Genomic DNA, 55,653 nt, shown 5'->3' with positions numbered 1-55,653 from the left:
GCGGCTGTGCCCCCGTCGTGATGCCGGGCAGCGTCCCGCTCGCCGCCTGATCCGGATCCGACTAGATCTTCAGGCCCGACTCGATCGCGAAGACGGCGGGACTCTCCCCCGCGGGCGCGCTCCTTGTTCACCGTACGAGCCGCGATCTCCTCGGCGGTGTCCTCGTTCTCACCGCGTTCGAGCAGACCTTCCTTGACGTGCTCGTACTGTCGTTCTCTCTTCTTGCTCCAGGCACGCTGCGGCATCTCAGCTCCTCCTCCTTCTCGGCTGATCGAAGCGCTCCTCGTCATCGGCGACGCGCTTGTTCCGGCGGGCGTCGTAGAGCCAGGCGGCGATGCCGGCCAGGATGACGATCACCCCGATCACGGTGAAGATGACGGCTTGGGTAGTCATATCTTCCGGTACCCCCCAGATGCATCGATTACGCGGCGACGGCGACCCGCATTCGGCGAATGATCCGGGCAAGGGCGCGGGAGACCTGCGCCTGGGTGGCACCGATCCGCTCGCCGATCTCGGCCTGAGAAAGACCGTCGACGAAGCGCAGCCGCAGGATCATCAGGTCCGTCTCACCGAGATCGCCGATCGCCTGAGCGACCAGGACGCGCGCCTCGGCGCGGTCGAAGCCGGGGTCGGACTCCCCCATCTGCTCGAGCAGCTCATCGTCTGCACCGTGCGGACGTACGCAGCGGGCCAGGTCGCGGAAGCAGTGGCGGATCTCGCCCTTGGCCATCGGTACGGCGTAGGTGAGGAACTCACCCTCGGCGGGGTCGTAGCGGCGAGCAGCCTTCACCAGCCCCATGTGCGCGGCCTGGCGTAGGTCGTCGGCCTCGACGCCGCGGCCCGAGTAACGGGCAGCGAGTGAACGGGCCACCGGGAGGTGGCTTACGACCAGATCCTCCTGCTGGAACGGAGGCAACGGCGATGCTTCCTGTGTCCTGTCCATGGCCCGAGTCTGTCGCGCAGACGAGCCAGATCTCCACGCTCAGGGGAGGAAATGGCCCTCAGGGGTGAGCTAAACCCCCACAGCACACTCACCCCTGAGGGTTAGGACCGCGGTCCCGGGTCCGTTGCCGAGACCGCGGCACCGACAGGGAAATCGTGGTGTCCACCCCCTGCCGTGGCCGGCGGCAGTCACCCAGACTGCTCTGTCGATAAGCTATCGGTAACCATCCGGGCCCCGACGGATGCACTCGATTCCAGGGAATTCTCGTCGGGGGGCGCGAAACCGTGGGTGATCGCCCAGCTCACCGCCTGGCTGCGGGTGGTGACGTCGATCTTTCGGTAGGCCTGACGGATGTGGCTCTTGAGCGTGTTCACGCTCACCACGAGCTTCTCGGCGATCTCCTTGTTGGACAGCCCCTGGGTGATCAGGGCGAGCACCTCGACCTCACGAGTGCTGAGTCCGGCGGGCGTGCCCATCCGGTCCGCGTGCTCGCCGACCGGCTCGCCGGCGGCGGTGAGCTCGATGCTGCGTACGAGCTCACCGGCGTGCACGCTCATCGACACCCAGGCACGGGCTCCCAGCGCGTAGGCCTGGGCCCGCAAGTCGGGGCGCATGTCGCGGCTGAAGATCAGCACCTTGGCGTCGGTCTCCTGCAGCAGATGCTGCAGATCGGCGCCGTCACTCAGGTACAGACCGAAGGTGTCGTAGAGGATCACGTCGACGCCCACCGCCCGGCTACGTACGGCCGGAAGGGCGGTCACGACCAACCGGTCCGGATAGTCCGCGAGCATGCTGACGAGCCCGCGCATGACAACTTCCTGCGGGCTGATCACCGCGACCCGCAACACCCCCGCCCTCATCACACTTGAACCTTCTCAGATCGGTGGTCGGTTGGACAGGTGTATGGGCAGAACACGCCGTGGGTACCTGGGCTTTTGTCACAGAACCTGAGACAGGAGCAGCTTATGTCCCACGTGACCGAAGACCTCAAGAAGGCCTCCGAGCTACCCGAGGGCGACGTGGTCAGGATCCTGCTGCAGCAGCACGCCGGCATCCGGCAGCTCTGCGCGACGGTCGGGAACTCCGAGGGCCCGGCCAAGCGCCAGGCGTTCGACGACCTCCGAGTGCTGCTCGCGGTGCACGAGACCGCCGAGCAGATCGTCGTCCACACGGTCACCTCGACCCATGGCGGCGAGACACTCGCCAATGCGCTCAACGCCGACGAGAAGGAGGCCATCGAGATGCTGGCCCGGCTCGAGGAGGTCGGCGTCGACAGCCCCGAGTTCGACGAGACCTTCCCGCTCTTCCAGATCGCGGTCGAGCAGCATGCCGAGGAGGAGGAGCGAGTCGAGTTTCCGCTGCTTCTCACCACGATCGACGAGACGTCTCGGCACATGATGGGCAAGCGGCTGAACGCGACCGAGCTCGTCGCGCCGACCCACCCCCACCCCGGCTCCGCCGGATCGGTGCCCAAGCAGCTGGCCACCATGCCGTTCCACTCCATCGTCGACCGCGTCAAGGACGCGCTGAGCAGATCGTGACGTGGCACAGTGGATGCTGAACGGCATCGACGACAGCATCGAAGTCTTCAGATGGGAGCAGAGAACATGGTCGAGAAGGAAACTCAGGACCCCGAGACCGGCGCTGACGAGAGCACCGAGTCCCCGATCCCCTTCCCCACCCCGGAGCGGGTCGAGGAAGAAGGCGACGAGCGCGACCGCCAGGACGAGACCGAGGAAGAGACCTTCCCCGCCAGCGACCCGCAGTCCAGCTGGGCAGGACCCGCTGACCCGCGGGACCGCTGACCTCAAGCGTTCCAGGCCGAGTGGCCAGGGTCGGCCGGGCCCTCGACGCGGTATCGCAGATGCGTCACCCGGTCGCCCTGGACCACTTCGGGATCACTGAGCAGCACCGAGGATGTGTACGTCCCGAAGAACGGCTTTCCCCTGCCGATGAGCAACGGTGCGACATCCAGCTGGATCTCGTCCACCAGCCCGGCAGCGAGTGCCTGACCCGCCACCTCGCCGGCGCACAGGCCGATCGGGGTGCCGCCGGCCAGCTCCTTCGCCTTGGCGATCCCCGCCTCGACCGAGGTCTCGAAGTGGTAGCTGGCCTCGGGATGCCACCCCTCGGGCTTGGGCCGGTGGCTGACGACCACCACGTGGTCGCCGGTCGGCGGCTTGCCGTCCCAGCCGTTGGTGATGTCGAAGAGATGGCGTCCGATCACCATCGTCGTCGACGTCTCCCAGAAGTCGCGTACGTAGTCCCACGATGCCTTCGAGATGCGTCCGGCACCGCCGAGCACCTCGACGTCGCCGTTGTTGTACCAGTCGAACAGGTGCCCCGGCATGTCGTCCTTGTAGCCGATGAACCCGTCGACCGACACCACCGCCTGCATGATCACGGTCATCGTCCCCACCACTCTCCGTTAGTCAACCGATTGGTTGATTACCAGGAAAGCCCGAAGCGGCGCCGCTTGTCAACCATCTAGTTGATGAACAGCGCCGCTCGACGGTGACCCGAGCGCCTCAGGCGAGGCCGCGACGCTCCAGCAGCGGAGTGATCGGGGCCGGCCGGCCGCGCCACTCCGCATAGGACTCCAGCGGGTCCCGGGTGCCGCCGATGCCGATCACATAACGGACGTACGCCTCGCCGTTCTCCCTAGTCAGGCCGCCGTTCTCCTTGAACCACGCGACCGTGTCGGCATCGAGGACCTCGGACCAGATGTAGGAGTAGTAGGCCGAGGCGTAGCCGCCGAAGATGTGCTTGAAGTACGCCGTGTAATAGCGGGGCCGCACCGCCGGGTTGTCCAGGCCGACCACCGAGAGCGCGGCCGCCTCGAACTCCTCGACCGCCTCCGGCGAGGTCGGCACCTCGGCCGGGCCGAACTCGTGCCAGGCGAGGTCGATGAGGGCGGCAGCCAGGTATTCGGAGGTCGCGAACCCCTCGTTGAACGTGGCGGACGCTTCGAGCTTGCCGAGCACGTCGGCCGGGATCGGCTCACCGGTCTCGTGATGCACGGCGTAGTTGGCGAGCACCTCGGGCCAGAGCATCCACATCTCGTTGACCTGAGACGGGTACTCGACGAAGTCGCGGTAGACCGACGTCGCCGCGAACCGCGGGTAGGTCGCCCGCGCCAGCAGCCCGTGGAGCGCGTGCCCGAACTCGTGAAAGAGAGTGTTGACCTGGTCGAACGTGAGCAGCGTCGGCTCCCCCGGCGCCGGCTTGGGCACGTTGAGGTTGTTGGTCACGACCGCCGACGGCTCACCCAGCAGCGTGTTGGCGGTGACGTAGGAGTTCATCCATGCGCCGCCCTTCTTCGAGTCCCGGGTGTAGAGGTCGAGCAGGAAGAGCCCGATCGGCTCGCCGTCGCGGGAGACCTCGAAGACGCGTACCTCGGGGTGGTAGCCCTGCAGGTCAGGTCGCTCCTCGAAGGTCAGCCCATAGAGCCGGCCGGCGGCGAAGAAGACGCCGTCGCGCAGCACCCGGTCGGCCTCGAACCACGGCCGCAGGACGGCCAGGTCGACGTCGTACTCCGAGACCCGGACCTTCTCCGCGTAGTAGGGCCAGTCCCAGGCTTCGATCGGTCCGCCTGCCGATGCCTCGAGCGCAGACTGCTCGGCCCGGGCGTTGCGAGCCGCCGGCGCGGCCAGCCGCTCCAGCATGTCGCGGACGGCCTTCGGGGTGCCGGCGGTGTTGTCGGCGGTCACCAGACCGGCGTAGCTGTCGAAGCCGAGCAGCTGCGCCTTCTCCGCCCGCAGCCGCAGCGCGTCGAGCGCGATGCCGCGGGTGTCGTTGGCGTTGCCGCGCGAGCCGCGGGCGAGCTGCGCCTCGAACAGCCGCCGCCGAAGCTCCCGGTTCTCCAGCACCGACAGGTAGGGGTGGGCGGTGAACAGGGTCAGCGTGATCAGGAACTTGCCCGCCAGTCCCCTGCCCTCGGCGGCCGCCGCAGCCGCGGAGATCTCCCCCGGGGTCAGCCCGACGAGCTCCTCGACGGTGTCGACGACCACGGCGAGGTCGTTGGAGTCGGCCTGCGCCGCCTGCCCGAAGGCCGCCTCCAGACCGGAGATCTCCTGGTTGAGCTCCCGCAGCCGTGCCTTCTCGGCGGGCCCCAGAGCAGCACCGGCGAGCACGAAGTCGCGGTGGTAGCGCTCGACCAGATAGCGGTCCTCGCCCTCCAGCTCGGCCCGCTTCTCATAGACCGCGTTCACCCGGGCGAAGAGCGCGTCGTCGAGGAGCAGCGCATCGTGGTGGGCCGCCAGCCTCGGAGCGTACGCAGCATGGAGCTCGTCCAGATCGTCGTCGGAGTCCGCGGAGAGCAGCGAGAAGAAGACCCGCAGGACCCGGTCCAGCCGCTCACCGGACCGCTCCAGGGCGACCAGGGTGTTCTCGAACGTCGGCTCCTCGGCGGAGGACGTGATCGCGGTCAGCGCGGCCAGCTGCTCGGCCATCCCCTGCTCGATCGCCGGGCCGTAGTCCTCGATCGAGATGTCCGCGAAACGGGGCAGGCGGTGGGGCAGGTCACTGGGCTCGAGTAGGGCGTCGATCACATCTCGCACGCTATCTGAAACAGCGCGCGGACGGCCCGTGGATATCGGCTACCTTGGCGTCATGGCCGATTTCGATGACCTGCTTGCCGCGAACCAGACCTACGCCGACTCGTTCGACACCGGCGGCTTCGACGGCGTCGCCCACGCCGGAGTGGCGATCGTGACCTGCATGGACTCCCGCATCGAGCCGCTGGCCATGCTGGGACTGAGCCTCGGGGACGCCAAGATCTTCCGCAACCCCGGTGGCCGGGTGACCCCGCAGGCGATGGAGGCGCTGGTGCTCGGCGTGCACCTCCTCAACGTCAAGCGCATCCTGATCGTGCCCCACACCCGCTGTGCGGTCGCCTCCAACACCGAGGCCGAGCTGCGCGCCAAGCTCGCCGAGTCCGCCGGCCAGGACGCGTCCTGGCTCGACCTGACCGTCGTCGTCGACGACCAGGCCCGCGCGCTCGCCGAGGACGTCGCCAAGGTCCGCTCGCACCCGTTCGTCCCCGAGGACATCAAGGTCGGCGGGTTCATCTACGACGTCGACACCGGGCTGCTCAACCAAAAGATCTGAGACCGGAAAAGACATGCGCCCCAACCACCTGTAGGCAAGAGTTGAGGCGTGAGCCTCACAGACCCGGCACAGCGTGAGATCGCCGCCCAGGCGATCGACCTGCACAAGACCTACGGCAAGGGCGCCGCGGAGGTCCGCGCGCTCGACGGCGTGAGCCTGGACCTCTACGCGGGACAGTTCACTGCCATCATGGGCCCCTCGGGGTCGGGCAAGTCGACGCTGATGCACTGCCTGGCCGCGCTCGACAAGCCAACGACGGGCGAGGTGGTCGTCGGCGGTCGCAAGCTCGGCAAGATGCGCGACCGCCGCCTCACCTCGCTGCGGCGCGACAAGATCGGGTTCGTCTTCCAGGCGTTCAACCTGGTGCCGACGCTGACGGCGCAGGAGAACATCCTGCTGCCGCTCTCCCTGGCCCGGAAGAAGCCGGACCCGGGCTGGTTCGACCAGGTCATCGACACGGTCGACCTGCGGCCGCGGCTCTCTCACAAGCCGAGCGAGCTCTCCGGGGGACAGCAGCAGCGGGTCGCGTGCGCCCGGGCGCTGGTCTCCAAGCCCGACATCGTCTTCGCCGACGAGCCGACCGGCAACCTCGACTCCACCTCGGCCGCCCAGGTGCTCGACTTCCTGCGCCACAGCGTCGACGACCTGGGCCAGACCATCGTCATGGTCTCCCACGACCCGGTCGCCGCCTCCTACTGCGACCGGGTGATCTTCCTGGCCGACGGCCGCGTCGTCGACGAGCTTGCCAAGCCGAGCCGCGAGGAGATCCTGGCTCACATGGCCGACCTGCAGGCGCGGGCGATGGGCCTGGCTCCGATCGGCGAAGGCGCCTGAGGATGAACGAGCGTCAGCGAGTGAACCAGACAATCGGCACGCCGCCACGTCCGTACTCTGGCGCCTGCGCAAGGGAGGTGGCGGCGTGCTCCGGCTGACCCTGCGCAACCTCGCTGCGCACAAGGTGCGCCTGCTCATGTCGACGCTCGCGATCGTCCTGGGCGTGGCGTTCCTGGCCGGCGTACTCACCTTCTCGCACGGCCTCGACCGCACCTTCTCCGGGATCATCAACGGCTCCACGCCCGACGGCCAGGTACGCCCGACCAACAGCGCCAGCTCGGCCGAGGCCAGCCGCCCCGGCAGTGGCGGCGCGGCCACGCTGGAGCCGGCGGCCATCGAGAAGCTGCGTACGCTGCCGGAGGTCGCCCGCGCCGACGGCGTCGTCCAGGGCGCCGGCCTCTATGTGCTCGACACCGACGACAAGCTGGTCAGCAGCTCGGGTGCGCCGACGCTGGCGTTCAACCACACCGGAACCCCCAACCTGCTCGGCGAGCCGTCGCTCGAGCTCATCCGAGGGAGCTGGCCGACCGGGGACAAGGAGCTCGTCCTCGACGAGGCGACCGCGGAGAAGGCCGGCTACCAGGTGGGCGACTCCGTCACCCTGATCGCACCCCAGGGCGAGACCCGCCGCAAGGTCACCCTCACCGGCACCGCCTCCTTCAACGGCGGTGGCACCGCGGGCGCCCAGCTGCTGATCTTCAGCACCGCAGGCGCCCAGAGCCTGTTCACCGACGGTAAGGACGTCTACTCCGGGATCTCGCTGACCGCCGCCCCCGGGGTCTCCCAGAAGGAGCTCGTCGAGGCCGCGGAGAGGGTGGTCCCGAAGGGGTTCGAGGCCGTCACCGGCGACAAGATGGTCGAGGAGTCCGAGGACGCGATCGGCGAGTTCCTCGACGTGATCTCGGTCTTCCTCATCGTTTTCGCGGTGATCGCGGTCATCGTAGGCGCCTTCATCATCGTCAACACCTTCTCGATCCTGATCGCGCAGCGCTCCCGCCAGCTGGCGCTGCTGCGAGCCCTGGGGACTTCCCGCCGCCAGGTCACCACCTCAGTGCTCTTCGAGGCGCTGGTGATGTCGCTGATCGCCGCCACCATCGGCGTCCTCGCCGGCTGGGGGCTCGCCCACGGCCTGGCCGCCGCCTTCCGTCAGGCGGGGCTGGAGATCGCCTCCGACGTCCTCGTCCTCACCCCGCGCACCATCTGGATCTCCTACGCCGTGGGCGTCTGCGTCACGCTCGCCGCGGCCCTGCTCCCCTCCCGCCGGGCCGGAAAGGTCCCGCCGGTGGCGGCGATGCGCGAGGACACCCAGCCTCCGGCCAGATCCACCATCCTGCGTACGTCGGTGGGGCTCGTCCTGCTGGCCGCGGGGCTCGCGATCGCCGCGGTGCCACGGATCGGGGTCCCGGAGATCACTCTTCCCGGCGGCTTCGACGTGCCGACCAGCCCGGCGCTGTGGGTGGGAGTCGGGGCCGGGATCTCGATCCTCTCGGTCGCCTGGATCAGCGCGTTCCTGGGCCGCCCGGTGCTGGCGGCGCTGCGTACGGTCTCGGGGGCGCTCTTCGGGATGACCGGCAAGCTGGCCGGCCAGAACGCGATGCGCGACCCACGGCGCACCGGCGCCACCGCGTCGGCGCTGATGATCGGCCTGGCGCTGGTCTCCCTGATCGGCGTGCTCGCCGCCTCGATGAACGCCTCGATCTCCGACGTGGTCGAGGAGCAGTTCAAGCCCGACCTGGTCGTGCAGAGCCCGACCTTCACGCCGTTCCCGACCTCGATCGGCGACGAGATGGAGACGGTGGAGGGCGTCGCGACCGTATCCCGTTCCCAGATCGCCCAGGCCGTCGTCGGCAAGGTGGACCTGCAGAACCCGAAGAAGAACGAGGTCGCGTTCCTCTTCGGCGTCGACGAGCACCTGCCACAGGTCTATGACCTCGACGTGCTCGAGGGCAGCGAGGACGTCAAGCCCGGCCAGGTGCTGGTCACCGACGAGGCCGCGAAGGAGCACAGCTGGCAGCTCGGCGACCGCATCGACCTCACCTTCGTCAGCGGCCGCCAGCAGCGCCCGCAGATCAGCGGGATCATCGCCCAGACCCAGGTCACCGGCGACATCACGGTGCGCATCGAGGACCTCGTCGCGGCCAAGGTGCCGCGCGAGGACGCCTCGCTGAGCATCATGCTCGCCCGCGGAGCCGACCCGGCCGTCGTCCACGACCGTCTCGACAAGCTCGTCGAGGACCAGCCGGTGGTCGCGGTGCAGGACAAGGACGAGTTCGCCGAGTCGATCAAGGGGCAGGTCAACCAGCTGCTCTACATGATCTACGGCCTGCTCGCGCTGGCGATCGTGATCGCCGTGATCGGCATCGTCAACACCCTCGGCCTCAGCGTCATCGAGCGCACCCGAGAGATCGGGCTGCTGCGCGCCATCGGTCTCTCCCGAAGCCAGCTGCGCCGGATGATCACCCTGGAGTCGGTGACGATCGCGGTCCTCGGCGCGGTCCTCGGGCTCGCCCTCGGGGTGCTCTTCGGGGTGCTGCTGCGCGACGCGCTGCGCGAGGACCTCACCAGCCTGTGGGTGCCGCTCGACCAGCTGGCCGTCTTCATGGCGATCGCGGTGGTCGTCGGCGTCCTGGCCGCGCTCCTCCCGGCCATCCGCGCAGGGAGGGAAGACGTCCTCAAGGCCATCGCCTCGGAGTAGTGTGCCTCGGGTGAGCACCGAGCACTCCGTAGACCTGCCCGAACCCACCCTCCGCGTCACCGAGCCGGAGACGGCCGCGGTCGGACTTCCCGGGGTGGCCCACTCGGTGGAGTACGCGCTGCGCGAGATGGGCCCCAAGCGCAGCCTGCAGACGCTGCTCAAGGTCAACCAGGTCGGCGGCTTCGACTGTCCCTCGTGCGCCTGGCCGGACCCCGACCACCGCAAGGCTGCTGAGTTCTGCGAGAACGGCGCCAAGGCGGTGGCGTGGGAGGCGACCCGCAAGCGGGTCGACCGCGACTTCTTCGCGGCCAACTCGATCGCCTCGCTCAACGAGCGCGACGACCACTGGCTGGAGTCGCAGGGCCGGCTGACCGAGCCCATGTACGTCGCCCCCGGCGAGACCCACTACTCCCCCATCACCTGGTCCGACGCGATCTCGCTGATCGCCAACCGCATGCGGGCGACCGGCCCCGACCGTTCGGTCTTCTACACCTCCGGCCGGGCGTCCAACGAGGCCGCGTTCGTCTACCAGCTGCTCGCCCGCCAGCTCGGCACCAACAACCTGCCCGACTGCTCCAACATGTGCCACGAGTCCAGCGGCACCGCGCTCGGCGAGGTCATCGGCATCGGCAAGGGCACGGTCACCTACGACGACCTCGCCGAACACTCCGACCTGATCTTCGTGGTCGGCCAGAACCCCGGCACCAACCACCCCCGGATGCTGACCGCGCTCGAGTCCGCCAAGGAGAACGGCGCCAAGGTCGTCTCGATCAACCCGCTGCGCGAGGCCGGGCTGGGGCGGTTCCGCAACCCCCAGACCGTACGCGGCGTCACCGGCGTCGGCACCCAGCTCGCCGACGTCCACGTACCCGTGCAGGTCAACGGCGACCTGGCGCTGTTCGCCGGGATCAACAAGCTGCTCGTCGAGCGCGACGCCATCGCGCACCCCTTCATCGAGGAGCACACCGACGGCTTCGAGGTCGCAGCACAGGCGTGGGCGGCGATGGAGTGGGACGAGATCACCCGGCTCAGCGGCATCTCCCGCGAGGAGATCGAGTCCCTGACCGACCTGGTCGAGTCCCGCGAGCGCGTCATCGTGTGCTGGGCGATGGGACTGACCCAGCACAAGAACTCGGTCGCCACGATCCGCGAGATCGCCTCGTTCCTGCTGCTGCGCGGCAACATCGGCAAGCCCGGCGCGGGCGCCTGCCCGGTCCGCGGCCACTCCAACGTGCAGGGCGACCGCACGATGGGCATCTGGGAGAAGCCGCCGGCGTGGTTCCTCGACGCGGTCGGTGCCGAGTTCGGCATCACGCCGCCGCGTGAGGACGGTTTCGACGTGGTCGCCGCGATCGAGTCGATGCGCGACGGCGACGTCGACGTCTTCCTCGCCCTGGGCGGCAACTTCGCCGCCGCGACCCCCGACACCGCCGTCACCACGGCCGCGCTGGCCAACGTCGGCCTCACCGTCCAGATCTCGACCAAGCTCAACCGCAGCCACCTCCACCACGGCCGCGAGGGCCTGATCCTCCCCTGCCTGGGCCGCACCGAGCGCGACGAGACCGGCGGCCGCGAGCAGTACGTCACCGTCGAGGACTCGATGGGCATGGTCCACGCCTCCTACGGCCGGCTGCTCCCGGGCTCGAAGGAGCTGCGCAGCGAGGTCGGCATCGTCTGCGCCATCGGCGAGGCGCTGTTCGGCTCGGACAAGGGCGTCGACTGGGCCACGATGGGCACGGACTACTCCCGGATCCGCTGGCACATCTCCGCGGTGATCCCCGGGTTCGAGGACTTCGAGACCCGGCTGAAGACGCCCGGTGGCTTCGCCCTGCCCAACGGCCCGCGCGACTCGCGCACCTTCAACACCGCGACCGGCCGGGCCCGGGTCACCGCCAACCCGCTCACCGCGGTCTCGGCTCCCCCGGGACACCTGCTGCTGCAGACGCTGCGCTCCCACGACCAGTTCAACACCACCGTCTACGGCTACAACGACCGCTACCGCGGCATCAAGGGCGGTCGCCACGTCGTCTTCGTCAACCCCGAGGACCTCCTCGAGCTCGGCATCACCGACGGCGACACCGTCGACATCGTCTCGGTCTGGACCGACGGCGAGCGCCGCGCCGAGAGCTTCCGCGTGGTCGCGTACGCCACCCCGCGCGGCTCCGCCGCGGCGTACTTCCCGGAGACGAACGTCCTCATCCCGCTCGACTCCTACGCCGACGGCAGCCGCACCCCGACCTCGAAGTCGGTCGTCGTTCGCCTAGAGACGCGCTAGCCGGGAATTACATTGCTGGTGTCCGCGTTGGCACCTAACGTGATCAACATGTTCCGCGTGGTTTCCGAGCACCACCTGTCAGGCAAGAGCCTGACGGGCGCTCCCACGTGGGCACCGTCAGTCGATTGCACCGGCGCGCGAAGCTGACCCTCCTCCTGCTCTGCAGGACCCGCGGAGGAGGGTGGCCCGCACCGGCCCCCTCATCGCGGTGACAGCGCTGTGAGGGCTTGCCGGAGGGTCCTGGCTCACCCCGAAATCTTCTGACACACAAAGGAACTCTCATGGCCAAGGGCCAGTTCGTGCGGACCAAGCCGCACCTCAACATCGGGACGATGGGTCACGTCGACCACGGCAAGACCACCCTGACCGCCGCGATCACCAAGGTGCTCGCGGAGCGCGACCCGAGCGTGAACCGCTTCATCGCCTTCGACGGCATCGACCGTGCCCCGGAGGAGCTGCAGCGCGGGATCACGATCAACATCTCGCACGTCGAGTACGAGACCGCGACCCGGCACTACGCGCACGTCGACATGCCCGGGCACGCCGACTACGTGAAGAACATGATCACCGGCGCCGCCCAGGTGGACGCCGCGATCCTGGTCGTCTCCGCGCAGGACGGCGCCATGCCGCAGACGCGTGAGCACGTGCTGCTCGCGCGCCGGGTGGGCGTGCCGTACCTGGTGGTGGCACTCAACAAGGCCGACACCGTCGACGACCCCGAGCTGCTCGACCTGGTCGAGCTGGAGGTCCGTGACCTCCTCTCGGAGTACGGGTTCCCCGGCGACGACGTACCTGTCGTCCGGGTCTCCGGACTGAAGGCACTGGAGGGCGACCCGGAGTGGACCGCCGCGATCGGTGACCTGCTGGACGCGATCGACGGCTACGTGCCGGTGCCCGAGCGCGAGCTCGGCGAGCCGTTCCTGATGCCGATCGAGAACGTCGTCACCATCACCGGCCGCGGCACGGTGGTCACCGGTGCCGTCGAGCGCGGGACGCTGAAGGTCGGCGACGCGGTCGAGGTCGTGGGCCTCGGCGCGACGATCACCAGCACGGCGATCGGCCTCGAGACGTTCGGCAAGTCGCTGGAGTCCGCGGACGCGGGCGACAACGCGGCGGTGCTGCTGCGTGGCATCAAGCGCGACGAGGTCCGTCGCGGCCAGGTGGTGGCGCTGCCGGGCAGCGTACGGCCGCACCGGAAGTTCCGGGCGAACCTGCACGCGCTGTCCACTGCCGAGGGTGGGCGGCACACCCCGTTCGCCGCGGACTACCGGCCGCAGTTCTACTTCCGGACCACGGACGTGCCCGGCGGGATCGACCTGGGTGAGATCGCCCTGGTCATGCCCGGCGACACGATCGAGCTCGGAGTGGAGCTGGAGAAGCCGATCGCGATGAACGTCGGACTCGGCTTCGCGGTCCGCGAAGGCGGTCACACCGTCGCCGCCGGCACGGTGACCGAGCTGCTCGACTAGCTCGACCGAGATACGGAACGGCCCTCACCTGGTGGGGGCCGTTCCCTCATTTCTCGATCACGGGTCTCAGTCGCGGGGGCGCCAGCGCTTCCACAGCGCCTCGCCCTCGGCGCGGACCTTCCCGTCCCACTCCAGCCGCACCACCGAGGTGATCTGGTCCTCGCTGGCGTCCTTGGTGGCGGCGACGAGCGTGACCGGCTCCCTGAGCGGAGCCGGCCGCCGGTAGCGTACGTCGATCCCGGCCGTGACGTAGGCCAACGACTCCCCCTCGGCAGGCATCCAGCCGTTGAGGAAGGCCTCCTGGTGCACCGCGGCGGCGCTGTGGCAGTCGAGCACCGTCGCGATGATCCCGCCGTTGAGGAACCCGCCGCCGTTGTCGTGCTGCGGCCACGGCTGGAAGGTCGCGGTGACGCTCCCGTCCAGCTGCGGATAGCTCTTCAGCTGGAGCCCCTGGGCGTTGGCAGGCCCGCACCCGAAGCAGGTCATCGTCGGCCACCACTCGTCCTGCAACGCGATCATCTTCACCGCGCCACCATAACCACGATCAGCCGATCCCGGTCCGGAAGCCCTCGCGCCAGGTGGCGTACAACGGCGTCCAGCCGAGCTCCCGCTTCGCCTTGGCGTTCGAGGAGCCGCGCACAGAGGTCATCAGCGCGACCCCGAACTCGCCGATCAGCGGCCGGGCGAGCCAGGCCGGAAGTCGCATCGGGTTCCTGCCGCCGACCTCCTCGGCGAGGAGCGGGATCCACTGGTTCACCGGAGCCGGCTCGTCGTCGACGATGTTGTAGATGCCCGGCGCACCCCGGTCGAGGGCCGCGACGGTCGCGGAGGCGACGTCGTCGATGTGGACGAACGACCACACCCCCGTGCCACCGCCGACCACCGGCATCTTGCCCTTGCGCAGCATCTCGCCGAGAGCGCCCTCACGGGAGGCGGCGTTGCCGGGGCCGTAGAAGTTGCCGTAGCGGAGCACGACGCCTTCGAGGTCGGTCGCCGCTGTGACTGCGGACTCCAGGTGCCGGATCGCCGCCAGGCTTCCTCGCGCCTCCTTGCCGGGGTCGTCGATGAGCGGGGCGGTCTCGTCCTTGACCCAGCCGCCGGTGCGCTCGAGGGTCCAGCCGCCGCCGAAGCTCTGCGCGATGAACCGCCGCACCCCGGCCGCCCGGGCCGCCGCCAGCAGGTGGTCGGTGCCCTCGGTGCGCAACCGGTTGGTCATCGCGAAGTCCTGGTCCCACTTCTTCAGGTTGCCGCTGAGGCTGCCCAGCGCGGTGAGCTGGTGCACGACGACCTCGGGCTCGGCCTTGGCGACGGCGTCGTGGACGCTCTGCGCGTCCAGCGGGTCCATCACGATCCCGGTCGCGCCCATGGTGGCCAGGGCCTCGCAGCCCGCCTCGTGCCGGGTCGAGCCGAAGACCTCGTGTCCGGCGGCCACCAGGAGCGGCACCATCCGGACTCCGACCGCACCGGTTCCGCCTGCGATGAAGATACGCATCGTTCTGTTCCTTTCGTCGTTGTTGACCCCACCGACGAAACAACCTGCGCTCCTGTGACAGCTGGCGTAAGGTCCTGCATTCGTGGACCTCGCAAGCGCTCATGACGGGCTCCGCCCGCTGATGTTCTCGATCGCCTACCGGATGCTCGGCAGCGTCGCCGAGGCGGAGGACATCGTCCAAGAGGCGTTCCTGCGGATGCACCGCAGCACTCAGCAGTCCGAGGGAGAGGTCGACAACCTCGATGCGTACGCCACCACCGTCACCACCCGGATCGCCATCGACACCCTGCGCTCGGCCCGCCACCGCCGTGAGCAGTACGTCGGCCCGTGGCTGCCCGAGCCGATCCTGGTCTCCGACGAGGACCCCAGCCACCGCCTGGAGCTCGACGAGACCGTCAGCACGGCGTTCCTGGTCCTGCTGGAGTCGCTCACCCCGGTCGAGCGCGCGGTGTTCGTGCTGCGTGAGGTGCTGGGCTACGACTACGAGGACATCGCCCCCGTCGTCGACAAGAGCGCGACCAACTGCCGCCAGATCTTCACCCGTGCCCGCAAGCGGATCGCCGACGGCACGCCGCGGTTCGAGCCGTCACGCGAGCGCCGCGACCAGCTCGCCTCGCAGTTCGTCGCCGCCCTGTCCGCGAGCGACATCGCCGGCTTGGAGCGGCTGCTCGCCGACGACGTCGTGTTCGTCGCCGATGGCGGCGGCCGGGCCCCCGCCATCCAGAAGCCGATGCTCGGCGCCGTCGCCGTGGCCCGCTTCCTGCTCGGGCTCATGCGTCAGGGCGAGCGCTTCGGCGTACGTCTGGAGCTCTCCCACGCCAACGGTCAGCCGGCGATGCTCACCCGCGGTGCCGACGGCGCCCTGCTGGGCGTCATCGCCCTCGACGTCGACGGCGGCCGGATCGTACGCATGCACAACGTCCTCAACCCCGACAAGCTCGGCCACCTGGGCGAGGTCGGCGACCTCTTCGCCCTGCTGGCCGAGCGCTAACCGTCCAGGAACGTACGCAGCGACTGGTCGACGAGCGGCCGCCCCAGCGTTCCCTCCGCCAGCGCATCGCGCAGCGCGGTGACCGAGTCGAGATCGGCGACGAGCGTCACCAGCTCGTCGACCTCCTCGCCGATCTCGGCGGGTGTGGTGGCGGCGACCGGCCGGTCGAGCAGCAGCGGGCAGTCGACCGGACCGCCCTCCGGCTCCGGGTGGCCGAGGGCGGCGACCCAGCAGCCGATCTCGTAGCGCAGCGGCGCGCTCGGGCCGGCACCCTGGGCGCGCAGGTCGACGTACCAGACGATGTCGTCGCTCTTGGGGTCACCGAGCCGGTGATGGCCCTTGCGAAGCGGCATGCCGCCCGCCTTGAACGCCTTGGTCGCCGCTGTCCGGGCTGCCTTCTGATCCATCGCTGAGGTCACGACCCTAGAAGTCGAGGTCGGTCTCGGAGAGCTGACCGCCTCCGGCGACGATGAACTCCTTGCGCGGAGCGACCTCGGATCCCATCAGCAGGTCGAAGACCGCCGCGGCCTCGTCGGCATCGTCCAGCGTCAGCCGGCGAAGTGTCCGGTGGCGCGGGTCCATGGTGGTCTCGGCCAGCTGGTCGGCGTCCATCTCACCCAGACCCTTGTAGCGCTGCACCGGGTCCTTCCAGGTGACGTTCTTCTTCTTCAGCTCGGCGAGCTTCCGCTGCAGCTCCGGGTCGGAGTAGGTGTAGATGTACTTGTCCATCCCCTTCTTGGGGTTGGAGATCTCGATCCGGTGCAGCGGCGGGACCGCGGTGTAGACCTTGCCGGCGGCGATCAGCTCGGGCATGTACTTGAAGAACAGCGTCGCCAGCAGCGTACGGATGTGGGCGCCGTCGGAGTCGGCGTCGGCCATGAAGATGATCTTGCCGTAGCGCGCCGCGTCCAGGTCGAAGCCGCGACCGGTGCCGGTCCCGACCACCTGGATGATCGAGGAGCACTCGGTGTTCTTCAGCATGTCGCCGACCGAGGCCTTCTGGACGTTGAGGATCTTGCCGCGGATCGGCAGCAGCGCCTGGAACTCCGAGTTGCGGGCCACCTTCGCGGTGCCGAGCGCGGAGTCACCCTCGACGATGAACAGCTCGGCCCGGTCGTCGGTGGTGCGGCAGTCGGCCAGCTTGGAGGGCAGCGCGGAGGACTCGAGCGCGTTCTTGCGCCGCTGGTTCTCCTTCTGCTGACGCAGCGAGAGCCGGGTCTTGGAGGCGGCGTACACCTTCTCCATCACCAGCTTGGCCTGCTGCTTCTGCGCCCCGCGCGACTCGGTGAGGAACGTCTTCATCTCCGCGGCGACGACCTTGCGCACCACGCTGCGGGCGGCCGGGGTGCCGAGGATCTCCTTGGTCTGGCCCTCGAACTGCGGCTCGGCCAGGCGCACCGTCACCACCGAGGTCAGCCCCTCGAGGATGTCCTCCTTGACGATGTCCTTGTCGTTGACCTTGAGCACCTTGGAGGCGCGCATGGCGTCGTTGAACGTCTTGGTCAGCGCGTTCTCGAAGCCGCTGACGTGGGTGCCGCCCTTCGGGGTGGCGATCACGTTGACGAAGGAGCGGATCTCGGTGTCGTAGCCGCTGCCCCACCGCACCGCGATGTCGACGCCGAGCTCACGCTCGACGTCCTGCGGCGTCATATGTCCGGCATCGTCGAGCATCGGCACGGTCTCGGTGAAGGTGTCCGAACCCTGCAGGCGAAGTACGCCGCTGACCGGCTCGTCCTTGGCCAGGAAGTCGACGAACTCGGCGATGCCGCCGTCATGGCGGAACTTCTCCTCGACCGGGTCTGCTCCGGACTGGTCCCGGATGACCAGCTCGAGCCCGGGAACGATGAAGCTCGTCTGCCGGGCCCGACCGAGCAGTCCCTCGAGCTCGAAGCGGGCGTCCTTGGTGAAGATCTGCCGGTCGGGCCAGAACCTGACCCTGGTGCCGGTCTTGCCCTTGGCGACCCGCTTGCCCTTGCGGGTCAGGCCGCTCTGCGGCGTGAAGGCCGCCGTCGGGCCGTCACCGTCGAACACACCGGGCACACCACGGCGGAACGACATCCCCTGCTGGGCCGGCGAGCGGTCCACGTCGATGTCCATACGGCTGGAGAGCGCGTTGACGACCGAGAGGCCGACGCCGTGCAGACCGCCGGTCGCGTTGTAGGAGCCGCCACCGAACTTGCCGCCCGCGTGCAGCTTGGTCGCGACCACCTCGACGCCCGGCAGCCCGGTGCGGGGCTCCTTGTCGGTCGGGATGCCGCGGCCGTCGTCGTAGACCTCCACCGAGCCGTCTGGGTGCATCGTCACCTCGACGTGGCCGGCGACTCCGGCCAGCGCCTCGTCGACGCCGTTGTCGATGATCTCCCACAGGCAGTGCATGAGGCCGCGGGTATCGGTCGAGCCGATGTACATACCGGGACGCTTGCGCACCGCCTCCAAGCCCTCGAGGACGAGGAGGTGCGCGGCGTTGTAGGTGTTGTCAGAGATGATCGGCTCCTGCGTAACTGCGTTGTTCCCGGGGTACTGCGTGGGGGTGTTTCTTGGATGAAATCTACCGTGCGACACGCCCGGGTCTCACGCAGGCACGCGGCAACCCGCCCACGCGCCATCGGGCGGCACACGTACGTCGTGATCGGTCCGTTACGTGGAACTTGTGGGTTTCGATGCACGAAATGGTCGGTCGACAGGTAAGAATGTCTGTCACGGACAGCGATGTCCCGCGGGGTAGGTCCGACCCGGATCCCCAACCCGGAGCGACAACTGCAAGGATTAGAGCTGCGACCGAGGTAAGAGTCCAGGCTAGGGAATCTTCCAAGACTCACGTACGTTATCCCGGCGCAATCATGATTCAGAAATGAGGCCGATGTGACCACTGCCGTTGCCACCAGCTCGCCGCTCACGTCCGAGGACCGTTGCGACCGGTGCGGAGCGCAGGCCTACGTACGCGCGGAGCTCCACTCCGGCGGCGAACTGCTGTTCTGCGCCCACCACGCCCGCGAGCACGGTGAGAAGCTCAAGGAGATCGCGAGCTCGATCACCGACGAGACCCACAAGCTCACCGAGAAGAACTGACCCCACCCACCGACTCCCCGAAGGCCCGGACCACGACGGTCCGGGCCTTCGGCGTCTGCGGGGTGCCACGGGGCTAGGGTTCGCTCCGTGAGTCTCGTCGAAGTTCTCGTCGCGCTGGTCATCGCCTTCGGCATCGCCGGCATCATCGTCCCTGTCCTCCCCGGCGGAGCGCTGCTCGTCGCCGCCGCGATCCTCGGCTGGGCCATCTGGCTGGGAGAGTCCACCGGGTGGGTGATCTTCGGCATCTCCGCCGCCTTCATCGCCATCGGACTGATCACCAAGTACGCCATCCCCGGCAAGCGCCTCAAGGACTCCGGGATGCCGCTGTCCACCCAGATCGCCGGCGCGACCCTGGCCATCGTCGGCTTCTTCGTGATCCCCGTCGTCGGTCTCTTCGTCGGCTTCCCCCTCGGCGTCTTCCTCGCCGAGCTCCGTCGCCACGGCGGTGACCCGGGTGAAGCCTGGGCCTCCACCTGGACCGCCCTCAAGGCGATGGGCCTGTTCATCCTGATCGACGCCACCGCCTCCACCCTCGCCACCATCACCTGGGTCGTGGGGCTCGTCATCACGCCGTAGCCGCGCGCAGCAATACCCGGTTAACCGGGTATTCCTGCACTTCTCAGGTGTTGCAATGCCCGAGAAGTGCAGGAAACACCTGAGAAGTCCGACCCCTGGGCCGCTCCGGCCTGCACCTCTCCAGGTCGCTATAGTTGAGTTACTTAGTTTTCTAAGTCGACTCTGATGATCACATCCCTGGAGGCCCTCCGTGTCCATGCTCGAGGTCAGCGACGTACGCCTCGGCTATCTCGTCGACGGCGAGCCACACCTCGCCGTGGGCGGGGTCTCGTTCTCCGTCCCGCGTGGGTCAACGACGATGCTGCTCGGTCCGTCGGGCTGCGGGAAGTCGACCATCCTGAAGGCCGCGGCCGGGTTCCTTCGCCCCTGGTCGGGCACGATCACCGTCTCCGGCCGCACCTCGGTCGCCATGCCCGGGCCCGACCGGGCGGTCGTCTTCCAGGAGTTCGACCAACTCTTCCCGTGGCGGACCGTACGGGGCAACCTGGAGTTCCCGCTGCGCGCCAACGGACGCACCCGCGAGCAGGCCCGGGAGCGGGCCGACCGCTGGCTGACCACCATGGGGCTCGACCAGGCCGGGGCGCGCTATCCGCACCAGCTCTCGGGCGGCATGAAGCAGCGGGTCGCGATCGCCCGCGCGCTGGCGCTCGAACCCGACGTACTCCTGATGGACGAGCCGTTCGGCGCCCTCGACGCCCAGACCCGTGATCGCCTCCAGCGCGAGCTCAAAGAGGTCGCCGGCGAGACCGGCATCACCGTCCTCTTCGTCACCCACAGCATCGCCGAGGCGGTCTACGTCGGCGACCAGGTCGTCGTCCTCTCGACACCCCCGTCACACGTCGTGGACACCCTCGACGTACGCGGCCTCGACGACCCCACCGATCCGGCCTTCGTCGCCGCCCAGACCCGCCTGCGTTCCCTGCTCGCCGGCAACGGAACCGACGGGTCGCGCGAGAGCGAGGCGGCGGCATGACCCAGACCGCTCCCCCACCCACAGCTTCACAAACGGCTGCCGACCTCCCCGGTGACCTGCCCAGGAGACTGCCCCGCTGGGGCGACATCCCCACCGCCGTACGCCGCGGGCTCCTGCTCCTCGCTCTGCTGCTCGCCTGGGACCTCGGTGTCCGGTTCGGCGGAGTCAGCCCGCTCGTGCTCGTCGGGCCGCTCGACGTCGCACAGGCGATGGTCGAGGGCGTACGCAGCGGAGCACTGGTCGACTCGACCTTGCTGACCCTGCGCATCCTCGGCCAGGCGCTTGTCATCGGAATCGTGGCCGCCGCCGTGCTGACCACGCTCGCCACCTGGACGAAGATCGGCGAGGACCTGCTGGTCCTGCTCACCTCGATGCTCAACCCGCTCCCAGCGGTCGCGATCCTGCCGCTGGCGATGCTGTGGTTCGGCATCAACACCACGGCCCTGATTGTGGTGATCGCCAACGCGGTGATCTGGCCGATCGCGATCAACGTCAGCCAGGGCTTCCGCACCGCCAACCCCACGGTGGTCGCGGTCGGGCGCAACATCGGGCTGCGCGGCGTACGCCTGGTCTGGTACGTCCTCGTCCCCGCCGCCCTCCCCCACACCGTCTCCGGCCTGAAGAGCGCCTGGGCCTTCGGCTGGCGCACCATCATCGCCGCCGAGCTGGTCTTCGGCGTCGCCGGTGAGGGCGGCGGCCTGGGCTACTTCATCAACAACGCCAAGACCTACCTGCACATCGCCGACGCCTTCGCCGGTCTGGTCACCATCGCGCTGATCGGGATCCTCTTCGACCTCGTCTTCAGCTGGCTCGAGCGCCGCACCGTCGTGCGCTGGGGCATGAAGACCGCCTGACACTCTCCGCCAACCCCACGTCAAGGAGCTCCACCATGTCCTATCGAGGTTCCCGTCGAGGTTCTCGTCGAGGCGTACGCAGCCTGGCCGCAGTCTTCGCCGCCACCCTGCTCACCGGCGTACTCACCGCCTGCGGGGCCGGCGCGGACGACGGACCGGCCGACACGATCACGATCGGCTACCAGCCCGGCCTCGGCTACGCGACCCTGCTCGTCATCAAGGAGCAGAAGACCCTCGAGAAGGCGCTGCCCGACACCGAGATCAAGTGGCAGGAGCTCGACTCCGGTGGGGCGCTGCGCGACGCGGTCATCGCCGGCGACGTCCAGGTCGCCTCGATGGGCGCCTCGCCGTTCCTGGTCGGCGTCGATGCCGGCGTCGGCTGGAAGACGGTCGCCGCGATGAACCAGATGAACCTCCAGCTCATGGTGACCGACCCCACGATCAAGTCGCTGAAGGACCTGCCGAAGGACGCCAAGATCGCCATGCCGGCGCCCGACTCGATCCAGTCGCTGCCGCTGCGCAAGGCCGCCGGCGAGCAGCTCGGCGACCCGCACGCTCTCGACAAGAACATCGTCGGCATGGGCCACCCCGACGGCCTCCAGGCACTCGTCTCCGGCCAGATCGCCGGTCACCTCACCGCCCCGCCGTTCGTCGCCCAGGAGGCTGAGGCGGGCGCCCACCCGATCCTGAAGAGCTACGACCTCTTCGGTCGCACCACCTTCAACGCGATCTACGCCAAGCCCGACTTCCTCGACGCAAACCCCGACTTCACCAAGGCCTTCTACGCGGCCCTGAAGGAGTCCAACGCCCTGCTGAGCGACGACCCGGCCCAGGCCGCCGAGCTCCTCTCCGCCGAGTCCGAGGGCGAACTCACCGCTGCCGAGGTCAAGACCCAGATCACCGATCCCGACGTCACCTGGTCCCTGACCCCCACCGGCTTCGGGGAGTTCGCCGAGTTCATGGAGTCGGTCGAGATGATCAAGAAGGCGCCGGCCTCAGAGGACATCTACGTCGACAACGAGTTCAACACTGACGCCAGCTGACCCCTCCCCGCCGAATCGGCCGCATCTTCTGCGGTCTCGGCTGGGGTCGGTCAGCCGTTGGTGACCGTCACGTCGTCGGCCATGACGTACGCGATCCGGTGGTTGAACCAGATCTGGTAGTAGGTCGTGCCGCCGGTGATCACGATGCAGTCGGGCACGCCGTCGACGGTGGCGCAGTTGAAGTTGACCGCCTTGTAGTAGTCGGGCGGCACCGTCTCGTCGGCCAGGACGTACTTCTGACCTGCGGGGATGGTGTACTGCAGCGGCGCGATCGTACGCGGCGTGACGCCGTCGGGGTAGTCGCTGGCCTTCGTCGGATAGGCGGTGCCGTAGATCTTCGCGGTGGTGCCGGCCTTCGGGGTGACGACCTTGCCGTCGGAGGGCAGGAGTACGTCGCGGGGGTTCTGGATCCAGCCCTGCTCGCCGCCGAACCAAATTCCCCACCACGTCGAGCGAGTCCGGTCGTTGACGACGACCTTCTGTCCGGCCGCCAGGCGCGGGCCCCAGTTGGAGACCTTGGCGGAGCCGCCGACGACGGTGTCCGGCAGCAGCGGCGCGTCGGTGGAGGGCTCGGCGTAGACGTTGACGAAGTTGGTGCCCTGGTCGCTCGGGCACGGGACGCCCGCCTCGGTGCAGCCGGTCATCACGTTGCCGGTGTTCGTCTCGAAGTCGGGGTTGACCGTCCAGATCTCGCTGCGCGACTTCCGGTCGGCCTTGATCGGCGACCGCAGCAGGTCGAAGTAGTGGCTCCAGTCCCAGTAGGGGCCCGGGTCCCAGTGCATCCCGGCGACGTTGGCCGGCGCGACGCCCTGGACCTGGTCGTGGCCGATGATGTGGGCCCGGTCCAGCGGGATCCCGTAGCTCTGGGCCAGGTAGCCGACCAGGGTGGCCGAGGTCTGATACATCGCTTCCGTGTACCAGGCTCCGTTGGCGGCGTAACCCTCGTGCTCCAGCCCGATCGAGTGGCTGTTGACGTACCAGTTGCCGGCGTGCCAGCCGACGTCCTTGCCGGGGATGTGGTGAGCGACGTGGCCGTCGACCGAACGCAGCGTGTAGTGCCAGCCGAGGTAGGTCGGGTCCTGGACCAGCCTCACAGTGCCGTCGTACGAGGTCTCGGTGTCGTGGATGACGATGTAGTCGACCGAACCCTCTTCGGGCCGGCTGCCGAGGTCGTGGTTGCCGTAGTCGCCGATCGTGTCGCCGGTCTGCTCGTAGGGTGCCGGCAGCGACTCGCAGCCGAGCACTGCTGGACACTCCACCGCGTCCCCGGTCGCGGGCTCGGCGAGGTCGAGCCGACCGATCGCCTCCTCGCTGGCGGTGACCGGCTTCGCGGCCAAAGTGACCTGGTGGCCGTCGTTGGTCGTACGCGACTCCCCTGCGCTCAGCGTCGCGAACACCTGCCGGGCGAACTTGAGTGCGGTCGCCTCGTCGGCGGCCCCGCTGTAGCGGCCGACTGCCGCGCTCCAGTCCGACAGGCTCTCGGCCCCGCCCGCAGCCTCCTGGTAGTCGGCGAGCACGGCGGCGCCACCGCAGATGTTGGCGACCGCGTCCTCGCGCAGGTCGGCGACCGGGATCCCCGTGATGTCGTTGGCCGTACGCAGCGTCTCGACCTCACCCAGCCTGACCGCCTCCTCGCGCTGGCGCGTGGTGCGGGCCTGGTTGGAGCCGTCGCCCTTGCCGAGCGGGTCGGGATGGGCCTCGGTGTCCTTCGCCAGGGCCGGCAGGTCGGTCAGGTGCATCGGTCCGTAGCCGCCCGATGTGCTCGGTGCCTCCCCGTGGGCATCCCAGCGCGACTCCATGTAGGAGACCGCGAGCAGCACCTCGTCCGGCACCCCGCTGGTCTCGGCCGCTCGCTCGAAGACGGCCTGACGGTCGGTGGTGCCCTCCAGGCAGGCGTTCCAGTCGGGCTCGGCGGCCGAGGCCACCGCGGTGATCGGCACCGCGACGAGCAGGCCGCCGAGCAGGGCTCCGGCCGCGGCCAGAGCCGGCCGGTGTGGACGTGAGAGACGCATAGGCACGAGAAGACCTCCCGGGACGCGGACAAACCGACCCGTGCAACCTAGCCGAATCCGCAGTTGTGGCGGGCGAGTCTGCGGAAATGGCGAACGCCCTCCCAGAAGTCCGGGAAGGCGTTCGAGGTGATCTTAGCCAGATTCAGTCGAGATAGTCGCGCAGAACCTGCGATCGGGACGGGTGTCGCAGCTTCGACATCGTCTTGGACTCGATCTGGCGGATGCGCTCGCGGGTGACCCCGTAGACCTTGCCGATCTCGTCTAAAGTCTTCGGCTGACCGTCGGTCAGGCCGAAGCGCATGCTCACGACGCCGGCCTCGCGCTCGGAGAGCGTGTCGAGCACCGCGTGCAGCTGCTCCTGGAGGAGCGTGAAGGAGACCGCGTCGGCCGGGACGATCGCCTCGGAGTCCTCGATCAGGTCGCCGAACTCGGAGTCGCCGTCCTCACCCAGCGGGGTGTGGAGCGAGATCGGCTCGCGGCCGTACTTCTGGACCTCGATGACCTTCTCCGGGGTCATGTCGAGCTCCTTGGCCAGCTCCTCCGGGGTGGGCTCGCGGCCCAGGTCCTGGAGCATCTGGCGCTGGACGCGCGCGAGCTTGTTGATGACCTCGACCATGTGCACCGGGATACGGATGGTGCGGGCCTGGTCGGCCATGGCGCGGGTGATCGCCTGACGGATCCACCAGGTGGCGTACGTCGAGAACTTGTAGCCCTTGGTGTAGTCGAACTTCTCGACCGCACGGATCAGACCCAGGTTGCCCTCCTGGATCAGGTCCAGGAAGAGCATGCCGCGGCCGGTGTAGCGCTTCGCCAGCGACACGACGAGACGGAGGTTGGCCTCGAGGAGGTGGTTCTTGGCGCGCTTGCCGTCCTCGGCGATCCACTCGAGCTCGTCGAGGATCTTCGGGGTGATCTTGCCGCCCTTGCCGAGCTTCTCCTCCGCGAAGAGGCCGGCCTCGATCCGCTTGGCGAGCTCGACCTCCATCTCGGCGTTGAGCAGCGGGACCTTGCCGATCTGCTTGAGGTAGTCCTTGACCGGGTCGGCGGTCGCACCGGCGACCATGACGGTCTGCTCGGGCTCGTCGGTGTCGTCGGAGGTCGAGACCACGAAGCTCTGCTTCGAGGCCTCCTTCTCGTCCTCCTTGATCGTGGGATCGGCGGCGACATCCTTCTCGAACTGCTCGTCGGGAATGTCGGGCAGGACCTTCTTGCCGTCGGGACCGAGCGGGACGACCGGGGTCTCCTCGTCGGTGTCGTTGTCCGAGTCGTCGACCTCGATGTCGTCGACGTCGACCTCGACGTCCTCGAGGACGATCTCCTCGCCGTCCTCGTCGATCTCGGTCGTCTTCTTCGGCTCGGGCTCATCGGCCTTCTTCGCCGCGACCTCGGTGGCCGGCTTCGCGGGCGCAGCCGCCGCCTTCTTGGCGGCCGCCTTCTTCGCCGGCGCCTTGGCCGTGGTCGTCTTGCGGGTCGAGGTAGTCGCCGCCGCGGCACGGCCGGTGACGGCGGTGCCGAGGTCCACCGAGATGCCGAGCGTGCTCAGGTGACCGAGCAGTGCCTTGAGGTGCCTGGGCTCGACCGCGGCATCCTCGCTGGCCTGGCGGACCTGGTCGGGACTGACCCGTCCGGTTGGCTTGGCCTGGTCGATCAGCGCCTTCACGGCAGGGTGGGCGAGTACCTCAGCGGGTATCTTGCGCGCGTTCGAGGACACGAACACCTCTCCGTCGAACTTGGTCGAGACTTATCAAAAACTGAGTTTGGGCGCGGCAGGGCCCGGGGTCGTCAAGAGCCGCAGATTCATTCTGCCACGATGGTGGTGAACATTCCCCATCCGGGGCATCATGTCCCCCAGCAACTCATCCGGCTGCTTTGGCTGCGGCTTTCTTCTGCTGTTTGTAGTCACGTACCTTCTGCAACGACGCAACGTCGACGACGTCAGCCACAGAACGGTAACCATCGAGTGCGTAGTCACCGACGGCCTCCTGCCAGCCATCGGGCCGCACTCCCAGCTGCTTGGCCAGCAGCGAGACGAAGATCTGCGCCTTCTGCTTCCCGAAGCCCGGGAGTGCCTGGATCCGCTTGAGCAGGTCCTTACCGCTGGTGGCCTCGGTCCACAGTCGGGTGACGTCGCCGCCGTACTCGTTGGTGACGATGGTCGCGATCCCCTGCACCTTCGCCGACATCGAGCCGGGGAACCGGTGGATCGCCGGCGGCGTCGAGGCGATCGTCTTGAACTCCTCGGGGTCCATCTCGGCGATCTTGGCGGGATCCAGATGGCCGAGGCGGGTCACCAGCTTGTGACCGCCCTTGAACGCATCCTCCATCCGATACTGCTGATCCAGGGCCATACCCAGCAGCAGCGCGAACGGATCCTCGGAGAGCAGCTTGTCGGCGGCCTCGTCGCCGGTGATGTGGAGAGAAGGCATAAGAGACATCCTGCCTCATCCTGGAAAGCAACACGCGGTCGAAGCCGAAGGCCGCCGCCAGGAAGGCGTACGGTTTCGTGCAGTCGGCGCAACGGGCGCGAGTCCGCCCGGGTCCAGGAGGGACGTTTCGATGGCGACCGTGCTGTTCTGTCCGGTGACCTTCAACCTCGCCGAGACCACGCGGATGATCCAGGTCGCTCGAGCGTTGAGTCCGGGCCACCGTGCCGTGTTCCTGGGCTATGAAGACGACTACGTCGACCTCATCCGCGATTCCGGCTTCGAATACATCTCACAGACTCCTGCGTTCACGCGTCAGGAACGCGAGCAGCTGATCGCGTTCGATCAGGGCAAGACGTTGAAGAACCCCTTCACCGAGCGGGTTGTCGCCGACCGCGTCTCGATCGAGCGGCAGGTCATCCGTGAGCAGAGCGCTTCGGCCGTCGCGACCGGATCGAACCTGACGTCCTACATCTCCGCTCGTGCCGAAGGCGTGCCGCTCTACTATCCGGTCCCGTTCGCACTGACCGAGCCGCAGGTGCGTCAGGCACGACACCTGTTCCTCGTGGGAGGAAGGGGACGCGTCGGGCGATTCGCGGATCGATTGGCCACGGCCGCGTTTCGCTGGATCTACACCAGGGCCCCGCTCGCCCCGCGCTCGTTCACGACCGTAGCGGTCGCGAACGGCGTGCCTCCGATGCGGACCATCTCCTCGCTCCTCACCGCTGATCGCAACTTGATCACCGAGATGCCGTGGGAACTCGACGGCTTCACGCTGCCGGAAGGCTTCGATCGAGTCGGGCCGATCTTCGCCCACATCGAGGCGCCGATGCCGTCGATCGTCGAGGAACTGGCGGCCGCATCCCGGCCACTGGTCTACCTCGGCCTGGGATCCTCGGCGAACCGTCGGCTCGCCGTCGCTGCCGCCCACGCACTCGGCACGCTTCCCGTGAACGTGATCGCCCCGATCTCCCACTACCTGGACGCTGGCGAGACCCTGCCCCCGAATGTCCACGTGACCGGACTGCTGCCCGCGCACCGGCTCGGCGGCTTGGTCGACGCGGCTGTGCTGCATGGCGGACAAGGCACGATCCAGACGGCTTGCGCCACCGGTATCCCTTTCGTCGGAATGGGGTTGCAGCCGGAGCAGACCTGGCACGTGCGTATGTGCGAGCAGCGCGGAAACGCGATCGCGGTATCGCCGAAGCGTGTCGGGTCACCCGAGTTCGTCGCAGCCGTACGTCGCATTCTCGCCGATCCCGGCATCCGCGCCGCCGCCTCGGAGGTGCAGCGGGCGTACGCCGGAGCGGATGGTGCCGCAGCGTCCGCCCGCATCATCGAAGCGGGGCTATGAGCCGGCTGGCGAACCCAATGACGTCACGCCGCGCCTGCGGTCTGGGCCCTGTGGAAAGACGGTCGCGGGAATCCGGCTTCCGTTGCACGCTAGGCCCATGGCCACCATGCCCACTCTGTCCGAGACGTCCGTCGAAGGGCTGCACGAGCCGCTCTCGCCAGTGCTCGAGAAGCGGTTGCGACGTGCTGTGCTCGACCACACCGCCACCGAGCACCGGCGCTCGTTCCTGGCGCTCGTCCACCTCGGCATCCCGGGCGGCAAGGAGGTCGCCCACGCGCATCGCGAGGACGAGCCCACCGACCATTGGCTGCGCACCGACATCATCCACAGCATGCGCAGCCGGGTCGGCGTGCCGGACCCGATCGTGTGGCTGACTCGCGCCGGAAACCTCGGGATCGAGGACGTCGACCTCCGCTGGCTCGCCGCCGCCCGGGCTGCGTTCCGGGAGATCGGGACACCCCTGACGTACGTCGTGGTGACCCGCAATGCGTGGGTCGACCCGCGCTCGGGGCTCAGTCGCCGGTGGAAGCGGCTGCGCTACCGCAACGACTAGGCCGGACGGTCCGACCGGAGCGCCTCCTCCCAGGCCGTCGGAGGGACGGCACCCTCGAGCATCTGCGCGACCAGCAACCCGAGACCGTGGTGACGCTCGCTCGCGAAGCACCTGTCGAGGGCGCACCAGGCGAGCGCGCCGTCGCCGCCCAGCCAGGCGGCGAAGGCCAGCACGGCGGCCGGGTGGGCGACGTGGTCGTCGGGGCTGCGGCGTACGACATCGGTCCACAGACGCACGTGGGCCCTGGCCTCCTCCCGGGTCATCCCGCCCCAGGCGGCGTCGCGCCGCTGCGGATCGCGCAGCGCGAGCAGCAGGGAGGCGATCTGGGCGGCCGTCAGCATCGTCCCGGCGACCGCATCGTCGACCAGCCGGCCGACCTCGTAGATCTTCATCGACGACGCCTGCTCCAGCGCCACCTCGGTCTCGGCGACGGCCTCGGGCACCGCGGCGATCGAGGCGGCCAGCTCGATGCGCGAGCGGCGCACCAGATGGCCGTCGTAGACCGCCTGGACGCGGAACGGATGCGCCCCGACATCGAAGGGCACGCCGTCCTCGGAAACGCCGTGGAACCCGAGCGGGTCGAACCATCGGCCGTCCTGCACCCGCAGGCACCCGATCAGGTCGATCTCGCACTCGGCGAGCCTCTCGGCGAGACGGCGGGCGAGCTTGACGCCGAAGCGCGAGCCACTGTCGTAGAGGACGAGCAGGACGCCGCGCACCTGATGTCGGACGGCGGGCAGCAGCAGGCTGTCCAGGCAGTCCTCGACCTCGTCCGGCGGAGGTAGGTCGATCCTGCCGTGGACCTGATGCTCACCGCCGAAGGTCAGCATGACGATCGACTTCTCGGGCTGGAAGCCGAGCAGGACGGGGACTGCCGCCAAGACGTCCTCGGGACGGGCGATGGAGAGTTTCGTGGTCATGCGGCCCACACTCGCCGCGACCCACCGACAGTTTCGCCGCCAATAATCGTGCCTGTGGACAACCGCCTCCCCAACTGCACCTGTGGACGGTGAACGGCCCGCCTCAGACTGTCCCGCTGCCAGATAGGTTGCCACCATGAGAGCGCACGCGTCGGTGATGCACCTCGACCTGGATGCGTTCTTCGCCTCGGTCGAGCAGCGCGACAAGCCCTCCCTCCGCGGCAAGCCGGTGGTCGTGGGGGGAATCGGCGGACGCGGCGTGGTCAGCACCGCCTCCTACGAGGCCAGGACCTTCGGGGTCCGCTCGGCGATGTCGACCCGCGAGGCCCGCGCGCTGTGCGGGCACGCCGCCTTCCTCTACCCGCGCTTCCATGCCTATAAGAAGGTCAGCGAGCAGGTCTTCGGGATCCTGCGCGAACTCTCCCCGCTGGTCGAGCCGCTCTCTCTCGACGAGGCCTTCGTCGACCTCGCCGCTGCCGACCTCCCCGACCTCGAGGTCGACACCGTCACGGCGACCGCCTCGAGGATCCGCGAGGAGGTCGCCGAGGTCACCGGCGGGCTGAGCGCCAGCGTCGGCCTGGCCAGCTCGAAGTTCATCGCGAAGATCGCCAGCGACCTCGACAAGCCCGACGGCCTGGTCGTGGTGCCGCCCGGCACCGAGCTCGACCTGCTCCGTCCGATGAACGTCAAGGTGATCCCCGGCGTCGGTCCTGCCACCTCCGAGCGCCTGCGCCGCGCGGGCATCCACACGGTGGCCGATCTGGAGCAGGTCAGCGTCGAGGAGCTCGTACGCCTCGTGGGCAAGTCCCACGGCACCAACCTCTACAAGCTGGCCAGGGCCCAGGACGACCGCCGCGTCGAGCCCGAGCGCGAGACGAAGTCCGTCAGCGTGGAGGGCACCTACGACACCGACCTGACCGACCGGCCGCTCATGGAGCAGATCCTCACCCGGCAGGCCGGGGAGGTCGCCGCCAGGCTGAAGAAGAACGGTCTCTCCGGCCGCACGATCACGATCAAGGTCAGGCTCTACGACTTCACCACGATCAATCGCTCGACGACCCTGCCCGCCCCGACCGACCAGGCCGGCGCGATCGCCCGCCTGGCCAGGACCCTGCTCGGCGAGCTCTTCACCGCGGGCGAGACGGCTGGCGGCGTACGCCTTCTCGGGGTCGGCGTCTCCGGGCTCGCCGACTGGATCCAGGAGGATCTCTTCGGCGACGAAACCGACGAGGACGCCGAGCCCGACCTCCCCCTGCCCGAGCCGGTGCGGCGGCCGACCTGGGCGGCCGGGATGGACGTCGTCCACGCCGAGATGGGCCGCGGCTGGGTCTGGGGCTCGGGCCGCGGCGTCGTGACCGTGCGCTTCGAGACCGCCGAGACTCCCGCCGGTCCGGTGAGGTCGTACGCCGTCGACGACCCCGACCTGCAACCGTTCAGCGAGTCCTGACGCCCGCTCCCCCGGCTCGATCTCGCCGTCGCGGCGAGCGGGTGCAGTATCGCGCCAGACGACCAAGGTGTGCGATAGCGCGATGCGATGGACCGGGCGCGCCGGTCCCGTGGTCGAGGCAGCGAGGGTGGCGGAGATAGGGTCTCGTTCATGTCTGCCGCCCTCTCCTCGACGCCCTGGCCGATCGCTCCCAAGAAGCCCTCGTCCAAGCAGTTCCACGGCCTGACCCGGACCGATGACTACGAGTGGCTTCGGGAGAAGGAGAACCCTGAGGTCATCGCCTACATCGAGGCCGAGAACGCCTACACCAAGGAGCAGACCGACCACCTCGCCGACCTGCGCACGCAGATCTTCGAGGAGATCAAGGCGCGCACCCTCGAGACCGATCTGAGCGTCCCGACGCGTTCGCGCGGCTACTGGTACTACGGCCGCAGCTTCGAGGGGAAGCAGTACGGGGCGAGCTGCCGGGTGAAGGCCACCGACCCCGACGACTGGACCCCGCCGACCCCGGCCGACGTCACCCACGACCAGCCCGCGCTCCCCGGCGAGGAGGTGCTGCTCGACCTCGACGCGCTCGCCGAGGGCCACGACTTCTTCAGCCTCGGCGGCTCCAGCGTGAGCCCGTCGACCACCCTGCTCGCCTACGCGACCGACGTCGCCGGCGACGAGCGCTACACCGTACGCGTCAAGGACCTCACCACCGGCGAGCTGCTCGACGACGAGCTCACCAACGTCCACGGCGGCGCCACCTGGGACCGCGACTCCTCGGCTCTCTACTACACGACCGCCGACGAGTCCTGGCGTGCCGACAAGATCTGGTGCCACCGCCTCGGCACCAGCCAGGACGAGGACGTGCTGGTCTTCCACGAGACCGACGACCGGTTCTGGGTCGGTGTGGGACGCACCAAGTCCGACCGGTTCATGTTCATCGGCACCGCCGCGAAGGTCACCGCCGAATACCGCTTCCTCGACCTCGACGACCCCGACGCCGGCTGGCAGGTCTTCGCCGCCCGCGAGGAGGGCGTCGAATACTCCATCGAGCACGCCGCCATCGCCGGCGAGGACGTCTTCCTGGTCACCCACAACGCCTCGGGCCCCGACTTCGAGATCGCCACCGCGCCGATCGCCCCGACCCCGCGGACCGAGTGGCAGCCGCTCGTCCCCCACACCCAGGGCGTACGCCTGGAGGACGTCGACGCCTTCGCCGGCCACCTGGTCGTGCACCAGCGCAGCGAGGGCCTGACCCAGCTCCGCATCCTGGAGCTCGGTGAGAACGGTGTCGCCGACGACTACCTGGTGAAGTTCGACGACGAGCTCTACACGATCGGCTCCGGCTCCAACCCCACCTTCGAGAGCCCGATCGTGCGGCTCGGCTACACCACGATGCGCACCCCCGCCTCGGTCTACGACTACGACGTACGCAGCCGCGAGCTGACCCTGCTCAAGCAGGCCCCGGTGCTCGGCGGCTACGACCGCGACGACTACGAGGAGCACCGGCTCTGGGCGACGGCCGAGGACGGCGTACGGGTGCCGATCTCGATCGTGGCGAAGAAGGGGCTCCACGAGACCGGGCCGATCCCGGTGCTGCTCTACGCCTACGGCTCCTACGAAGCCAGCATGGACCCCTACTTCTCCATCGCCCGACTGAGCCTGCTGGACCGCGGGATCGGCTTCGCGATCGCCCACATCCGCGGCGGCGGCGAGATGGGCCGGGCCTGGTACGACGACGGGAAGATGCTCAAGAAGCAGAACACCTTCTCCGACTACATCGCCTGCGCACGCCACCTCGCCGAGTCCGGCTGGTCGACGCCCAGCCAGATCATCGCCGAGGGCGGCAGCGCCGGCGGCCTGCTGATGGGTGCGGTCGCCAACCAGGCGCCCGACGCCGTGGGCGCGATCGTGGCCGCGGTGCCGTTCGTGGACGCGCTGACGACGATGCTCGACGCGACGCTGCCGCTGACCGTCACCGAGTACGACGAGTGGGGCAACCCGGAGGCCGACAGGGAGACGTACGACTACATGTCCTCCTACGACCCCTACACGAACGTCACCCGGCAGCACTACCCGCCGATCCTGGCCGAGACCAGCATCAACGACACCCGCGTGCTCTACGTCGAGCCCGCGAAATGGGCCGCGAAGCTGCGCGCGACGGCAGAGAATCCTGGTGACGTACTGCTGAAGACGGAGATGGCGGCCGGACACGGCGGAGTCTCGGGGCGCTACAAGGCGTGGGAGGACCGGGCGTTCAGCCTTGCCTGGATGATCGACCAGGTGACCTCTTCGTAGGGCATATCTGCGGGGATCTCGGGGTACTCCATGAGAAACCCCTGAGATTCACCTCACGATGCAACTTATCGCCCGCGGCGTACGTCGAACCGGACAAGAGATCGAAAACGGATTCGATGACAAGGCGCTCTACCAGGGAACACCTGGGAGGGGCGAAGCGTTGAAACCACCGTGAGGCCACAAACCTCACCGTGAGGAGGTTCCCATGGCGACACGCACCGCCACTGCCACCCGAGAGATCGAGGGCCGTGACAGCGTCGGGCTGTATCTCGACGAGATCGCCCGCAACGAGCTCCTGGATGCTGCCAAAGAGGTTGAGCTGTCCAAGGCGATCGAGGCTGGCCTGATGGCCGAGCATCTGCTGGCCGAGGGCCGCGTCGGCCGCAAGAAAGCACCCGGTGGAGCCACCCGAGCCGAGTTGGAGTGGCTGGCCGAGGAAGGCCACCGCGCCACCCGTCAGTTCATCAACGCCAACCTGCGACTGGTGGTGTCGATCGCGCGGAAGTACGGCCGCGCGCAGATGCCGATGCTCGACCTGATCCAGGAAGGAAATACCGGCCTGATCCGGGCCGTTGAGAAGTTCGACTACACCAAGGGCTACAAGTTCTCGACGTACGCGACGTGGTGGGTGCGCCAGGCGATCACCCGCGGCATCGCCCAGCAGGCGCGGGTGGTCCGGCTCCCGGTCCACGTCGTGGAGGAGCTCAACCAGGTCGGCGGCGCCCGCCGCACCCTGGAGCGTCAGCTCGGCCGTGACCCGGAGCCGGAGGAGATCGCCACCGAGCTCGGAATGGACATCGACCGCGTCCTCGACCTGCTCTCCTGGGGTCGTGACCACGTCTCGCTCGACACGCCGATCGACGAGGACGGCGACACCTCGCTGGGTGACCTGATGGCTCAGGAGTCCTCGCCGTCGCCCGACATGGACGTCATCGACGTCGAGTCGCGCGAGCGGCTCAACTCGCTGGTCGGCCAGCTCGACGAGCGTTCCGCCGACATCGTCCGCTCCCGCTACGGGCTCACGGACGGCCGTCAGCACAAGCTCGCCGACATCGGCGTCAAGCACGGCATCTCCGCCGAGCGCGTACGCCAGCTCGAGCGCGAGGCCCTGCAGAAGCTGCGCCGCTTCGCAGACCCCGACCTGGCGGCGTAGCCACCCAGCCGAGGCGTCACTTCCGCAGGCCGAGGCGTCACTTAAACAGATCGAGTTGGCACTACGGTGCCAACTCGATCTGCGTATGTGACGCTTCGCCCGACGCGGGTGACGTCTCGGCGGTCAGTAGCCGCCGGGCGGCGGGGCCATCTCCAGACGTACGCCGATGAGGCGGACCGGGCGGTCCTTCTCGACCCGCTCCAGGAGCGCCTCGGCCTCGTCGGCGAGGCGGTCGGGGTCGAGGGTGGGCTCGGGGAGCTTGTGGCCGCGAGTGACGGTGAAGAACGGCTTGAGCCGCACCTTGATCTCGACCCTGATCACCGGGCGGCCCTCCTTCAACACATCCACGAGGCACTCACCGCACAGGCGGCGGGTCGCGGCGACGATGTCGGGCCACTCGACGAGGTCCTGCTGGAGGGTCTCCTCGTGGCCGTGGCCGCGCGCGACCCACGGCGAGGGGTCCACGGGGCTGGTGTCGGCGCCACGGCCCAGACGGCGCAGCCAGGGGCCGGTCGTGGGGCCGATCTCGGCGGCCAGACGCTCCGCCGAGGCCGCTCCCAGGTCGGCGACCGTCTCGATCCCGAGCCCGGCGAGCCGCTTCGCGGTCTTCGCCCCGATCCCCCACAGCGCGTCGGTCGGACGGTGGCCCATCTCGGCGTCCCAGGTCTCGTGGGTGATCCGGTAGACGCCGGTCCCCCGCAACTGCCCGCCCGGCCCGGGCTCGTGGCCGCCCGCGCCGGCCTCGCGCGCGAGGGCACCATCGACCCGCTGCTTGGCGAACCCCGTGGCGAGCTTCGCCTGCAGTTTGTTGTCGCCGACACCGACGCCGCTGCGCAGCCGGGTGCGTTCGAGCACGAGATCGCGTACGTCCTGGGCGAAGGCCGCCGGATCGCCGAGGTCTCCGTGGCCGGGGCCGGGCCCGAGGAACGCCTCGTCCCAGCCGAGGACCTCGACCAGGACGGGTACGCCGCCCCACTCCAGCGATCGCAGCGTGTCCATGACGCCCGCGGAGGCCTCGTCGTACGCCACGTGGTCGACCGGGAGCAGCACCGCATCGGGACACTTCCGCACCGCCAGCCGAAGCGGCATCCCCGAACCCACCCCGTGCGCCCGAGCCTCATAGGAGGCAGTCGAGACCACCGCCCGCTCGGTCGGGTCCCCGCGACCACCCACGATCACCGGCTGACCGGCCAGCTCGGGCCGGCGCAACACCTCCACCGCCGCGATGAACTGGTCCAGGTCGACGTGCAGCACCACCGTCATGCGTCGATGGTGCCACGAACAGCCGCAGCGAAGGGTCAGCCTTGCGAGGCAGCCTCGGAGAGAGCCGCCGAGGCCCGCTCCGCCTGCTGGCGTACGTCACCGGGAACCGGCACCGCGCCGGCGGTGCGCTGCTGCCACAGCTGCATGGCGACGACCTTCGCGGCAGCGTCCTCGACAAGAGAGCGCTCGAGGCGGCCGGAGCGCAGCGCCTTGACGACGCTGCGGTGGGCGGCCTTGGAGTTGGCCGGCATCAGCAGGAGGTCGGCGCCGGCCTCGAGGGCGGCCACCGAGGGCTTCTTGGTGGTGGTCGTGACCGCGCCCATGCCCAACGAGTCGGTGACGGCGATGCCCTCGAAGCCGAGGTCGTCGCGGAGCAGGTCGTAGATGGGAGCCGCCATGCTCGCCGGCTTCCCGGGGGCCACGGCCTTGACGTCGACGTGGCTGATCATGACGGCCGGCGCACCGGCGTCCACCGCGGCGTCGAACGGCACCAGATCGCGGCGCTTGAGCTTCTTCTTCCCGAAAGCGAGCTCCTGGAGCCCGAGGTGGGTGTCACCGGTGACCGCGCCGTGGCCCGGGAAGTGCTTGGTGGTGGAGACCAGACCGGCGGCGTTGTAGCCCTGCACGGCGGCGGAGACCGCCGTCGCGGCGATCTTCGGGTCCTCGCTCGGGGATCGCGAGCCGATCGTCGGATCGGCCGCGCCGACGGTCACGTCGGCGACTGGCGCGAACGCCCAGGTGAAGCCCAGATCGCGCAGCTCGAGCGCCGTCGTCCGCGCCGCCTCGGTCGTCACCGCGACTCCCTTGCCCGGCTTCGCCTCGATGGCATCCCCGGTGCGCTCGAACTCGGGGAACTCGGTGGCCACGCCGCGCAGGTGGGAGACGACGCCACCCTCCTGGTCGACGCCGATCACCGCGGGGAACGAGCGGCCATCAGCGGCCACCGCACGGGAGACCGCGGCGGTCGTCTCGCGCACCTGGGCCTCGTCGACGACGTTCTCGCCGGTCACGCTCACACCGGCGAGGTGGAGCTTGCGCACCATCTTGGCGGCCTTGGCCGGGTCGGTGCCGTGGTAGCGGCCGACGATCACCTGTCCGGCGAGCTGCTTCTCGTCCCAGCCCGACACCAGCTCCCGGGCGGTCGCCAGCTCTCCGCGCGTGGGGCCCCAGGCGAGCGGCGTGGTGTCCTTCTTGGGGTCGGTCTTCGTGGTGGCATTGGCCGGCCTGTTCGGCTCGTCCTCGACCCTCGTCGGCATTCCGACGGTCACCGCCGCCGCGCCCGCGCCGGCCGCCAGGGCCAGCACGGCACCCGCGATCACCGGTCGCAGCCAACGCCTCGGCCGACGCTGCTGATCCTCTGAATCGGTGTGCTTGCCCCCAGTCACGCGGCCGAGTATGTCAGCAACCCCCACTCATTAACACGTTCCGGCGAGGGCGTCGTAGATCTCCCGGACCCGCTTTCGCAGGTCGTCGAGGGTGCCGGTGTTGTCGATGACGTACGTCGCCGCGGCGAGTCGATCCTCGCGACTGGCCTGCGCAGCGATGCGAGCGCGGGCGTCGATCTCGGTCATCCCACGCGCGATCGCCCGCTCGACCTGGGTCTCGACCGGTACGTCGACGACGATCACCTCGTCGAAGAACGGCGCATAGCCCACCTCGACCAGCAGCGGGATGTCGTTGACGACCAGCTTCCCGGCCGTCCGCCCGGCCTCCTCGAGCTCCGCGGAACGTGCGCCGACCAACGGGTGCACGATCGCGTTGAGCCGCTCACGGGCGCCCTGGTCGGCGAAGACGATCTCCCCCACCTTGGCCCGGTCGAGCGCACCGGACTCGGTCAGTACCGACGGTCCGAACTCCGCCACGACCCGGGCGAGCCCGGCTGTGCCCGGCTCGACGACCTCCCGAGCGATCTTGTCCGAGTCCACGATCACCGCCCCGAACCCGGCCAGCAGCTCCGACACCGTGCTCTTCCCCGAGGCGATCCCGCCGGTGAGTCCTACGCGCATGGCCCCAACCTAATGGGGCCGCTGCCGGCGCCTCACTCCGCCTAGGCCGGCATGGCCGAGTCGAGGGTGTCGCTGCAGGCGAACCGGCGCCGGTAGGCCTGCGGGGAGAGCCCTCGCACGCGCGTGAAGTGGTGACGCAGCGCCGCGGCGTTGCCGAAGCCGACCTCGCCCGCGATCCACTCCACCGAACGGTCGGTGCGCTCCAGCAGCTCCTCCGCCCGGCGCACCCGCTGGGCGGTGATCCAGGCATAGGGCGTCGCCCCGGTCTCGGCGCGGAACCTGCGGGCGAACGTACGCGGCGACATCAGCACTCGATGGGCGAGCGAGTCCACGTCGAGGTCTTCGTGGAGGTTCTCCACGATCCAGGCCAGCAGCGGACCGAGCGTCTCGGCGTCGACCTCGGGCACGGGGTGGGAGATGAACTGCGCCTGCCCACCGTCGCGCTGGGGCGGCACCACCATGCGCCGGGCCACGGCTGAGGCGACCGCTGCGCCGTACTCCTGGCGCCAGATGTGCAGGCACGCGTCCAGTCCGGCGGCAGTGCCGGCGCTGGTGATGATCTGCCCGGTGTCGACGTAGAGCACCTCGGGCACCACCTTCGCCTCGGGGAACCGCTCCGCGAGCTCGTCGGTGTACTTCCAGTGGGTGGTGCACTCACGCCCGTCGAGCAGACCCGCCGCACCCAGTGCGAACGCCCCGCCGCAGACGGTCAGGATTCGGGCGCCACGGTGATAGGCGCGCAGCAGCGTCTCGGCCACCTGCGGCGGCACCGGGTCGCCCCTGCGCATCGCTGGCACACACACCAGGTCGGCCTCGTCAGCCCGCTCCAGGCCGTAGGTGGCCTCGATCCCGAAGCCCAGGTTCGTACGCACCAGGCCGGGCTCGAGCGAGCAGACGCCGAAATCCAGCAACGGCACCCCGTCGTCGCGCCGGTCGAGCCCGAACGCCTCGCACACGACTCCGAACTCGAAGGGGGCGACACCGTCCCAGATCACCGCAGCTACGTTCCTAAGCACCTTAGAAGGGTGCCAGTTGGCAGGAAATCGCGCAACTTAGGCATTTCTGCCAATGTGGCAGGAATACCTGGTAGCGAAGAATTACTGCCATGAACACAGCAATCCTCGTCCTCATCGTCCTGCTCGCCGTCGCCGCCTACGCAACCATCTCGGCCGTACGCCACGACCGCCCCAAGGCCGCCCCGCGGTCCCACGCCTCCGACCCCGACTTCCTCCCCGCAGTCCGCTGGCACTGAGAGACGGGCACCCGAATGAGTGCACCTGAAGATGCCGAAGACCCGGCCCCACGACGGGGACCGGGTCTTCGGCGTTTCAGCTCAGCGTTTCACTGACCGCCGGTCAGCTTCTCGCGGAGAGCCTGCAGCGCCTCGTCGGAGGCGAGCGAACCGCCCTCGTCCTCGGAGACGGTCTCGTCGACCGAGCCACCCGAAGAGTAGGAGGTGGCCTCGCCGGCCTCGGCAGCCTTCTCGGCGGCCTCCTGCTGCTGCTTGATGTGGGCCTCCCAGCGAGCGTGGGCCTGAGCGTACTGCTGCTCCCACTTCTCACGCTGCTCGTCGTAGCCCTCGAGCCACTCGCCCGTCTCCGGGTCGAAGCCCTCGGGGTAGAGGTAGTTGCCCTGCTCGTCGTAGCTGGCCGGCATGCCGTAGAGCGTCGGGTCGAACTCCTCGACGTCGGTCGAGGTGACCGTCTCGTTGGCCTGCTTGAGCGAGAGCGAGATGCGACGACGCTCGAGGTCGATGTCGATGATCTTGACCATGACGTCGTCGTTGACCTGGACGACCTGCTCGGGGATCTCCACGTGGCGCTCGGCCAGCTCGGAGATGTGCACCAGGCCCTCGATGCCCTCCTCGACACGGACGAACGAACCGAACGGCACCAGCTTGGTGACCTTACCCGGGACGATCTGGCCGATCTGGTGGGTGCGGGCGAAGTGCTGCCACGGGTCCTCCTGCGTCGCCTTCAGCGACAGGGAGACACGCTCGCGGTCCATGTCCACGTCGAGAACCTCGACGGTGACCTCGTCACCGACGGTGACGACCTCGGACGGGTGGTCGATGTGCTTCCAGGACAGCTCCGAGACGTGGACGAGACCGTCGACGCCGCCGAGGTCCACGAACGCACCGAAGTTGACGATCGAGGAGACGACACCCTTGCGGATCTGACCCTTCTGGAGCTGGGTCAGGAAGCCGTGGCGAACCTCGGACTGGGTCTGCTCGAGCCAGGCACGGCGCGACAGGACCACGTTGTTGCGGTTCTTGTCGAGCTCGATGATCTTGGCCTCGAGGGTCTGACCCACGTACGGCTGCAGGTCGCGGACGCGACGCATCTCGACGAGGGAGGCGGGGAGGAAGCCACGCAGGCCGATGTCCAGGATGAGACCACCCTTGACGACCTCGATGACCGCGCCCTCGACGACGCCGTCCTCCTCCTTGACCTGCTCGATCGTGCCCCAGGCGCGCTCGTACTGCGCGCGCTTCTTGGACAGGATCAGGCGGCCTTCCTTGTCCTCCTTCTGGAGCACCAGGGCCTCGACCTTGTCGCCGACCTCGACAACCTCGGACGGGTCGACGTCGTGCTTGATCGAGAGCTCGCGCGACGGGATGACACCTTCGGTCTTGTAACCGATGTCGAGCAGGACCTCGTCCCGGTCGACCTTGACGATGACACCGTCCACGATGTCGCCGTCGTTGAAGTACTTGATGGTCTCGTCGATCGCGGCGAGGAAGTCCTCTTCCGACCCGATGTCGTTGATCGCGACCTGAGGCGCGTCGTAGTCGGGAAGAGGAATGTTGAGCGTGCTCGTCATAAGGGAGGTGGTTTCCTTGGGTGGACAGATATCGTCGGGTCACACACGGCTCAAGTCTCGGGTCGGCCACCCCTCGCCGGCACCAGCACAAACAGGCTTCGTCGCCCGGCGTGAACCGGCGGTCGAGGTAGCAAGCCAAGGTCCACTAGGTCTGGGACCCGGGCAGACTTCAGACGCAGTTTCTTAGCCTACGCTCCCGTCACAGGCCCCGTCCAACTGTCGACGTCACCGCGCTGGGCCTACGCTGTGGGGGTGGACCAAGCCATCAGCCCGGTCGTCCGACCGGAGGCGCCCATCGATCCCCCTTCGACAGGCTCAGGACATCGCTTCGGCGCGATCGAGACCATCGGAACGACCGGCCCTGTGGTCAGAGCCGAGCGGCGTACGGTCGGTGAAGCCGAGTCACGCCGCGCGAACGGCCCCGACTGGGATCGTTATGCCGACGAGTACCAGGCCACGCACGGACCGTTCCTCGGTGAGGCCGGGTTCGTCTGGGGTCCGGAGGGCCTGACCGAGGCCGATCTCGGCATCCTGGGCGACATCAGCGGCAAGGACGTGCTCGAGCTCGGCTCCGGCGCCTGTCAGTGCTCCCGCTGGGTGAACACCCAGGGCGGGCGCGCGATCGGCCTCGACCTGTCGGGCCGCCAGCTCCAGCACTCCCGGCGCCTCGACGAGCAGACCGGCGTCGTCGTGCCCGCCGTGCAGGCCACCGCAACCGATCTGCCCTTCGCCGCCGGCTCCTTCGACGTGGTCTTCTGCTCCTTCGGCGCGCTGCAGTTCGTCAGCGACATCGCCCACGCGCTCGCGGAGACCTCCCGCGTCCTGCGGCCCGGCGGCCGCTTCGCGTTCTCGATCACCCACCCGACGCGGTGGATGTTCCCCGACGACCCCGGCCCCGAGGGCCTGATCGCGGCCCAGTCCTACTGGGACCGCACCCCCTACGTCGAGGTCGACGACGAGACCGGCAAGGTGTCGTACGTCGAGCACCACCGCACCCTCGGGGACTGGGTCTCGCTCCTGGCCGGCGCCGGGTTCCGGATCACCGACCTGGTCGAGCCCGAGTGGCCCGAGGACCACGAGCGCATCTGGGGCGGCTGGTCGCGCACCCGCGGGCTGCTGACCCCCGGGACCGCGATCTTCGGTGCGGACCTGGCGAGCAGCTAGACAGGGTCCAGCTCAACCAGACATGGAAAACGTCTGCGGGCCCGGAGACTGTCCTCCGGGCCCGCAGACGTTGACGCTGGTGTGTGTTGAGCCTCAGGCATCAACCAGGGTGCGGTCGTCCGCGGAGGCGTGGGCGCCACCGTTGGGCTTGCGACCGCGCAGCGCCAGCCACAGGCCGATCAGCAGGAAGATCAGGCCGGCGACGACGCCGCCGACGGGGATCCAGGTGCCGATCAGGTTGAGCTGGGCGATGTTGTCCTTGGCGTCCTGGGCGTTGTTGGAGACGGTCTCGTCGGAGTAGCTCATGTCGGCGTCGATCAGCACCATGCCGGTGCTGGTGACCATCTTCTGGGTCGCGGCCTGGTCGATGTAGGAACCGGTGGTCGGCTCGACGTAGATCGTCTGGGTCGCCTCGTAGGTGCCCCGGATGTCGTCCTCGGTGTCCTTCACCCCGTCGTCTCCCGCCGAGAGCGACGCGTCGTCCTCGGAGGCAGCGACCTCGAACTGGTAGGTCTTCACGCCCTCGACGTCGACGTCGTCGACGTAGGTGGCGATGACGGTCGTGCCGAGCGTGTCGTCCCAGTACTCGTAGTCGTGGCGCTCGGTGTCGAACGGGAACTTGCCGGCCAGGCCGGTCATGCCGTCGACGGCCCGGTCCTCACCGACGTACTTGGCCTGGTCCTCGACGACCTCGGAGCTCTTGCGGTCCATGGCGTAGGCGCGCTCGGTCGTGGTCACCACGCGGTCGTCGTCCTCGGCGCGGGCGCACGGAGGCGTGTCGCCCTCCTGGATCATGATGCAGCCGGCCTCGACGAAGACGACGACGTCGTCGGTCGACTCCTTCGGCGCCGCCTCGGTGGTCCGGGTGTACTTCACCGGAACTGGGGTATCCGACTTGGCCAGCGCGCCGCTGGCAGTGCCGTCCAGGACGGTCGTGGTGTTGACGTTGAGCGGCACGGTCGCCGCGGCGTCCCGGCCCCAGAAGCCCGCTACCGCGGCAGCGGCCAGCGCAAACGCGCCGACCAGCAAGAAGATGTAGCCAATCACTCTTCGCATGTTTTTGCCCCTCCCAAGGCCTCAGTTCCCCCCTCGATCCGCGAACCGTAGCAGCAATACCTGGGCAGGTGTGCAACGGGTCACAAACTGCTGTGCGACACTTCCTCTTCGTGTCCTCCCCCCACCCCACCACCACTGCTGCCGGGCACACCGGCGGGCCTGCCGACGCGCCCGCTGCCGACGGCCTGCTCGCGACTCCCCGAAGTGTCGTGGCGACCGCGCTCGCCCTGATCGTGGCCCAGCTCGCCTTCCGCGCCTGGGCGCTGAGCGGATCGTGGTACCGCTTCGACGACGCCAACTTCATGTCGAAGCTGATGTCCGACGGACTCTCGGCCGACCTGCTCTTCCACGGGTTCGCCGGACACCTGATGCCGGGAGCGTTCGCGCTGACGGCCTACAACTTCGGCCTCGACCCGTACGCGTGGGCCTACCCTGCCGCCGAGCTCCTCGTGCTGCAGGCGATCGCGAACCTGGGCGCGCTGGTCTTCCTCTGCTCCGCTTTCGGGAAGCGGCGCGGGATCCTGCCGCCGCTGGCGCTGTTCCTGTTCAGCTCGATCAGCCTGCCGGCGTTCCTGTCCTGGGGTCCCGGGATCACCCAGCTGCCGTTCCTCGCCGCGATCTTCTGGGGGTCGTGGGCACACCTCAACTATCTGCGTACGCGGCGGTTCCGCTGGGCCCTGCTGGCGATGCTCATCACGCTGGCCGCCATCGCCTTCGGCGAGAAGGCGATGCTGCTGTTCTGGCCATACGCCGTGCTGGCGCTGGGCTGGTTCGCCACCGGCGACATCCTGACCCGGCTGCGGACGATCCTGGGCCGTTACCTGCCCGGTGTGCTCCTCTACGGGGTGGTCTCGATCGGCTCTGTGGTCGCCTACCTCACCCTGGGCGCGGGCTCGTCGAAGGCGTCGGGCAGCTCTGACGCCAACGGGTTCGCGCTGGTCGCCCAGCGGTTCCTGCTGGAGTCGTGGGCGCCCGGCGTGGTCGGCGGGCCGCTGCGTTGGAAGTGGATCGAGGGCAACTCCGCCGGCTGGGCCGAGCCCGGCGCGGTGGTCTCGGTGCTCGCCGTCGGCGTGCTGGCACTGTTGACCTTCGAGCTCGCCCGCACGCGCTCGATCGCGCTGCGGGCCTGGTCGCTGGTCGGCGGCATCCTGGTCATCGACATCGCCCTGATCACCGCCATCCGGGCCGGCGGGGTCGGCGCCGACATCGCGCTCGCCTACCGCTACCTCACCGACACGATCGCGGTCACCGCGATGGCGCTCGCGCTGGCCACGCTGCCGTTGCGCGGGGCGGTGGAGACGCTCACCCCGACGCGTACCTCGCCCTTCCTCGACGTCCCCCGGCGGGTCGCCGTGGCGACCGCGGTCGTCGCGGCGCTGGGGCTCTTCTCGTCCTACTCCTACGTCCAGGGCTGGCACGACGACGACAACACCCGGCGCTACATCGACACCGTCCGCGCCGACCTGGCCGAGGTCGAGGAGCCGCTGCCGATGGCGGACGGGCCGGTGCCCGAATGGATGGTCTGGGGCGCGTCGTACCCCTACAACCAGGTGAGCCGGGTGCTCCGGCCGCTGTCGGACAAGATGGCGTTCCCCCGGGCCAGCACCGACAATCTCTACCTGGTCGACAAGGACGGACACATCCGGCCCGCGCTGGTCGAGCCCGAGCGACGCTCGGTCGGCGCCGTCGACCCGACGCCGAGCCTGGACAAGTGCAAGCTGCGCGTGCGGCAGACGCCGCTCCAGGTGGGCTTGGACGGCGGCGTCGACGGCGCCGGGTGGTGGATCCGGGTCGCCTACGTGGCTGCCGCCAAGGACGCGGGCCGGATGAGGGTGACCGCCGGCGACCACTCCTACGACGTCGAGGTCGAGCCCGGGTTCCGCAGCCTCTACCTGCGTACGGGCGAGGGACGTTTCGACACCATCAGCCTCCAGAGCCTGACTCCGGGGTCGAAGCCCTGCCTGGGTGGCATCGAGGTCGGCAGCCTGGTGCCGTTCGGCGACCCGATCTCAGGGCCTGAGGACGAAGGCTGATGATGGTCGGCCGAAGCGAAGCCCCAGGCAATATGGATCGCCGATTCCTCACGCTCGACGCGCTGCGCGCCGTCGGGGCGCTGATGGTCGTGCTGACCCACGTCGCGTTCCACACCGGGCGCTATCCGCAGGGCTGGACCGGGGCGATGCTCGCCCACTTCGACCTCGGCGTGGCGCTCTTCTTCGTTGTCTCCGGGTTCCTGCTGGCCAGGCCCTGGTTCGCGGCCAGCGCCGCTGGAGCTCCGCCGCCGAGCACCGGACGCTACCTGTGGAAGCGGGCGCTGCGGATCCTGCCGCTCTACTGGGTCGTCGTTGCCGTCTGCCTGATCGCCGCACCCGCGAACTCCGACGTCGGCGTCGGCGGCTGGATCGCCAACCTCACCCTGACCCAGATCTACACCCAGGACACGCACGCCTACGGCCTGGCGCACATGTGGAGCCTGTGCACCGAGGTCGCCTTCTACCTCGCCCTGCCGCTGGTGGTGCGGCTGCTGACGCCGCGAGACCGCCTGGACGTGCGCCGCGTGCTCGTCGTCTGCCTGCTGCTCTCGATCGGCGGCGTGACCTTCGCGGCCGGCGCCCGGACCTGGTTCGACCAGCCGTTCGCTGCCGAGTGGCTGCCGGCCTACCTGCCGTGGTTCCTGGCCGGAACCGCGCTCGCGGCCTGCTCGGTCGACCCGGGCATGAGGGCGCGGCTGGACGCTGCCGCGCGCGACCTGGCCGGCTGGTGGCTGCTGGCGCTGGGGCTCTTCGTCGCGGCCTGCACGCCGATCACCGGCCCGACCGGGCTGGTGGATGCGCCGACACCGGCCGAGTCGGCGCTCAAGTGCGTGCTCTACGGCGCGGTCGCGGTGTGCGTCATCTTCCCGCTGGTCTTCGGGCCCGAGCTCGACGGCCCCGTACGCCGCTGGTTGGCCGGTCCGGTGCCCAGCGCGCTGGGCGAGATCTCCTACGGCGTCTTCTCGATCCACATGTTCGTGCTGCTGATGGGCATGGAGCTGCTCGGGTTCGGCACCTTCAACGACCGCTTCTGGACGGTCCTGGGAATGACGCTCGCGGTCACCATTCCGATCGCGGCGCTGTCCTACATCTTCTTCGAGCGCCGGATGATGCGGCTGCGCGGCTGGCGTCCCTCCGGGCGACGGCCGAAGCGGCGGCCCGAGCCGGAGCCTGACGCCGAGGCGACGTCTGAGTCTGCGTCGGAGCCTGGTGAGACCGCGGCGGCCGCGGCGACCAGCACGATCGCGACCAGCGAGAACGCCTGAGCCGTCCAGGCGGGCGGTTCCCAGGGCAGGTCCCAGGCGGTCGGGAGGATCTCGACGGCCAGGGCGCCGGCGAGCAGCGCTGCCCCGGACCCGGCGGCCAGGAGGCGTACGAGAGCCGGCCGGCGGCCGGTCAGGCGCGGCAGCAGCCAGGCGACCACGGCGGCCAGGGCGCCCCACCAGCCGGCGAGCAGACCGGCGACGAGGACCAGCAGCCCGGCGTCGTACCACCGCCACGGCGCGGCCACGGGGAACAGCTCCAGGCTGTGCGGGGTGCCGCGACGGCGCCATGAGGTCACCAGCGCGAGCACCAGGACCAGCGCTGCGCCGCCCGCACCGGCGATCAGCCCGGCACGGTAGGTGTCCTCGGGCGCGAAGCCGAAACGTACCTCTCCCCCGGCGCCGGCGGGCACGATCCAGCCCTGCTGCCAGCCGTCGACCCGCTGGGCGCGCAGGACCTTGCCGTCCAGGGTCGCGGTGGCGCCGGTGTTGATGTTCTGCGGGAGCACGAGGACCCGGTCGTAGGTTTCGGCGGAGACCGTCGCCGAAACGGCGGCGTCACGCTCATCGCGCTCCACCTCGACCGCCTCCGGCGACTCCGCGTCCGCGATCACCTCCGCGCTCAGCTCGAGGCTGTCGACACGGAGCGCGCTCACCGGATCGGCGAGCAGCGTGTTCTCACCGGCGGACAGGTTGATCGGGGCCGTACCGCAGACCCTCAGCGGCAGCTCGCCACCACGCAGCAGGGCGGAGAGCGACCCGTTGACCGCCGTACGCAGCACCCGCTCGCCCACGCGGATGCGAGGACCGTCGGCGCAGCCTGCCCGGAGCGTCCCGTCGCCGAGCGGACGGCCGTTGACCTCCAGCTCGGAGATGCCGGCGGGCAGCTCGCTCGCGTCGGCCATGCTGGACGGCTGGTCGTAGGCGGCGTCGGTCTCGGTGATCCGGATCCGGAGCCGGTCGGTGCGCCAGCCGCTGGGCACCGCGACGTCGCCGTCGGAGTCGACCCCGCGGGTGACCGTGCGCTTGGGGCGGCGCAGGTCGGTGATCTCGACCTCGGTGGGGATGCTGACCGGGGCGGCCTTGTTGACCACGAGCCGAAGCGACCTGATCCGCTGCCGCTCGGGCAGCTGGAGGCTCACCGTGGCCGGGCCGGTCGACGGCGCCCGCCAGGACGTGCCGTCGTCACCGTCGGCCATCGCGAGCGCCGACTGGGCGATGTCCCCGCTGCTAGGCGCGGTGATGTCCACGCCGGCGAGGGCTGCGGCCGCCGCGGCGTAGGCGTGGTCGCGGCGCAGCGACACGGTCCCGGTGACGTCGAACGACTGCCCGCGGGTGAGGGTGATGAGCCGGTCCAGGTTGTCGCCGTCGTCGCCGTTGGCGGCCAGGAACGGCTCGCAGTAGAGCACCCCGCCCTGGTCGATGCAGCCGCTGCGGTCGGTGTCGCGACCGAGCCGGATCTTGCGGATCGTGGTGTCCTCCGGCGGCTCGGGGAGCGCGACCAGGCGCTGGGCGTCGACGCCCTCGATGTCGAGCTCGCTGATCCCCCAGGGGCCGTAGGCGGTGGCTCCGCGGGCGGTGATGGTGAGGTTGCGCGCACTGAACCCGGTGAGGTCGTACGTCGCCTCCTCCCCCGGCAGCGGCGCGTAGACCTTGCGCATCTGGGCACCGGCGACGAGCTCGAGCCGTTCGACGCCGACGACGTTCGCGGGGATCGTGATGGTGACCTTGCCGAGGTCGGTCTCGTCCTCGAAGCGCACCCGGAACCAGGCGCCCTCGGGGGTGCGGTCCCATCCGGTCTCGGTGCGCCACGCGGTGTCGGGGTCGCCGTCCAGGGCCGCCGAGGGCGCCCGGCCACGGTCGACCGGGACCTCCTCCGGGGTTGCTGCCGAGCTGGAGGCCTCCACGGCCTCGACCCCGCGCCAGACCACGGTGCTCTGCCACCGCTCCTGGTCCTCCAGGTAGCGGTGGAAGCTCTCGGGCTGGTCGGAGTCGACGCCCTCCTCGGCGGTGCGGGTCGCGGAGGAGTTGGCGCGGACCCCGGAGAAGAGGGTCGTACGCCGCCGCTGGCCGTCGGTCAGGATGACGTCGGCCCTCTCCTCGGAGCCGTCGGCGGCCGACCGGGTGTCGTCGGCTGTCAGCACCGCGGGTGCCCCGCTGGCGGGCTCGCCGGGGTCACCCATCACGGTCGTCTTCGCCGGGATCAGGGTGCCGTCGGAGGTGGCGCCGTCGACCTCGTAGATCTCGATCGGGGGGTACTCCCCGGCCAGTCCCCCGTCGACGAGGACGCGGGTGCCCTTCTCGCGGTGGTAGGTGGTGTTGCCGAACTCGGTGCCGAAGCTCGCCTCCCGGGTCAGCCCGGGCGACTGGGCGAGGGTGGCGTGCACCAGGGACGGCGGCGGGGCACCGGTGGTGCCCCAGTGCAGGTCGTTGCGTACCAGCAGCCGGGTCACGCCGGCCTTGGCCAGCATCGGGGCGAGGTCCGCGCTGGGGGTGCCGCGCTCGATCTCCTCGGTGACCCGGTCGAGCCAGACGACGTTGCCGGGCTCGGCCAGCGGCACCACGCCGCGTACGGCCCAGCGGGAGTCGGCGTAGGGCTGCATGACCTCGTCATGGGTGCTGCCCCACAGGTAGTCGCCGAACCGGGCGGCCGGGACGACGAGCGTCACCCCGCCGTCGTCGTTCTCGGAGAGATAGTCGGCGGCGTCGGTCCAGAAGGTCGGGACGTTCTCGATCGACCCCGGTGGCGGCACCTGGCCGCGCACCCAGGGCACCGCCAGGCCGGCCAGTGCGGCCACCACGGCGATGACGAACACCGTCCTGAGCCACTGCGCGGCCTTCGTGGCCGTCCCGGAGGCTCGCGCCAGCTCGGCGCGGAAGAGGATGGTCTCGACGGTGAGCACGACCCCGGCGGCGAGCCCGAGACGGAGCACCGCGTCGTACTTGTGGCTGTTGCGCACCGCGGCCAGGGCGCCGTCGACGAGGTCCTGACGGGCCTCGGCTCCCCAGCCGGCCAGTGCGCCGGTGTAGCCGATCCCGACCAGGACGGCGCCGGCCAGCACACAGCCGATCAGGAACCGGGTCTCGGGGTGGCGACGCGCGCGGCCGATCCCGGCCAGCCCGGCGAGCCCGATGGCGACGACGGCGGCCGCGTCGAGAACCAGGAAGGGCGTGGCGTGCAGGCTCTGCCCGGCCGGGTAGTAGAGCGGGTCGGCGTACGCCACCCAGTCGGAGGTGCCGAGCAGCGTCGGCAGCAGGCCGGTGGTCGAGGAGGTCACCGCGGCGGTCTCGATGTAGTCGAGGAAGGGCGGGATGTAGCGACCCTGGAGAACCAGCGGGATCGTCCACCACAGGGTGGCGAGGATGGTGAACACGCCCCACAGCGCCAGTGCGGCGAACCGCCGGGCGCCGGTCCTGGTCAGCAGGAAGACCACGCCCGGGACGATCACCGCCGAGACCGCGGTCGCGTTGACCCCGCCCGCGCAGGCGACCGCGAGGGCGGCCACGGCGCACCAGCGCACCAGGTCCTTGGTCGTGGTGGTGCCGCTGGCCCGGATGACCGCGAGCAGCACCCACGGCGCGATCGCTGTCGGCCACAGCTCGGCCGAGTTGGCGCCGAGGATGGTCATCACGCGTGGCGTCAGGACGTACGCGGCGGCACCCGCGACCTGCGCCCACGGCCGCCCCAGCTGCAGCTCGCGGGCCACCGCCAGCACGCCGAGGAAGGCCAGGTTGAGCAGCAGCGCCCACCACAGCCGCTGGATCACCCAGTCCGGCAGCTGCGCCAGCTGGCCCAGACCGTAGAAGGGGCCCATCGGCCACAGGTAGCCGATCGCCTGGTTCTGCACCTGGCCGAAGGCGCCCTGGGCGTCCCACATGTTCAGCGCCCGGGCCAGGAAGGTCCACGGGTCGGCGCTGAGGTCGAACTTGGTGTCCGCGACGATCCGGCCCGGGGCCTGGGTGAACGTGATCGCGGTCAGGATCGCGACGTACGCGACGAGCCTGAGCTTTGAAGTGGGGCTGGGTCGGTCCGGGGTCACGTCTTGCGCAGCACGAGCAGGAGGTTCCATGAGAGCACCTCCCTCACCACCGGGACCCGCATCAGCCACGCCGCCCACGCCGGGTGGTAGCGCGGAACCGCAGCCAGGATCTCGGCGTTGCCCGCCTTGCGCTGGGCGCGCGCCCAGCGCAGCCCGGCGGAGGCGGTCGCTGCGTACATCGACTCGCCGAACTTGTTCTTGGGCTCGTGGCCGTGCTTGCGCAGGTAGCGGCGGCGCGCGTACCGGCCGCCGAGCAGGTGCCACGGGCTGGTCTCGTGGCCGCCCCAGGGACCCCACCACAGCGTGTAGGAGCAGAAGACGACGCCGCCGGGCCTGGTGACGCGGAGCATCTCGTCGAGCATGGCTGTCGGGGTCGGGACGTGCTCGAGCACGTTGGAGGAGTAGCAGGCGTCGACCGAGCCGGTGCGGACCGGCAGCCGCATCCCGTCGCCCAGCATGCTGCCCTCGGCGACGATCCCGGCGCCCTGCATCTCACCGGCGTCGGCGTCGAGCGCGAGGTAGGTCGCGCCGGCCTTCATGAAGGCGTCGCGGAAGTAGCCCGGGCCACCGCCCACGTCGAGCAGGACGGTGCCCTGAAGAGTCTCACCGTCGGTGTAGTGCGCGAGCTGGCCGACCGAGTCTGCCGCCAGCGCGGTGTAGAAGCGCGCGGGATCGGTCTGCTCCACGCGGAAGTCGCTGAAGAGGCGTACGGAGCGCCGCAGCGTCGCCCGCCAGCCGCTGCCGACCGGGGCGTCGATCTGGTCCCCGCTCCGGGGGTCGAGGAGGTTCGGCACGGCGGGAACCCTAACCGAATTACCCCAACGGGTGTGCATTTGGTCACGAAGTGTCCTACTCTCCGGTAACTGCGTGACCCCTGGGGAGGGAGCGCTCAGTGCGGGGAAACTGCGAGTCAGGGGAGAACTGAGTTTTGCGCGCCAACGAGGGAGCGCAGCTGGAGGGACGCCATGTGGCGGTCTTCAGCTGGCGCGATACGGACAACCCTGAAGCCGGTGGAGCCGAGCACTATCTCCACCAGATCACGGCCGGCCTGGTCGGCGCGGGAGCACGGGTCACCGTGTTCACCGCCACCTATCCAGGGGCGCGTGCCCGGGAGGAGCGCGACGGTATCCGCTACGTCCGCCGCGGCGGCAAGCTCAGCATCTACCTGTGGGGCGTGCTGCTGCTGGCGCTGGGCCGGCTGGGCCCGATCGGCCGCGTCGACGCGGTCATCGACGTGCAGAACGGGCTCCCGTTCTTCTGCCCGCTCGGCACCAGGGCGCCGGTCACGGTGCTCGTCCACCACGTCCACCGCGAGCAGTGGCCGGTGGTCTATCCCGGGCTGTCCGGACGGATCGGCTGGTGGGTCGAGTCGTGGCTCGCGCCGCGGCTCTACCGCCACAAGCAGTACGTCGCGGTCTCCCGCGCCACCCGGGCCGAGCTGGCCACGCTCGGCGTCGACCCCGCCCGGGTCGCGGTCGTGCACAACGGCGCCGCGCCGGCACTGAGCGACCGGCCGGCGAAGACCGAGCACCCCTCCATCTGTGTCGTCGGACGGCTCGTGCCGCACAAGCGGGTCGAGCTCGCCGTCGACGCGGCGGTGGCGCTGCGGGCGACCTACCCGGACCTGAGGCTGAGCATCGTGGGCGGCGGCTGGTGGGCCGACGAGCTGGCCGCGTACGTCTCCCGGGTGGGGGCCGACGACTTCGTCGAGATGCTGGGGCATGTCGACGAGGAGACCAAGGAGTCGGTCTACGAGCGTTCCTGGCTGATGGCACTGCCGTCGCTGAAGGAGGGCTGGGGCCTGGTCGTGACCGAGGCCGCCCAGCACGGCACCCCGACCGTCGCCTTCCGCGACGCGGGCGGGACGACCGAGTCGATCGACGACGGCGAGTCCGGGGTGCTGGTCGACGACCAGGCCGGCTTCGTGGCCGCGCTCGACCACCTGCTCGGCGACGAGATCCGCCGCAAGGAGCTGGCCGAGGGTGCCCGGTGGCACGCACGCAAGCACACCTGGGAGCAGAGCCAGCTCAACTTCAACGCCGTGCTCGCCTCCGCCCTCCAGGGGCACGTGGTCAGCGCGGACTGACTGCTCCGGACTGTCGTAGAGACTGTCGTCGATATAGAGAAGAGGCCCGGCGGATCACCGCCGGGCCTCTTTCGCTTTGTCGAGCTCAGTCGTTGGTGCCGTACTGAACCGTCGACTCAGAGACGCTCGGAGGATTCTCGACGGTGTTGTCCGTGCTGCTGGTGACGACTCCGACGATGGTCGCTGCGGCGACTCCGCCGCCGACAAGAATGCTGGCGACGATGGCAATGATGTTGCCCATGGATATGTGACCTCCCTCTCCTAGCGGCGAACTTTAGCAGCCGGCCGGCGAACAATACTGATCAGTAGCAGAACTGTTGATGTTGTGGCTCCGAGCCAGACCGGGCCGTACGCCACCCACGCGACGATCACCGCCGTCAGCGTCACCGGGCCGATGGCGTACGCTGCCGGCGGGGTCGCCTCCCCCGGCAGCCGCTGCAGGACCAGGTCGCCGCTGTCGTGGACCGTCTCGCCCGCTATCTGCGGCGCCTCTCCAGCGGTGCGGTCGGTGATGACGTACCCGATCCCGAGGCGGCTCAGCTCGGCCGCCCGCGCCTCGGGGTCCGGTGCGGCGAGAGCCTCGGCGGCGGCCGTTGCGCGCGGGTCCTCCCCCTCGATCTCGGTCTGGCCGATGACGAGGTCGCCGTTGGTCACGCTCGCCCTGGGCAGCATCCTCGGCAGCGGATCGAGGACGGGACGATACTCGTTCCATGCCGGCGCTCGATAGGCGGACCAGGGCAGGACGAGTACGTCACCCGGTGCCGTCTCCTCGGCGAGCGTCGCGCCGGCCTGCTGCCAGGACGTCGGGTAGTCGGCCGTGCCGATGCCGCCGCCGAGCCCCCAGGCGGCGTCGGGAAGCACGGCGATCGGGGCGAGGACCAGGGCGACGGCGGCGGCCCATCGGGGTGCGGTCCCGCGAAGCCGGTCGCGTAGCGCGTCGACCCCAGCCGCGACGGTCAGGACGAGCAGCGGCAGGCACAGCGGAAGCAGGCGGCTGCTGTCCCGCATCAGTGCGAGACCGGGAATGTCCTGAGCGAGGTCGTCGAGGGCTTCGGGTGCCGCCCAGCCGGCGACGGCGATCGCCATCCCCGCCACCCACAGCCCCAGGATCGCGATCCGTTGGCTGTCGGCGACCCACCACCTCCGGAGTCCGGCACCGATCAGCGCCACCAGGAGCGCCAGGGCCACCCAGGCCGGCCAGCTCTCGCGGATCGAGGGGACCACCGAGGTGTTCCAGATCCCGCCGAGGGTCAGGGCTGCCAGCGGGGCGGGCAGGGCGTCGCCGCGCAGCGCGAAGACCTCGAACCCGGTCGCCGACGCCGCCTCCCCCGCGTGGGTGAGGCCCGCGATCAGCCAGGGCGCGTTGACCGCGGCCACCATCGCGAGCAGCAGCACCGGTCGCCGGCCCCGGCGCAGACCGGTCGCGAGCAGTACTGCGGCCGACACGAGCCCCGCGCTGGCGCTCAGGCTCCCGACGAACAGGACGGGGAGCAGCCACACCGGGCCGCGCCCGGCCGGGCTGGGCTCAGTCGCGACCCAACGGCGGCCGGCCAGCACCAGCCAGGGCACCGCGGCATAGGCCAGCAGCATCGGCCAGTGACCCATCCACAGCCGCTCGGCGACGTACGCGCTCCACACGGTCAGACTCACCACCGCCAGCCGCGCGGCGAGCGAGCGCTCCCGCACCAGCTCCGCGGCCCCCGCCCCGGCCAGCACGAGCGCGCCCACCAGCACGAGCTTCTGCAGCGCGAGACCCGGCACGACCTCGTCCAGCACCGCGATCACGGCGTCCGAGGGCACCGCCCGCGGCAGCCCCGACCCCAGGCCGAGCACATCCCGGGTCAGCGCGAGATCCGGCACCCACACCATGTCGTAGCTGAGCACGAACCCCGCCCCCAGCGCCGGCCCCAGCATCAGCACCGCCAGCACACCCGCCCACAGGGTCGGGGCCGCCCGTTCAATCACGCGGCAACCCTAAGCCCTCCCCAGGCCCGCCCCGCCGAGAAGTCACCCCGGCAGGACGAGACGTCAGTTACGTCGGACGAGACGTCAGTTGTGGCGATCGAGTTCCGGTCCTGGGCGGATGCCGGTGCCGGCATGTGACCCGCCGCACCCTAGGCTTTCCAAGTGCCCACGATGACCGACAGCCCGACCAGCGCCCGTCGGCGCAGGCTGTCCGCGCTCATCCGCAGCAGCGGCTTCCTCGCCGTCTGCATCATGGTCACCAACGTCGCGACCTACGGTTTCCAGATCATCGCCGCCCGGATCCTCGGCCCCAGCCAGTACGGCGGAGTGGCATCGATGATGTCGCTGCTCATGGTGGTCGGCGTGGTCCAGCTCGGCATGCAGGCGACGGCATCACGCCGGGTGACCGAGACACCCGGTCAGGAACGCGCCATCGAGCGGACGGTACTGCGGGCGACCTACCGGGCGGCCATCGTCCTCGGGGTGGTCATGCTCGCCGCCTCGCCACTGGTCTGGCGGGTGCTGCGGCTCGACTCCATCTATCCGGCTCTGCTCGTCGCCGTCTGTGCCGTGCCGCTGACGATCATGGGTGGGCAGGCCGGGGTGCTGCAGGGCGAGCGCCGTTGGCTCGGCCTCGCTATGGTCTACCTGGCCCTCGGCATCCCCCGTGTCGTCGTCACGACCGCTGCGATGTGGATCCGTCCCACCGAGGGTGCCGCCATGGCCGGGGTGGCGCTGGCCCAGTTCGCGCCGGCGGTCGTCGGGTGGTGGGTGCTGCGGCGGCGTACGCCTCCTGCCGGGGCGATCGGCCCCGTGAAGCCTGTCGTCATCGAGATGCTGCACGGCTCGTTCGCGCTACTGGGCTTCTTCGCACTCTCCAATGTCGACATCCTGATCGCCCGCAACGTGCTCTCCGACCACGACTCCGGCCTGTACGCAGGTGGCCTGATCCTCACCAAGGCGGTGCTGTTCCTGCCGCAGTTCGTGGTGATCATCGCCTTCCCGTCGATGTCGGCCGAGGCCAGCCGCCGCTCCGCTCTGATCAAGTCGCTCGCGCTCGTCGGCGGGCTCGGCGCGTGTGCGATCGCCGGATCCTGGCTGCTCTCGTGGCTCGCGTTGATCTTCATCGGCGGCCCCGACTACGCCGAGATCGAAGGCCTGCTCTGGGTCTTCGCGATCCTCGGCATGGTCCTGTCCGTGCTCCAGCTGCTCGTCTACTCGGTCCTGGCCCGGCGCAGCCGGCTCTCGGCATACCTCCTCTGGATGGCCGTCGCCGCCGCCCTCGCCCTCGGCGCGATGCAAACCACCGTCGAAGGTCTCGTCTGGGCCGTCCTCAGCGTCGACGCCGTCCTCGCCGCCGTCCTCCTCGCGGTCACCTTCTGGCGACTGAACCAGACCCCTCACCGCCCCTGACCCGCCGAAGCGTCAGTTACGTCGGCCGAGATGGCAGTTGTGGGGGGGGGCGCGGCTAGAGCACCACGCCC

At 69.5% G+C, this 55,653-nt stretch carries 47 protein-coding genes and 1 pseudogene; 24 read left to right on the top strand and 24 right to left on the bottom strand.

Annotation, left to right across the window (positions count from 1 at the left end; genetic code table 11):
- From ABZY89_RS24060 to ABZY89_RS24045, 4 genes are all read right to left on the bottom strand, one after another.
- Nucleotides 1-245: plasmid stabilization protein (locus tag ABZY89_RS24060; protein WP_355231270.1), on the bottom strand; the 245-nt coding region annotated here is incomplete at its 3' end.
- A gap of 1 nt (nt 246) precedes the next feature.
- Entirely contained in the window at nt 247-393 is a 147-nt protein-coding gene (locus ABZY89_RS24055; RefSeq protein WP_355231268.1) for a hypothetical protein, read from the bottom strand.
- A 28-nt stretch (nt 394-421) separates the two neighbouring features.
- Nucleotides 422-943 (bottom strand): sigma-70 family RNA polymerase sigma factor, encoded by a 522-nt coding sequence (locus tag ABZY89_RS24050; RefSeq protein ID WP_355231266.1) that lies wholly within the window; start codon nt 941-943, stop codon nt 422-424.
- A 188-nt stretch (nt 944-1,131) separates the two neighbouring features.
- Entirely contained in the window at nt 1,132-1,752 is a 621-nt protein-coding gene (locus ABZY89_RS24045; protein ID WP_355231265.1) for a response regulator transcription factor, read from the bottom strand.
- A 156-nt stretch (nt 1,753-1,908) separates the two neighbouring features.
- Here ABZY89_RS24045 and ABZY89_RS24040 point away from each other — a divergent pair, with 156 nt between their 5' ends.
- Nucleotides 1,909-2,484, top strand: a complete 576-nt coding sequence (locus ABZY89_RS24040; protein WP_355231263.1) for a hemerythrin domain-containing protein — start codon at nt 1,909-1,911, stop codon at nt 2,482-2,484.
- A 66-nt stretch (nt 2,485-2,550) separates the two neighbouring features.
- Nucleotides 2,551-2,748 carry a hypothetical protein gene (locus ABZY89_RS24035; protein WP_355231261.1) on the top strand — a complete coding sequence of 66 codons (198 nt, stop codon included), beginning with the start codon at nt 2,551-2,553 and terminating at the stop codon, nt 2,746-2,748.
- A gap of 2 nt (nt 2,749-2,750) precedes the next feature.
- On the opposite strand, the gene ABZY89_RS24030 is transcribed toward ABZY89_RS24035, so the two are convergent.
- Together ABZY89_RS24030 and ABZY89_RS24025 are read right to left on the bottom strand one after the other, a co-directional pair.
- Nucleotides 2,751-3,353 carry a dihydrofolate reductase family protein gene (locus ABZY89_RS24030; protein ID WP_355231259.1) on the bottom strand — a complete coding sequence of 201 codons (603 nt, stop codon included), beginning with the start codon at nt 3,351-3,353 and terminating at the stop codon, nt 2,751-2,753.
- Between the two features lie 118 nt (nt 3,354-3,471).
- Nucleotides 3,472-5,493 carry a M3 family metallopeptidase gene (locus tag ABZY89_RS24025; RefSeq protein WP_355231257.1) on the bottom strand — a complete coding sequence of 674 codons (2,022 nt, stop codon included), beginning with the start codon at nt 5,491-5,493 and terminating at the stop codon, nt 3,472-3,474.
- A gap of 61 nt (nt 5,494-5,554) precedes the next feature.
- Here ABZY89_RS24025 and ABZY89_RS24020 point away from each other — a divergent pair, with 61 nt between their 5' ends.
- The 5 genes from ABZY89_RS24020 to tuf all read left to right on the top strand — a co-directional run bounded on the left by ABZY89_RS24020 (nt 5,555) and on the right by tuf (nt 13,325).
- Nucleotides 5,555-6,052 carry a carbonic anhydrase gene (locus tag ABZY89_RS24020; protein WP_355231255.1) on the top strand — a complete coding sequence of 166 codons (498 nt, stop codon included), beginning with the start codon at nt 5,555-5,557 and terminating at the stop codon, nt 6,050-6,052.
- A 48-nt stretch (nt 6,053-6,100) separates the two neighbouring features.
- Nucleotides 6,101-6,886 (top strand): ABC transporter ATP-binding protein, encoded by a 786-nt coding sequence (locus tag ABZY89_RS24015; protein WP_355231253.1) that lies wholly within the window; start codon nt 6,101-6,103, stop codon nt 6,884-6,886.
- Between the two features lie 85 nt (nt 6,887-6,971).
- Entirely contained in the window at nt 6,972-9,581 is a 2,610-nt protein-coding gene (locus tag ABZY89_RS24010) for an FtsX-like permease family protein (protein WP_355231251.1), read from the top strand.
- 10 nt (nt 9,582-9,591) lie between these two features.
- Entirely contained in the window at nt 9,592-11,856 is a 2,265-nt protein-coding gene (locus ABZY89_RS24005) for an FdhF/YdeP family oxidoreductase (RefSeq protein ID WP_355231249.1), read from the top strand.
- 281 nt (nt 11,857-12,137) lie between these two features.
- Nucleotides 12,138-13,325: an elongation factor Tu gene (tuf, locus tag ABZY89_RS24000; RefSeq protein ID WP_355231247.1), complete on the top strand. Its 1,188-nt coding sequence runs from the start codon at nt 12,138-12,140 to the stop codon at nt 13,323-13,325.
- Nucleotides 13,326-13,391: 66 nt separating this feature from the next.
- On the opposite strand, the gene ABZY89_RS23995 is transcribed toward tuf, so the two are convergent.
- Both ABZY89_RS23995 and ABZY89_RS23990 read right to left on the bottom strand, forming a co-directional pair.
- Complete coding sequence (locus ABZY89_RS23995; protein ID WP_355231275.1) at nt 13,392-13,844, bottom strand: PaaI family thioesterase; 453 nt, start codon at nt 13,842-13,844, stop codon at nt 13,392-13,394.
- 25 nt (nt 13,845-13,869) lie between these two features.
- Nucleotides 13,870-14,817, bottom strand: a complete 948-nt coding sequence (locus ABZY89_RS23990) for an NAD(P)-dependent oxidoreductase (RefSeq protein WP_355231245.1) — start codon at nt 14,815-14,817, stop codon at nt 13,870-13,872.
- An 82-nt stretch (nt 14,818-14,899) separates the two neighbouring features.
- On the opposite strand from ABZY89_RS23990, the gene ABZY89_RS23985 reads away from it, so the two are divergent.
- Entirely contained in the window at nt 14,900-15,808 is a 909-nt protein-coding gene (locus ABZY89_RS23985) for an RNA polymerase sigma-70 factor (RefSeq protein ID WP_355231243.1), read from the top strand.
- Here ABZY89_RS23985 and ABZY89_RS23980 read toward each other — a convergent pair.
- Nucleotides 15,805-16,215, bottom strand: coding sequence for a hypothetical protein (locus ABZY89_RS23980; RefSeq protein ID WP_355231241.1), 411 nt, complete (start codon nt 16,213-16,215; stop codon nt 15,805-15,807). The two genes, ABZY89_RS23985 and ABZY89_RS23980, sit on opposite strands and share 4 nt — an antisense overlap.
- Before the next feature lie 16 nt (nt 16,216-16,231).
- Nucleotides 16,232-18,217 carry a DNA topoisomerase IV subunit B gene (locus ABZY89_RS23975; protein ID WP_355231239.1) on the bottom strand — a complete coding sequence of 662 codons (1,986 nt, stop codon included), beginning with the start codon at nt 18,215-18,217 and terminating at the stop codon, nt 16,232-16,234.
- A 453-nt stretch (nt 18,218-18,670) separates the two neighbouring features.
- Here ABZY89_RS23975 and ABZY89_RS23970 point away from each other — a divergent pair, with 453 nt between their 5' ends.
- From ABZY89_RS23970 to ABZY89_RS23950, 5 genes are all read left to right on the top strand, one after another.
- A complete protein-coding gene (locus ABZY89_RS23970) occupies nt 18,671-18,877 on the top strand; it encodes a hypothetical protein (protein ID WP_040756289.1) in 207 nt (68 codons plus the stop codon).
- An 87-nt stretch (nt 18,878-18,964) separates the two neighbouring features.
- The gene (locus ABZY89_RS23965; protein WP_355231238.1) at nt 18,965-19,453 is read left to right on the top strand and encodes a DUF456 domain-containing protein; all 489 of its coding nucleotides are present in this window, start codon (nt 18,965-18,967) and stop codon (nt 19,451-19,453) included.
- Between the two features lie 196 nt (nt 19,454-19,649).
- Complete coding sequence (locus tag ABZY89_RS23960) at nt 19,650-20,426, top strand: ABC transporter ATP-binding protein (protein ID WP_355231274.1); 777 nt, start codon at nt 19,650-19,652, stop codon at nt 20,424-20,426.
- Nucleotides 20,423-21,280 carry an ABC transporter permease gene (locus ABZY89_RS23955; RefSeq protein WP_355231237.1) on the top strand — a complete coding sequence of 286 codons (858 nt, stop codon included), beginning with the start codon at nt 20,423-20,425 and terminating at the stop codon, nt 21,278-21,280. Before ABZY89_RS23960 ends, ABZY89_RS23955 begins: the two co-directional genes overlap by 4 nt.
- 35 nt (nt 21,281-21,315) lie before the next feature.
- Nucleotides 21,316-22,323, top strand: a complete 1,008-nt coding sequence (locus ABZY89_RS23950) for an ABC transporter substrate-binding protein (RefSeq protein WP_355231235.1) — start codon at nt 21,316-21,318, stop codon at nt 22,321-22,323.
- 50 nt (nt 22,324-22,373) lie between these two features.
- Here the strand turns inward: ABZY89_RS23950 and ABZY89_RS23945 are convergent, their stop codons facing one another.
- From ABZY89_RS23945 to ABZY89_RS23935, 3 genes are all read right to left on the bottom strand, one after another.
- Nucleotides 22,374-24,335 carry a peptidoglycan recognition family protein gene (locus ABZY89_RS23945; protein WP_355231233.1) on the bottom strand — a complete coding sequence of 654 codons (1,962 nt, stop codon included), beginning with the start codon at nt 24,333-24,335 and terminating at the stop codon, nt 22,374-22,376.
- Nucleotides 24,336-24,477: 142 nt separating this feature from the next.
- Nucleotides 24,478-26,052: an RNA polymerase sigma factor gene (locus ABZY89_RS23940; protein WP_355231231.1), complete on the bottom strand. Its 1,575-nt coding sequence runs from the start codon at nt 26,050-26,052 to the stop codon at nt 24,478-24,480.
- Between the two features lie 139 nt (nt 26,053-26,191).
- Nucleotides 26,192-26,770 carry an HhH-GPD-type base excision DNA repair protein gene (locus tag ABZY89_RS23935; RefSeq protein ID WP_355231229.1) on the bottom strand — a complete coding sequence of 193 codons (579 nt, stop codon included), beginning with the start codon at nt 26,768-26,770 and terminating at the stop codon, nt 26,192-26,194.
- A 121-nt stretch (nt 26,771-26,891) separates the two neighbouring features.
- On the opposite strand from ABZY89_RS23935, the gene ABZY89_RS23930 reads away from it, so the two are divergent.
- A complete protein-coding gene (locus tag ABZY89_RS23930) occupies nt 26,892-28,112 on the top strand; it encodes a nucleotide disphospho-sugar-binding domain-containing protein (protein ID WP_355231227.1) in 1,221 nt (406 codons plus the stop codon).
- Nucleotides 28,113-28,209: 97 nt separating this feature from the next.
- A complete protein-coding gene (locus ABZY89_RS23925) occupies nt 28,210-28,665 on the top strand; it encodes a hypothetical protein (protein WP_355231226.1) in 456 nt (151 codons plus the stop codon).
- Here ABZY89_RS23925 and ABZY89_RS23920 read toward each other — a convergent pair.
- The gene (locus tag ABZY89_RS23920) at nt 28,662-29,585 is read right to left on the bottom strand and encodes a DUF4192 domain-containing protein (RefSeq protein ID WP_355231224.1); all 924 of its coding nucleotides are present in this window, start codon (nt 29,583-29,585) and stop codon (nt 28,662-28,664) included. The genes ABZY89_RS23925 and ABZY89_RS23920 overlap by 4 nt on opposite strands.
- A 136-nt stretch (nt 29,586-29,721) precedes the next feature.
- Between ABZY89_RS23920 and ABZY89_RS23915 the strand changes: the two genes are divergently transcribed.
- From ABZY89_RS23915 to ABZY89_RS23905, 3 genes are all read left to right on the top strand, one after another.
- A complete protein-coding gene (locus ABZY89_RS23915; protein ID WP_355231222.1) occupies nt 29,722-31,032 on the top strand; it encodes a DNA polymerase IV in 1,311 nt (436 codons plus the stop codon).
- Nucleotides 31,033-31,182: 150 nt separating this feature from the next.
- A complete protein-coding gene (locus tag ABZY89_RS23910) occupies nt 31,183-33,318 on the top strand; it encodes a S9 family peptidase (protein WP_355231220.1) in 2,136 nt (711 codons plus the stop codon).
- A gap of 205 nt (nt 33,319-33,523) precedes the next feature.
- Entirely contained in the window at nt 33,524-34,471 is a 948-nt protein-coding gene (locus tag ABZY89_RS23905; RefSeq protein ID WP_091046570.1) for a sigma-70 family RNA polymerase sigma factor, read from the top strand.
- A 123-nt stretch (nt 34,472-34,594) separates the two neighbouring features.
- Here the strand turns inward: ABZY89_RS23905 and ABZY89_RS23900 are convergent, their stop codons facing one another.
- The 4 genes from ABZY89_RS23900 to ABZY89_RS23885 are packed head-to-tail and all read right to left on the bottom strand — an operon-like array spanning nt 34,595 to nt 38,756.
- On the bottom strand, nt 34,595-35,734 hold the full coding sequence (locus ABZY89_RS23900) for a DNA polymerase IV (protein ID WP_355231217.1): 1,140 nt from the start codon (nt 35,732-35,734) through the stop codon (nt 34,595-34,597).
- Nucleotides 35,735-35,769: 35 nt separating this feature from the next.
- On the bottom strand, nt 35,770-37,119 hold the full coding sequence (locus ABZY89_RS23895; RefSeq protein ID WP_355231215.1) for a glycoside hydrolase family 3 N-terminal domain-containing protein: 1,350 nt from the start codon (nt 37,117-37,119) through the stop codon (nt 35,770-35,772).
- A 30-nt stretch (nt 37,120-37,149) separates the two neighbouring features.
- Nucleotides 37,150-37,740, bottom strand: coding sequence for a dephospho-CoA kinase (gene coaE, locus ABZY89_RS23890; RefSeq protein ID WP_355231213.1), 591 nt, complete (start codon nt 37,738-37,740; stop codon nt 37,150-37,152).
- A gap of 41 nt (nt 37,741-37,781) precedes the next feature.
- Entirely contained in the window at nt 37,782-38,756 is a 975-nt protein-coding gene (locus ABZY89_RS23885) for a helix-turn-helix domain-containing protein (RefSeq protein WP_355231211.1), read from the bottom strand.
- Nucleotides 38,757-38,845: 89 nt separating this feature from the next.
- On the opposite strand from ABZY89_RS23885, the gene ABZY89_RS23880 reads away from it, so the two are divergent.
- Entirely contained in the window at nt 38,846-38,992 is a 147-nt protein-coding gene (locus tag ABZY89_RS23880) for a hypothetical protein (RefSeq protein ID WP_355231209.1), read from the top strand.
- Between the two features lie 89 nt (nt 38,993-39,081).
- Here the strand turns inward: ABZY89_RS23880 and rpsA are convergent, their stop codons facing one another.
- On the bottom strand, nt 39,082-40,563 hold the full coding sequence (gene rpsA, locus ABZY89_RS23875) for a 30S ribosomal protein S1 (protein WP_350661292.1): 1,482 nt from the start codon (nt 40,561-40,563) through the stop codon (nt 39,082-39,084).
- A 252-nt stretch (nt 40,564-40,815) separates the two neighbouring features.
- On the opposite strand from rpsA, the gene ABZY89_RS23870 reads away from it, so the two are divergent.
- Nucleotides 40,816-41,727: a class I SAM-dependent methyltransferase gene (locus tag ABZY89_RS23870; RefSeq protein ID WP_355231207.1), complete on the top strand. Its 912-nt coding sequence runs from the start codon at nt 40,816-40,818 to the stop codon at nt 41,725-41,727.
- A 93-nt stretch (nt 41,728-41,820) separates the two neighbouring features.
- Here the strand turns inward: ABZY89_RS23870 and ABZY89_RS23865 are convergent, their stop codons facing one another.
- Nucleotides 41,821-42,783: a DUF3068 domain-containing protein gene (locus tag ABZY89_RS23865; RefSeq protein ID WP_355231205.1), complete on the bottom strand. Its 963-nt coding sequence runs from the start codon at nt 42,781-42,783 to the stop codon at nt 41,821-41,823.
- A gap of 110 nt (nt 42,784-42,893) precedes the next feature.
- Here ABZY89_RS23865 and ABZY89_RS23860 point away from each other — a divergent pair, with 110 nt between their 5' ends.
- Nucleotides 42,894-44,816 (top strand): hypothetical protein, encoded by a 1,923-nt coding sequence (locus tag ABZY89_RS23860; RefSeq protein ID WP_355231203.1) that lies wholly within the window; start codon nt 42,894-42,896, stop codon nt 44,814-44,816.
- Nucleotides 44,816-45,883 (top strand): annotated as a pseudogene (locus ABZY89_RS23855) (acyltransferase); the annotation flags it as partial. The gene ABZY89_RS23860 and the pseudogene ABZY89_RS23855, both read left to right, overlap by 1 nt.
- A gap of 17 nt (nt 45,884-45,900) precedes the next feature.
- Here the strand turns inward: ABZY89_RS23855 and ABZY89_RS23850 are convergent.
- Entirely contained in the window at nt 45,901-50,148 is a 4,248-nt protein-coding gene (locus ABZY89_RS23850; protein WP_355231201.1) for an alpha-(1->3)-arabinofuranosyltransferase family protein, read from the bottom strand.
- Complete coding sequence (locus ABZY89_RS23845; protein WP_355231199.1) at nt 50,115-50,912, bottom strand: class I SAM-dependent methyltransferase; 798 nt, start codon at nt 50,910-50,912, stop codon at nt 50,115-50,117. The genes ABZY89_RS23850 and ABZY89_RS23845 overlap by 34 nt, the downstream gene beginning before the upstream one ends.
- 134 nt (nt 50,913-51,046) lie before the next feature.
- Here ABZY89_RS23845 and ABZY89_RS23840 point away from each other — a divergent pair, with 134 nt between their 5' ends.
- On the top strand, nt 51,047-52,204 hold the full coding sequence (locus tag ABZY89_RS23840) for a glycosyltransferase family 4 protein (RefSeq protein WP_355231198.1): 1,158 nt from the start codon (nt 51,047-51,049) through the stop codon (nt 52,202-52,204).
- An 85-nt stretch (nt 52,205-52,289) separates the two neighbouring features.
- Here ABZY89_RS23840 and ABZY89_RS23835 read toward each other — a convergent pair whose 3' ends face one another.
- Together ABZY89_RS23835 and ABZY89_RS23830 are read right to left on the bottom strand one after the other, a co-directional pair.
- The gene (locus ABZY89_RS23835) at nt 52,290-52,445 is read right to left on the bottom strand and encodes a hypothetical protein (RefSeq protein WP_160024268.1); all 156 of its coding nucleotides are present in this window, start codon (nt 52,443-52,445) and stop codon (nt 52,290-52,292) included.
- 20 nt (nt 52,446-52,465) lie between these two features.
- A complete protein-coding gene (locus ABZY89_RS23830) occupies nt 52,466-54,169 on the bottom strand; it encodes a hypothetical protein (RefSeq protein ID WP_355231196.1) in 1,704 nt (567 codons plus the stop codon).
- Nucleotides 54,170-54,340: 171 nt separating this feature from the next.
- Between ABZY89_RS23830 and ABZY89_RS23825 the strand changes: the two genes are divergently transcribed.
- Nucleotides 54,341-55,582 carry a lipopolysaccharide biosynthesis protein gene (locus ABZY89_RS23825; protein ID WP_355231272.1) on the top strand — a complete coding sequence of 414 codons (1,242 nt, stop codon included), beginning with the start codon at nt 54,341-54,343 and terminating at the stop codon, nt 55,580-55,582.
- The last annotated feature ends 71 nt before the right edge of the window (nt 55,583-55,653 follow it).

Source organism: Nocardioides sp. NPDC006303 (assembly GCF_040613175.1).
Lineage (GTDB): Bacteria > Actinomycetota > Actinomycetes > Propionibacteriales > Nocardioidaceae > Nocardioides.
Note: the sequence above shows the minus strand (reverse complement) of the source record. Positions and strands in the feature narration are given on the sequence as shown.

Coding starts and splice junctions, on each gene's coding strand:
- ABZY89_RS24055 (WP_355231268.1), bottom strand. CDS start 393: ATGACTACCCAAGCCGTCATCTTCACCGTGATCGGGGTGATCGTCATC.
- ABZY89_RS23915 (WP_355231222.1), top strand. CDS start 29,722: ATGAGAGCGCACGCGTCGGTGATGCACCTCGACCTGGATGCGTTCTTC.
- rpsA (WP_350661292.1), bottom strand. CDS start 40,563: ATGACGAGCACGCTCAACATTCCTCTTCCCGACTACGACGCGCCTCAG.
- ABZY89_RS23980 (WP_355231241.1), bottom strand. CDS start 16,215: ATGGATCAGAAGGCAGCCCGGACAGCGGCGACCAAGGCGTTCAAGGCG.
- ABZY89_RS23945 (WP_355231233.1), bottom strand. CDS start 24,335: ATGCGTCTCTCACGTCCACACCGGCCGGCTCTGGCCGCGGCCGGAGCC.
- ABZY89_RS23905 (WP_091046570.1), top strand. CDS start 33,524: ATGGCGACACGCACCGCCACTGCCACCCGAGAGATCGAGGGCCGTGAC.
- ABZY89_RS23995 (WP_355231275.1), bottom strand. CDS start 13,844: ATGATCGCGTTGCAGGACGAGTGGTGGCCGACGATGACCTGCTTCGGG.
- ABZY89_RS24040 (WP_355231263.1), top strand. CDS start 1,909: ATGTCCCACGTGACCGAAGACCTCAAGAAGGCCTCCGAGCTACCCGAG.
- ABZY89_RS24035 (WP_355231261.1), top strand. CDS start 2,551: ATGGTCGAGAAGGAAACTCAGGACCCCGAGACCGGCGCTGACGAGAGC.
- ABZY89_RS23835 (WP_160024268.1), bottom strand. CDS start 52,445: ATGGGCAACATCATTGCCATCGTCGCCAGCATTCTTGTCGGCGGCGGA.
- coaE (WP_355231213.1), bottom strand. CDS start 37,740: ATGCGCGTAGGACTCACCGGCGGGATCGCCTCGGGGAAGAGCACGGTG.
- ABZY89_RS24030 (WP_355231259.1), bottom strand. CDS start 3,353: ATGACCGTGATCATGCAGGCGGTGGTGTCGGTCGACGGGTTCATCGGC.
- ABZY89_RS23955 (WP_355231237.1), top strand. CDS start 20,423: ATGACCCAGACCGCTCCCCCACCCACAGCTTCACAAACGGCTGCCGAC.
- ABZY89_RS23935 (WP_355231229.1), bottom strand. CDS start 26,770: ATGTCTCTTATGCCTTCTCTCCACATCACCGGCGACGAGGCCGCCGAC.
- ABZY89_RS23880 (WP_355231209.1), top strand. CDS start 38,846: ATGAACACAGCAATCCTCGTCCTCATCGTCCTGCTCGCCGTCGCCGCC.
- ABZY89_RS23975 (WP_355231239.1), bottom strand. CDS start 18,217: ATGTACATCGGCTCGACCGATACCCGCGGCCTCATGCACTGCCTGTGG.
- ABZY89_RS23925 (WP_355231226.1), top strand. CDS start 28,210: ATGGCCACCATGCCCACTCTGTCCGAGACGTCCGTCGAAGGGCTGCAC.
- ABZY89_RS24045 (WP_355231265.1), bottom strand. CDS start 1,752: ATGCGCGGGCTCGTCAGCATGCTCGCGGACTATCCGGACCGGTTGGTC.
- ABZY89_RS23920 (WP_355231224.1), bottom strand. CDS start 29,585: ATGACCACGAAACTCTCCATCGCCCGTCCCGAGGACGTCTTGGCGGCA.
- ABZY89_RS23910 (WP_355231220.1), top strand. CDS start 31,183: ATGTCTGCCGCCCTCTCCTCGACGCCCTGGCCGATCGCTCCCAAGAAG.
- ABZY89_RS24050 (WP_355231266.1), bottom strand. CDS start 943: ATGGACAGGACACAGGAAGCATCGCCGTTGCCTCCGTTCCAGCAGGAG.
- ABZY89_RS23900 (WP_355231217.1), bottom strand. CDS start 35,734: ATGACGGTGGTGCTGCACGTCGACCTGGACCAGTTCATCGCGGCGGTG.
- ABZY89_RS24020 (WP_355231255.1), top strand. CDS start 5,555: ATGGCCGATTTCGATGACCTGCTTGCCGCGAACCAGACCTACGCCGAC.
- ABZY89_RS23990 (WP_355231245.1), bottom strand. CDS start 14,817: ATGCGTATCTTCATCGCAGGCGGAACCGGTGCGGTCGGAGTCCGGATG.
- tuf (WP_355231247.1), top strand. CDS start 12,138: ATGGCCAAGGGCCAGTTCGTGCGGACCAAGCCGCACCTCAACATCGGG.
- ABZY89_RS23825 (WP_355231272.1), top strand. CDS start 54,341: ATGACCGACAGCCCGACCAGCGCCCGTCGGCGCAGGCTGTCCGCGCTC.
- ABZY89_RS23850 (WP_355231201.1), bottom strand. CDS start 50,148: ATGGAACCTCCTGCTCGTGCTGCGCAAGACGTGACCCCGGACCGACCC.
- ABZY89_RS23865 (WP_355231205.1), bottom strand. CDS start 42,783: ATGCGAAGAGTGATTGGCTACATCTTCTTGCTGGTCGGCGCGTTTGCG.
- ABZY89_RS23960 (WP_355231274.1), top strand. CDS start 19,650: ATGCTCGAGGTCAGCGACGTACGCCTCGGCTATCTCGTCGACGGCGAG.
- ABZY89_RS23930 (WP_355231227.1), top strand. CDS start 26,892: ATGGCGACCGTGCTGTTCTGTCCGGTGACCTTCAACCTCGCCGAGACC.
- ABZY89_RS23950 (WP_355231235.1), top strand. CDS start 21,316: ATGTCCTATCGAGGTTCCCGTCGAGGTTCTCGTCGAGGCGTACGCAGC.